This is a genomic window from Halorubrum gandharaense (assembly GCF_054654575.1).
Window position 1 is genome coordinate 1111177 of record NZ_BAAIET010000002.1, and the last position, 55229, is coordinate 1166405.

General features: G+C 68.5%; 52 protein-coding genes and 2 tRNA genes (1 of these 54 running past the window's edge). 29 read left to right on the forward strand and 25 right to left on the reverse strand.

What is annotated here, in order from left to right; translation table 11 throughout:
• Positions 1–55: 55 nt before the first annotated feature.
• Positions 56–1102, reverse strand: a complete 1047-nt coding sequence (gene asd, locus ACYQ07_RS14625; protein ID WP_459882851.1) for an aspartate-semialdehyde dehydrogenase — start codon at positions 1100–1102, stop codon at positions 56–58.
• Between the two features lie 191 nt (positions 1103–1293).
• Between asd and ACYQ07_RS14630 the strand changes: the two genes are divergently transcribed.
• From ACYQ07_RS14630 to ACYQ07_RS14645, 4 genes are all read left to right on the forward strand, one after another.
• Positions 1294–2952 (forward strand): Na+/H+ antiporter NhaC family protein, encoded by a 1659-nt coding sequence (locus ACYQ07_RS14630; RefSeq protein ID WP_459882853.1) that lies wholly within the window; start codon positions 1294–1296, stop codon positions 2950–2952.
• A 422-nt stretch (positions 2953–3374) separates the two neighbouring features.
• Positions 3375–3932, forward strand: coding sequence for a hypothetical protein (locus ACYQ07_RS14635; protein ID WP_459882854.1), 558 nt, complete (start codon positions 3375–3377; stop codon positions 3930–3932).
• Between the two features lie 707 nt (positions 3933–4639).
• The gene (locus ACYQ07_RS14640; RefSeq protein WP_459882855.1) at positions 4640–5737 is read left to right on the forward strand and encodes a pyridoxal-phosphate-dependent aminotransferase family protein; all 1098 of its coding nucleotides are present in this window, start codon (positions 4640–4642) and stop codon (positions 5735–5737) included.
• 23 nt (positions 5738–5760) lie between these two features.
• Positions 5761–6018 (forward strand): DUF7542 family protein, encoded by a 258-nt coding sequence (locus tag ACYQ07_RS14645; protein WP_459882857.1) that lies wholly within the window; start codon positions 5761–5763, stop codon positions 6016–6018.
• A gap of 55 nt (positions 6019–6073) precedes the next feature.
• Here the strand turns inward: ACYQ07_RS14645 and ACYQ07_RS14650 are convergent, their stop codons facing one another.
• From ACYQ07_RS14650 to ACYQ07_RS14665, 4 genes are all read right to left on the reverse strand, one after another.
• Positions 6074–7105: an LLM class flavin-dependent oxidoreductase gene (locus ACYQ07_RS14650; RefSeq protein ID WP_459882858.1), complete on the reverse strand. Its 1032-nt coding sequence runs from the start codon at positions 7103–7105 to the stop codon at positions 6074–6076.
• 77 nt (positions 7106–7182) lie between these two features.
• Positions 7183–8829, reverse strand: coding sequence for a cation:proton antiporter domain-containing protein (locus ACYQ07_RS14655; protein ID WP_459882860.1), 1647 nt, complete (start codon positions 8827–8829; stop codon positions 7183–7185).
• On the reverse strand, positions 8822–10597 hold the full coding sequence (locus tag ACYQ07_RS14660) for a cation:proton antiporter domain-containing protein (RefSeq protein WP_459882861.1): 1776 nt from the start codon (positions 10595–10597) through the stop codon (positions 8822–8824). The genes ACYQ07_RS14655 and ACYQ07_RS14660 overlap by 8 nt, the downstream gene beginning before the upstream one ends.
• A 192-nt stretch (positions 10598–10789) precedes the next feature.
• Positions 10790–12637, reverse strand: a complete 1848-nt coding sequence (locus ACYQ07_RS14665; RefSeq protein ID WP_459882862.1) for an SLC13 family permease — start codon at positions 12635–12637, stop codon at positions 10790–10792.
• 204 nt (positions 12638–12841) lie between these two features.
• On the opposite strand from ACYQ07_RS14665, the gene ACYQ07_RS14670 reads away from it, so the two are divergent.
• Both ACYQ07_RS14670 and ACYQ07_RS14675 read left to right on the forward strand, forming a co-directional pair.
• A complete protein-coding gene (locus ACYQ07_RS14670; protein ID WP_459882864.1) occupies positions 12842–13531 on the forward strand; it encodes a TetR/AcrR family transcriptional regulator in 690 nt (229 codons plus the stop codon).
• A gap of 98 nt (positions 13532–13629) precedes the next feature.
• Positions 13630–14532: a DUF7847 domain-containing protein gene (locus tag ACYQ07_RS14675; RefSeq protein WP_459882865.1), complete on the forward strand. Its 903-nt coding sequence runs from the start codon at positions 13630–13632 to the stop codon at positions 14530–14532.
• Between the two features lie 45 nt (positions 14533–14577).
• Here the strand turns inward: ACYQ07_RS14675 and ACYQ07_RS14680 are convergent, their stop codons facing one another.
• From ACYQ07_RS14680 to ACYQ07_RS14690, 3 genes are all read right to left on the reverse strand, one after another.
• On the reverse strand, positions 14578–15561 hold the full coding sequence (locus tag ACYQ07_RS14680) for a zinc ribbon domain-containing protein (protein ID WP_459882867.1): 984 nt from the start codon (positions 15559–15561) through the stop codon (positions 14578–14580).
• Positions 15562–15681: 120 nt separating this feature from the next.
• On the reverse strand, positions 15682–16281 hold the full coding sequence (locus ACYQ07_RS14685; protein WP_459882868.1) for a GNAT family N-acetyltransferase: 600 nt from the start codon (positions 16279–16281) through the stop codon (positions 15682–15684).
• A gap of 315 nt (positions 16282–16596) precedes the next feature.
• Positions 16597–17961 carry a restriction endonuclease gene (locus tag ACYQ07_RS14690; protein ID WP_459882872.1) on the reverse strand — a complete coding sequence of 455 codons (1365 nt, stop codon included), beginning with the start codon at positions 17959–17961 and terminating at the stop codon, positions 16597–16599.
• 103 nt (positions 17962–18064) lie between these two features.
• Between ACYQ07_RS14690 and ACYQ07_RS14695 the strand changes: the two genes are divergently transcribed.
• The 3 genes from ACYQ07_RS14695 to ACYQ07_RS14705 are packed head-to-tail and all read left to right on the forward strand — an operon-like array spanning position 18065 to position 19872.
• A complete protein-coding gene (locus ACYQ07_RS14695) occupies positions 18065–18886 on the forward strand; it encodes an AzlC family ABC transporter permease (protein ID WP_459882874.1) in 822 nt (273 codons plus the stop codon).
• Entirely contained in the window at positions 18876–19196 is a 321-nt protein-coding gene (locus ACYQ07_RS14700) for an AzlD family protein (protein ID WP_459882875.1), read from the forward strand. The genes ACYQ07_RS14695 and ACYQ07_RS14700 overlap by 11 nt, the downstream gene beginning before the upstream one ends.
• A 58-nt stretch (positions 19197–19254) precedes the next feature.
• Entirely contained in the window at positions 19255–19872 is a 618-nt protein-coding gene (locus ACYQ07_RS14705) for a halocyanin domain-containing protein (RefSeq protein ID WP_459882877.1), read from the forward strand.
• Between the two features lie 48 nt (positions 19873–19920).
• Here ACYQ07_RS14705 and ACYQ07_RS14710 read toward each other — a convergent pair whose 3' ends face one another.
• Positions 19921–20481: a DUF420 domain-containing protein gene (locus ACYQ07_RS14710; RefSeq protein WP_459882878.1), complete on the reverse strand. Its 561-nt coding sequence runs from the start codon at positions 20479–20481 to the stop codon at positions 19921–19923.
• A gap of 179 nt (positions 20482–20660) precedes the next feature.
• Between ACYQ07_RS14710 and ACYQ07_RS14715 the strand changes: the two genes are divergently transcribed.
• From ACYQ07_RS14715 to ACYQ07_RS14755, 9 genes are all read left to right on the forward strand, one after another.
• A tRNA-Leu gene (locus ACYQ07_RS14715) sits at positions 20661–20745 on the forward strand.
• A 140-nt stretch (positions 20746–20885) separates the two neighbouring features.
• Positions 20886–21458, forward strand: coding sequence for a helix-turn-helix domain-containing protein (locus tag ACYQ07_RS14720; protein WP_459882879.1), 573 nt, complete (start codon positions 20886–20888; stop codon positions 21456–21458).
• Positions 21459–21538: 80 nt separating this feature from the next.
• Entirely contained in the window at positions 21539–22777 is a 1239-nt protein-coding gene (locus ACYQ07_RS14725; protein ID WP_459882880.1) for an HD domain-containing protein, read from the forward strand.
• Positions 22778–22862: 85 nt separating this feature from the next.
• The gene (locus ACYQ07_RS14730) at positions 22863–24101 is read left to right on the forward strand and encodes an HD domain-containing protein (protein ID WP_459882881.1); all 1239 of its coding nucleotides are present in this window, start codon (positions 22863–22865) and stop codon (positions 24099–24101) included.
• A 292-nt stretch (positions 24102–24393) separates the two neighbouring features.
• The gene (locus tag ACYQ07_RS14735; RefSeq protein ID WP_459882882.1) at positions 24394–25152 is read left to right on the forward strand and encodes a class I SAM-dependent methyltransferase; all 759 of its coding nucleotides are present in this window, start codon (positions 24394–24396) and stop codon (positions 25150–25152) included.
• A 97-nt stretch (positions 25153–25249) separates the two neighbouring features.
• Positions 25250–26314 carry an amidohydrolase family protein gene (locus ACYQ07_RS14740; protein ID WP_459882883.1) on the forward strand — a complete coding sequence of 355 codons (1065 nt, stop codon included), beginning with the start codon at positions 25250–25252 and terminating at the stop codon, positions 26312–26314.
• 58 nt (positions 26315–26372) lie between these two features.
• The gene (locus ACYQ07_RS14745; RefSeq protein ID WP_459882884.1) at positions 26373–26927 is read left to right on the forward strand and encodes a DedA family protein; all 555 of its coding nucleotides are present in this window, start codon (positions 26373–26375) and stop codon (positions 26925–26927) included.
• Positions 26928–27017: 90 nt separating this feature from the next.
• Positions 27018–27650, forward strand: a complete 633-nt coding sequence (locus ACYQ07_RS14750) for a thymidine kinase (RefSeq protein WP_459882885.1) — start codon at positions 27018–27020, stop codon at positions 27648–27650.
• 333 nt (positions 27651–27983) lie between these two features.
• The gene (locus tag ACYQ07_RS14755; RefSeq protein WP_459882886.1) at positions 27984–28658 is read left to right on the forward strand and encodes a triose-phosphate isomerase; all 675 of its coding nucleotides are present in this window, start codon (positions 27984–27986) and stop codon (positions 28656–28658) included.
• Here ACYQ07_RS14755 and ACYQ07_RS14760 read toward each other — a convergent pair.
• The gene (locus ACYQ07_RS14760) at positions 28655–28942 is read right to left on the reverse strand and encodes a hypothetical protein (RefSeq protein WP_459882888.1); all 288 of its coding nucleotides are present in this window, start codon (positions 28940–28942) and stop codon (positions 28655–28657) included. The genes ACYQ07_RS14755 and ACYQ07_RS14760 overlap by 4 nt on opposite strands.
• Before the next feature lie 142 nt (positions 28943–29084).
• Between ACYQ07_RS14760 and ACYQ07_RS14765 the strand changes: the two genes are divergently transcribed.
• Entirely contained in the window at positions 29085–30263 is a 1179-nt protein-coding gene (locus tag ACYQ07_RS14765) for a M24 family metallopeptidase (RefSeq protein WP_459882889.1), read from the forward strand.
• Positions 30264–30305: 42 nt separating this feature from the next.
• Here ACYQ07_RS14765 and ACYQ07_RS14770 read toward each other — a convergent pair whose 3' ends face one another.
• A complete protein-coding gene (locus ACYQ07_RS14770) occupies positions 30306–31280 on the reverse strand; it encodes a D-2-hydroxyacid dehydrogenase (protein WP_459882891.1) in 975 nt (324 codons plus the stop codon).
• Positions 31281–31401: 121 nt separating this feature from the next.
• Between ACYQ07_RS14770 and ACYQ07_RS14775 the strand changes: the two genes are divergently transcribed.
• Together ACYQ07_RS14775 and ACYQ07_RS14780 are read left to right on the forward strand one after the other, a co-directional pair.
• Positions 31402–32676: an amidohydrolase gene (locus ACYQ07_RS14775; RefSeq protein ID WP_459882892.1), complete on the forward strand. Its 1275-nt coding sequence runs from the start codon at positions 31402–31404 to the stop codon at positions 32674–32676.
• A 165-nt stretch (positions 32677–32841) separates the two neighbouring features.
• Complete coding sequence (locus ACYQ07_RS14780; protein ID WP_459882893.1) at positions 32842–34191, forward strand: RNase J family beta-CASP ribonuclease; 1350 nt, start codon at positions 32842–32844, stop codon at positions 34189–34191.
• Between the two features lie 20 nt (positions 34192–34211).
• Here the strand turns inward: ACYQ07_RS14780 and ACYQ07_RS14785 are convergent, their stop codons facing one another.
• From ACYQ07_RS14785 to ACYQ07_RS14805, 5 genes are all read right to left on the reverse strand, one after another.
• Positions 34212–35603 (reverse strand): class-III pyridoxal-phosphate-dependent aminotransferase, encoded by a 1392-nt coding sequence (locus tag ACYQ07_RS14785; protein ID WP_459882894.1) that lies wholly within the window; start codon positions 35601–35603, stop codon positions 34212–34214.
• Between the two features lie 114 nt (positions 35604–35717).
• The gene (locus ACYQ07_RS14790) at positions 35718–37433 is read right to left on the reverse strand and encodes a BCCT family transporter (protein WP_459882896.1); all 1716 of its coding nucleotides are present in this window, start codon (positions 37431–37433) and stop codon (positions 35718–35720) included.
• Between the two features lie 283 nt (positions 37434–37716).
• Positions 37717–38364: a DUF8102 family protein gene (locus ACYQ07_RS14795; protein ID WP_459882898.1), complete on the reverse strand. Its 648-nt coding sequence runs from the start codon at positions 38362–38364 to the stop codon at positions 37717–37719.
• A 166-nt stretch (positions 38365–38530) separates the two neighbouring features.
• A complete protein-coding gene (locus ACYQ07_RS14800) occupies positions 38531–39817 on the reverse strand; it encodes an amidohydrolase (protein WP_459882900.1) in 1287 nt (428 codons plus the stop codon).
• A gap of 60 nt (positions 39818–39877) precedes the next feature.
• The gene (locus tag ACYQ07_RS14805) at positions 39878–40201 is read right to left on the reverse strand and encodes a MoaD/ThiS family protein (RefSeq protein ID WP_459882901.1); all 324 of its coding nucleotides are present in this window, start codon (positions 40199–40201) and stop codon (positions 39878–39880) included.
• A 183-nt stretch (positions 40202–40384) separates the two neighbouring features.
• On the opposite strand from ACYQ07_RS14805, the gene sfnG reads away from it, so the two are divergent.
• The 4 genes from sfnG to ACYQ07_RS14825 all read left to right on the forward strand — a co-directional run bounded on the left by sfnG (position 40385) and on the right by ACYQ07_RS14825 (position 44614).
• A complete protein-coding gene (gene sfnG / locus ACYQ07_RS14810) occupies positions 40385–41533 on the forward strand; it encodes a dimethylsulfone monooxygenase SfnG (protein ID WP_459882903.1) in 1149 nt (382 codons plus the stop codon).
• A 1-nt stretch (position 41534) separates the two neighbouring features.
• Positions 41535–42137 carry an NADPH-dependent FMN reductase gene (locus ACYQ07_RS14815; RefSeq protein WP_459882905.1) on the forward strand — a complete coding sequence of 201 codons (603 nt, stop codon included), beginning with the start codon at positions 41535–41537 and terminating at the stop codon, positions 42135–42137.
• Positions 42138–42715: 578 nt separating this feature from the next.
• A complete protein-coding gene (locus tag ACYQ07_RS14820; RefSeq protein ID WP_459882906.1) occupies positions 42716–43312 on the forward strand; it encodes a CinA family protein in 597 nt (198 codons plus the stop codon).
• Positions 43313–43345: 33 nt separating this feature from the next.
• Positions 43346–44614: a hypothetical protein gene (locus ACYQ07_RS14825; protein ID WP_459882907.1), complete on the forward strand. Its 1269-nt coding sequence runs from the start codon at positions 43346–43348 to the stop codon at positions 44612–44614.
• Between the two features lie 15 nt (positions 44615–44629).
• Here ACYQ07_RS14825 and ACYQ07_RS14830 read toward each other — a convergent pair whose 3' ends face one another.
• On the reverse strand, positions 44630–44830 hold the full coding sequence (locus ACYQ07_RS14830) for a hypothetical protein (protein ID WP_459882908.1): 201 nt from the start codon (positions 44828–44830) through the stop codon (positions 44630–44632).
• 118 nt (positions 44831–44948) lie between these two features.
• Between ACYQ07_RS14830 and ACYQ07_RS14835 the strand changes: the two genes are divergently transcribed.
• Complete coding sequence (locus ACYQ07_RS14835; RefSeq protein WP_459882909.1) at positions 44949–46481, forward strand: serine hydrolase domain-containing protein; 1533 nt, start codon at positions 44949–44951, stop codon at positions 46479–46481.
• A gap of 40 nt (positions 46482–46521) precedes the next feature.
• Here ACYQ07_RS14835 and ACYQ07_RS14840 read toward each other — a convergent pair.
• The 3 genes from ACYQ07_RS14840 to ACYQ07_RS14850 form a co-directional block, all read right to left on the reverse strand.
• Positions 46522–46595: transfer RNA gene (locus ACYQ07_RS14840), tRNA-Thr, on the reverse strand.
• A gap of 82 nt (positions 46596–46677) precedes the next feature.
• Complete coding sequence (locus tag ACYQ07_RS14845; RefSeq protein WP_459882910.1) at positions 46678–47217, reverse strand: GNAT family N-acetyltransferase; 540 nt, start codon at positions 47215–47217, stop codon at positions 46678–46680.
• Positions 47218–47300: 83 nt separating this feature from the next.
• Entirely contained in the window at positions 47301–47906 is a 606-nt protein-coding gene (locus ACYQ07_RS14850) for a CBS domain-containing protein (protein ID WP_459882912.1), read from the reverse strand.
• A gap of 131 nt (positions 47907–48037) precedes the next feature.
• Between ACYQ07_RS14850 and udk the strand changes: the two genes are divergently transcribed.
• Positions 48038–48730 carry a uridine kinase gene (gene udk, locus ACYQ07_RS14855; protein WP_459882913.1) on the forward strand — a complete coding sequence of 231 codons (693 nt, stop codon included), beginning with the start codon at positions 48038–48040 and terminating at the stop codon, positions 48728–48730.
• A 563-nt stretch (positions 48731–49293) separates the two neighbouring features.
• On the opposite strand, the gene ACYQ07_RS14860 is transcribed toward udk, so the two are convergent.
• The 3 genes from ACYQ07_RS14860 to ACYQ07_RS14870 all read right to left on the reverse strand — a co-directional run bounded on the left by ACYQ07_RS14860 (position 49294) and on the right by ACYQ07_RS14870 (position 51154).
• Positions 49294–49611, reverse strand: coding sequence for a DUF5785 family protein (locus ACYQ07_RS14860; protein WP_459882914.1), 318 nt, complete (start codon positions 49609–49611; stop codon positions 49294–49296).
• Between the two features lie 175 nt (positions 49612–49786).
• Positions 49787–50107 (reverse strand): DUF7976 family protein, encoded by a 321-nt coding sequence (locus ACYQ07_RS14865; protein ID WP_459882915.1) that lies wholly within the window; start codon positions 50105–50107, stop codon positions 49787–49789.
• A gap of 9 nt (positions 50108–50116) precedes the next feature.
• Positions 50117–51154 (reverse strand): Mrp/NBP35 family ATP-binding protein, encoded by a 1038-nt coding sequence (locus tag ACYQ07_RS14870; protein WP_459882916.1) that lies wholly within the window; start codon positions 51152–51154, stop codon positions 50117–50119.
• Positions 51155–51257: 103 nt separating this feature from the next.
• Here ACYQ07_RS14870 and ACYQ07_RS14875 point away from each other — a divergent pair, with 103 nt between their 5' ends.
• Positions 51258–52085, forward strand: coding sequence for a response regulator (locus ACYQ07_RS14875; protein ID WP_459882917.1), 828 nt, complete (start codon positions 51258–51260; stop codon positions 52083–52085).
• A gap of 719 nt (positions 52086–52804) precedes the next feature.
• Here ACYQ07_RS14875 and ACYQ07_RS14880 read toward each other — a convergent pair.
• On the reverse strand, positions 52805–53626 hold the full coding sequence (locus ACYQ07_RS14880) for an isopentenyl phosphate kinase (RefSeq protein WP_459882918.1): 822 nt from the start codon (positions 53624–53626) through the stop codon (positions 52805–52807).
• Positions 53626–54642: a mevalonate kinase gene (mvk, locus tag ACYQ07_RS14885; RefSeq protein ID WP_459882919.1), complete on the reverse strand. Its 1017-nt coding sequence runs from the start codon at positions 54640–54642 to the stop codon at positions 53626–53628. The genes ACYQ07_RS14880 and mvk overlap by 1 nt, the downstream gene beginning before the upstream one ends.
• A gap of 389 nt (positions 54643–55031) precedes the next feature.
• Here mvk and ACYQ07_RS14890 point away from each other — a divergent pair, with 389 nt between their 5' ends.
• Positions 55032–55229: the 5' portion of a DUF4870 domain-containing protein gene (locus ACYQ07_RS14890; RefSeq protein WP_459883066.1), read on the forward strand. The gene runs 51 nt beyond the window's last position; 198 of the gene's 249 nt are visible here — the first part of the coding sequence; the start codon lies at positions 55032–55034; its stop codon lies beyond the right edge, outside the window.

The following is a 55229-nucleotide window of genomic DNA, read 5'->3' on the forward strand; positions in this document are numbered from 1 at the left end:
GCGAAACGGAGAGCGAAACGGCGGGCGAGAAAAGTCGAAGGAGTCAACGACGACCCTAGACGTACCCCTCCTCAACGAGCAGTTCGCCGTTGAGCAGGGAGGCGCCGGCCGCGCCGCGGATCGTGTTGTGTGCGAGGCAGTTGTACTTCACACCCTGGGGCGTGTGCTGGACGCCGCCGGCGGCGATCCCCATCCCGCCGGCGTACATCCGGTCGAGGCGGGGCTGGGGACGCTCGGGCTCGTCGTTGCCGAACACCTTGATCAGCTGGTCGGGCGAGGAGGGAAGGTCGCCGCGCCCCTCGAAGTTGCGGAACGCGGTGCGAACGTCGCGCGGGTCGGGGTCGGATTCGAGCTCTGCGAACACGCTTTCGAGGTGGCCGTCGAGCGTCGGGATCCGGTTACACGACGCGGAGACGCTGGCGTCGTGCATCGAGAGCTCGGCGCCGTCGAACTCGCCGAGCAGCTTGCGGGATTCCGTCTCCATCTTCTCTTCCTCGCCGCCGATGTGCGGGATGGCGTTGTCGAGGATCTCCATGGAGGTGACGCCGGAGTAGCCGGCGCCGGAAACCGCCTGAAGCGTGGTGACGTGGACCGTCTCGAGGCCGAACTCGTCGAGTGCGGCGAGCGTCGGCACCATCGTGATCGTCGAGCAGTTGGGGTTCTTCACGAGCGCGCCGTCCCAGCCGCGCTCGTCGCGCTGGATGTCGATCAGGTCGAGATGGTCCGGGTTGATCTCGGGGATCGTCAGGGGCACGTCCTCGGCCATGCGGTCGTTCGAGGAGTTCGAGGAGACGACGTAGCCGTGTTCGAGGAACGCCGGCTCGACCTCGGCGGCGACCGACGAGGGAAGCGAGGAGAACAGGAGGTCAACGTCGGCGTCACCGACGCCGTCGGGACTGGTGGGGACGACCTCCATCTCCGCCACGTCGTCGGGAATGGGCGTGTCGACGCGCCACTTGGCGGCCTCGCGGTACGTCTGCCCCACGCTGGACTCGCTGGCGGTGACCGCCGCGAGCTCGAAGGTCGGGTGGTCGTCGAGTAACTGGATGAACCGCTGTCCCACGGCGCCGGTGGCGCCGAGAATACCGACTCGTACTGACATTGCACGTCATTGGGTCACAGCCACGTAAGTGCGTTCGGATACGTGCCGATTCCGCCGTGCTCGTCGGTCTCGGCGTGGTTGGCGTTTCGGCGACGAACCGTCGACGACCCCGAGGGTTTCCCGAAAAACGGTCGGCTGTTGAGCGGGATCGTGGGTCCCATTTATGTGCTCACGCGTTGGATCCTCAGGTTATGTCCGAATTCGGCGCACTATCAGTCGTCCCGCCGTTGCTCGCGATCGTGTTGGCGATCGTCACCCGCAAGGCGGTGTTGTCGCTGTTTCTCGGCATCTGGTCGGGAGCGGTGATCTACACCGGGGGACTCGGCATCGTACAGACCTTCGACTGGATCGTCGCCGCCATGGCCGACGACTTCCACGCGATGATCCTCGTGTTCACGCTGCTGCTCGGCTCCGGGGTCGCCATGGTGTGGAACCTCGGCGGCACATATGCCGTCCGCGACTGGGCCATCAAACGGCTCGACACCCCCAAGAAGGCCGGCATCGCGGCGTGGGTACTGGGGCTCGTGATGTTCTTCGACGACTACGCCAACACGGCGATCGTCGGCTCCGCGATGAAGGACGTCTCCGACCAGCTCCGGATCTCCCGCGAGAAGCTCTCGTACATCGTCGACTCCACGGCGGCGCCGGTCGCCACGATCGGCATCTCCTCGTGGGTCGCGTTCCAACTGTCGCTGATCGGGGACGGCTACGAGGCCGCCGGCGTCGAGGACCACCCCAGCACGTTCGAGGTGTTCCTCTCGTCGATCCCGTTCAACATGTACGCCCTGCTGGCGATCGTGATGGTCGCCATCGTCATCCTCTGGGGCCGTGACTACGGCGAGATGCTGGAAGCGGAACACCGATCGTGGACGACGGGGAAGGTGACCCGCGACGAGGCCGTCCCGATGCAGGACGTCGCCGCCGACCTCGGCGAGCCGCCGGCGTCGACGCCCCGGCTCTCGAACTTCTTCATCCCGGTGGCGACGCTGGTCGTCGTCACGGTCGCCACGGCGCTGTGGTCGGGCGGCTTCGACCTCTGGACGTTCCTCTGGGACGCCGAGGCCGCGAGCGGAATGCTGTGGGACAGCGTGGTCGACGCCGACTACGCGCTCGCGCTGGTGATCGGCTCGTTCGCGATGGTCGCCTCCGGCTTCGTGCTCGGCAAGCTCCACGGCATCTTCGGCGTCGGTGACGCTACGGAGTACACGATCGACGGGTTCGGCATCATGCTCACCGCCGTCTCCATCCTCGTGCTGGCATGGGGTATCGGCGAGGTCGTCGGCGCGCTCGGTACGGGCGCGTACGTCGCCGAGCTCACCGTCGGCACGGTGCCGCTGGAGATCCTCCCGGCGCTCGTGCTCGTCGTTACCGCCTTCATCGCCTTCTCGACCGGTACTTCCTGGGGGACGATGGGGATCATGACGCCCATCGCGATCCCCGTCGCGTGGGAGATCTCCGGCGGCGGCGCCGACGGCCACACCTTCGTCGCGGTGATGGTCGGCGTTATCTTCTCGGGTGCCATCTTCGGCGACCACACGTCGCCGATCTCCGACACCACGGTGCTCTCCTCAACGTTCACAGGGGCGGACCTGATCGACCACGTCCGCACGCAGTTCTACTACGCAGTCACGGTCGGCATCGTCGTCGTCGTGCTCCTGCTCGTCTGGGGCTACACGGGTATCACGCCGTTCGTGCTCCTTCCTCTCGGCGTGCTCGCGCTCGTCGGGCTGGTGTACGGGCTCTCCGAGTTCGACGCCAACCGACGTGGCGTCGATCCGGTGACGGTCAGCGAACCGCAGAGCGGCGACTCCGACACGGTGCAGGTCGCGGGCAGCGAAAAGGGCGAGTAGGGGAGTCGAGCGAGTAGCGTCGTTCACGGAGCGACGGGGCGCCCGCCGTCGTCCGCCGGCGCGACGGACCTTTTAACCGCGTCGACGCGCTACCCTCGTTTGCGTGCCTCAAGTCCCCGCCCGAGTATTCCCGGATGGGAGCAATGAGGATGCGGAGAACCCGGGCACGCGACATACCGGTCGTCGGTTCGCCGGCGACTCGCCCGCCGCCGCGTAGGCGGCCGCCCGCCACGAGGGTTTCCCGGTCGACGCGGCATGCCGCCGGAGATGAGACCGGACGTTAGTGTTGCGGGCGACATCAACGACCGCGAGCGACGGCGCCGCCCCGTCCCGCCTGCGCTTAAGTGCCACCCACTCAACTGTTCAGGCATGCACGCTGACCACGTTTCGTTTCGGTCGTCCTCCCGAGGGGGTGCCGACGAGTGAGCCGGCTCGCCATCGACTACGGTGAACACGACGGCGTTCGCGAGATCGTCGAGCGCCTGCGCTACTGTGCGGAGTCCGTGAGCATCGCGTTCGACGGCTGGGACGAGCCCCACGTGAAAGGCCCCGGCCTCTATTTCGCCGTCGTCGCCGACCGCGAGTACGGCGATTATGCCGACCCGATGGGCGAGAACCAGTGGCCGGTCGACCGCTGCCGGAGCGTCTTCAATGAGGACGCGCTCATGGACGCCGCCGACCAGGTGGGCGTCACCTGCGACGGCGGAATCGTCGTCGCGGTCGACGGCGAGATCGAGCCGCAGATGGTGCGCTTCCGAGATCTGGCGACGCGCTCGGAGGAGTCGGACCTCGTCGACGAGGTGGACTACGAGCCGTGGATGGGGTCGCGTCACATGAGCGCGATCGAGACCTCCGTCCGGCCGGAGGTCGTCGCGACGGTCACCCTCAGCGAGGAGACCGGTCGAATCTCCGTCTTCGAGGACGGCGTCGCCGAAACCGAGCGACGCGGCGAGATCGGTGGTCCCTGGCGGTCGGATTGAGACCGGTTCCGAGCTGCTCGCGTCGACTCCCTTGGTCGGGCCCGACTCCGACGGCTCGGTTCACATTCCCCTTTTCAGACACGGTTTCGTCTGGGACAGCCGGTCGAAAGAAACTGCTTCTTGAGCGATGGCGGGAGTAGGTGTTGTACGTGATTGGAGGTGGCGTTTATGAGTGGGCGTGGGTGGGGTTGGTTTCTCTTTATAAGGAGTGTTTGGTCAGTGAGTCGCTGGCGCTGCACACGTGAGGACCGCCTGCAAAAGCCCCAGCCGGCTCCGGTCGAGGGGCTTGCTGCGCGCTTTTCAGGGCGTCTCTCCGCACCGCCCGACGCCCTGATAAGTGCTTGCGTCGCCCGTCTTCCCGGAGCCGGCTGCCCCTTTGAGTCCCACCCCGCACCGCCCCGCAACCGCACCTCACGCCTCCCCAGCCTCGTCGTCGCCTGCGGCGACGACTCCCTCGCGCGCCGACGAGCGCCCGCGGGGCGCTCGCCGGGCGCGCCACCGCACCGCGCCTCCATTTATAAGTAGAGCGTCACTTCCAGCCTCTGCCGTTTATATATCACCTCGCCGGCGACGAATTGCAACACCCACTCCCGCAGTCACTCATCGAACGTTCAGTGTAGACCGAAGTCAGGGCAGAACAGGCCGTCTGTCACGGGATTGAGCCGAGTCACTGCAACCTATTTCCGGACAGCCACCAACCACGAGCCATGCTGATGACGCCGGGACCGACGGCGGTCCCAGAACCCGTCCGCGAGGCGATGAGCCGGGAGCTGATCAACCCCGATGTCGACCTCCGGTTCGCTCGGATATACGACCGGGTGACCGAGCGACTGGCGACGGTGTATGGCGGCGGCATCGCCGGCGACCACGGCGACGACGGCGGTCTTCCGAACCACGACATCGTCGTTCCGGGCGGGGAGGGGATCCTCGGGCTGGAGGCCGCCGTCGCCTCGCTCGTCGAACCCGGCACCGAGGTGTTGTGTCTCTCCAACGGGCTCTACGGCGACGGCTTCGCAGATTTCGTCGCGGATTACGGCGGCGAGCCGACGCTCGTGACGACCGACTACGACGACCCGCTGCCCGTTGAGGCGGCGGCCGACGCGCTCGAATCGGGGTCGTTCGACGTGGCGACGATGGTCCACTGTGAGACGCCAACGGGGACGCTCAACGACCTCGGGCCGGCGCTGGAGCTGTTCGCGGAGCACGACGTGCTTACCGTGGTGGACGCCGTCTCCTCGCTCGGCGGCACGCCCGTGCCGACCGACCGGATCGACGTCTGTCTCGGCGCCTCACAGAAGTGCTTCAGCGCGCCGCCAGGGCTCACCACGGCGGCGATCAGCGAGCGCGCGTGGGACGCGATGGAGACTCGGGAGCCCCACTCGCTGTACACCAACTTCCTGCCGTGGCGTGACACCAGCGAGGGGTTCCCGTACACCCACCTGACGACGGAGGTCGTCGCGCTCGACGAGGCGCTGGGGCTCATCGTGGATGAGGGCGTCGCAGCGGTCCACGAGCGCCACGAGACGGCCGCGGCACGATGTCGCGAGCGGGGCGCGGAACTGGGGCTGGAGCCGTTCCCCGACCCCGAGCGGAGCTCGCCGACGGTCACCGCGTTTCACGTGCCGGAACGAGCTGAAACCCTCCAATCCCGGCTTCACGAGGAGCACGACGTGCTGCTCGCCACCGGGCTCGCCGACCTCGCCAACGACGTGCTCCGCGTGGGACACATGGGACACAACGCCCGGGTGGAGCGGGTCGACACGACCATGGACGCGCTCGCCGCAGTGCTAGAGGGCGCGGCGTGACCCGAAGCCGGAGACGCTCCGCCGTGGCCGTCACGTGTGCCGACTGCGACTACACGGAGACGTTCGACGGACTCCGCCGCGGCCGCGAGGCGGTCGCGGCCCACGAGTCGAACACGGGCCACAACGCCGACTTCGAGATCCGTCAGCTTGCCCCCGGCGTCGAGCGCGCCGGCGCGGATGCGGGCGTCTGCGGACGACCCGACTGCGCGAACGACGACAGCCCGCTCGTGAACCACGGCTCGGAAGAAACGACCGGAGCAGTGGACGACGATGACGCCTGACGCCGGGTGCTGTAAAATTGTAGAATTCCTAGAAATTCCACCGGGAGGGGGCCGGTTACCGCGGCGTCAAGCCCACGCCCTCGGCGATCAACTCGTGTGAGCGTCGGGCGGTTTCGGGGTCCGCAAGCGTGTGCTGGATCATCATCTCGTCGACGCTGACGCGGTCCGCCAGCTGGTCGAGGAGGCCGGCGACGGTCTCCGGGCTCCCGGAGATCGCGCGGGGCCACTCGCCGTCGTCGAGCGTCCGCGGGGTCGGGTCGGGAACGCCGCCGAGCTCGTCGATCGCCTCCTCGACGGTCGGGGTCGAGCCGATCTCGCCGCGGGCCATTCGGGCGAAGGTGGCCTCCGCGACCGCCCGCAGCCGGGCGGCCTCGGCGTCGGTCTCCGCACAGACGACGTTCTGGGCCACCATGCCGGTCGGCTCGTCGACGCCGCCCGGCACGCCGGCGTCGGGGTCGAACACCTCGCGATACGCCTCGAAGGCGTGCTCGGCGAACGACGGCCGGATGAACGCCGCGAAACAGAACCGCATCCCGAGCTCCCCGGCGATGGTCGCGCTGCCGGTGCTGGAGCCGAGCACCCACGGTCTCGGGGGCTCGCCGTCCGCCCGCGGCACGGTGAGGTCGGCGTAGGCGTGGTCCTCGGGAAACGCGTCGTGGAGGTGATTCACGACGGATTTCACCCGCTCGGTGTGGTCGGCGTCGGGGTTCTCGACGCGTCGGTCGGTACCGAGCGCGCGATCGGACGCCGGCGAGCCGTTGGCGCGGCCGAGGCCGGCGTCGACTCGGCCGGGAGCAAGCCCATCAAGCGTCCCGAACGCCTCGGCGACCTTGAACGGGGCGTAGTGGTTGAGCAGCACGGCACCCGATCCGATCCGGATCGCGTCGGTCTCGGCCGCGAGGTTGCCGAGCAGCACCTCGGGCGTCGTCCCCGCGATGCGGTCGGCCATCCCGTGATGTTCGGCGACCCAGAACCGCGAGTAGCCGAGTGACTCGGCCTGTTTCGCTGCGGCAACCGTGTTCTCGTAGGCGTCGGCGGCGGTGCCGTCGTGGGGCACCGGCGAGAGGTCGACGACGGAAAGGTCCATACGGCTTCTGGGGGATTCCGGCGGAAAACGGTTCGGTCCCCGGCGGTCGGCTCGCCGGTCGGTCGGAGCCGAACGTTTTAGCCTCCATCGCTCCCCGTGGGGCCTCGGTCGACGTTGCCGAGCCCGTCCGGCGGGAGGTCGCCGGCGAGCACCGCGTCGAGGTTCCGGGTTAGCCGGTCGGCGGCGAGCGTCTCGGGGGCGACGACCGTCTCGACGCCGGCGTCCAGCAGCCGGTCGGCGAGCGCCTCGTCGTCCGCGCGAACGACCCGCGGCACGTCCGTGTCAAGCTCCGCGACCACCTCGGCGCGGTCGGCCTCGGGCGCCAGCGAGACGAGGAGCCCGGCGTCCGCGAGGTTCGCCCGCTCCCAGACCCGGTCGTCGAGCAGGTCGCCGTACACGTAGCCGTCACACCGCTCGGTGACCGCGTCGATCACGGTCGGGTCGTCCTCGACGACCACGAGCCCCCGGTCGCTGTCCGCACACGCGCTCAACACGGTGTCGCCGCCGTGTCGGTGGTCCACGACGATCACATGGTTCGAGAGGTCATCGGGGACGCTCGTGTGGCCGTTCGGCACCGTACCGACGATGTCGACGAGCCCCGACCGTCGGAGGAGCCGGTGGATTCGTGGCGCCCGCGCGACGCCGTACGCCGACACCACCATCGAGATGCCGGCGGTCCAGACGATCGCGTCGAACAGCGGTCGCGCGATCAGTCCGGCGTCGATCGCTTCGATCGCGATGAAGAGGCTGAACGCGCTCACGTGGTCGAGCGCCGCGGCGGTGTAGACGGCGGTTCGGCCGTCGTAGCCCACGCGGAGCGCCAACAGGGTCACGATCAGCGGGTTGACGAAGAGCACGCCGAACAGGAGCGCCGCCGTGTAGCCGACGGTGGCAACCGTGGGGACAGTCAACAGCGCACCCACCGTGACGAAGAAGACGGGCGCGAAGAAGTCCCGCAGGTCGTGAAGCGTGTCCACGAGCGCCAGCGAGTGCGGGTAGTCGTCGGCGACGGCGACGCCCGCCGCGAACGCCCCCACGACGATCGAGAGCCCGGCGGCCTCCGCCAGCGCGATGAAGCCGATGACGAGCGAGAAGCCGAGCATCATCAGCACCTCCGGGTCATCACGGACCAGCGCGGTGAGCCGGTGGAACAGCAGGTAGCGCACCAGCAGTCCGCCGAGGAGGATGCCAGCGCCGATGAGGATTTGGACGGGTGCGGCGATGTCGGCGTACACGAACGCGCCGAGCGCCACCACGACGGCGACGCCGAGCAGGTCCTCGGTGAAGTGGATGGCCTCCGAGAGCCGCCGGTGAGTGGGGCGGATCCCGTCGCGCTGGTCGAGGTAGCTCGCGGCGACCAGCGAGGAGCTGAGCCCGGCGGCGACCGCGAAGTAGACGGCGTTGAGCGGGCCGAGTCCGATAACCGTGGCCACGAGATAGCCGAGCGACCCGATGAGAACGGCCTGGACCACGGCGACCCCGACGCCGGCGCGCTCGCGGGCTGCGACCGATTCGAGGTCGACGTGGACGCCGAACAGGAAGACGATGAACGCGATCCCCCACTGGGCCAAGTCGAACAGCCGTGCCTCGTCGATGACGACCCCCGACAGCGCCCCTGCAAGGAGATAGAAGGGGATCACCGGGAGGTCGAATCGGGCGGCGACGAGCAGCAGCGCTGCCGCCACCGCGAAGATCGTCGTCAGCGCAAACAGGGTTTCATACATCGGTCTCACCTCCGAGTGCGTCGCAGGCACCGGTTCCGGGCGACCCCCCGTCGGTCGCCGCCCCGTTAGTCCCCCCTCCGCCGGTCGTCGCCCCGTCGGTCGACAGCGAGCGGACGCCGTCGCCGAACCGGTCGGTTGCGGCATCCCTGCCGGCGTCGAGGTCGGTGACGATCCGGGTGACGACTTCGCCGACAAGCTCTCGCTCGCGCACGATGTAGTCGGCGCCGGCGTCGGTGAGCGTCTCCGCGGCGGCCGCATCGGGCGCCGTCACCACGGTCACCGCATCGCCGTCGGCCGCCTCGACCAGTCGGCGGTTCACGTCGGTGCGGTCGGCCGCGCTCACGAGCACGTCGGCCGACTCGACGTTGGCGTCCGCGCGAATCTCGCCGTGGCGCGGGTCACCGAAGACGAGGTCGAGGTCGCTCTCTTGGAGCTCCTCGACCGGATCGCGACGGTTCTCGACGACGACCACGTCCTCGAAGCGGCCAGCGAGCTCGTCGGCGACCGGCCGCGTGAACCGGTCGTAGCCGACGATGACGGCGTGGTCCCGGTAGGTGAGCGGGTCCGTCTCGATGGGGTCGTCGCGTTCAAGCGGCCGGAGGTACGGCTCGACGGCGGCGTAGATGCGACGGTTGTACAGCACGTAGTAGGTGGAGACCGGCATCGTGATCAGCGCCATCAGGCTGAGGAAGCCGAGGATCCCCTCCTCGATGAACCCCTGGTCGAGCGCGAGTGCGCCGAGCACCAGCGAGAACTCCGACACCTGCAGCATCGAGATCGTCCCGAGGAAGCTCGTCTCGACGGCAAACCGCTGGCTGTAGAACAGCCCGAAGACGATGAGGGAGTTGATCGCGATCAGCAGCACGGAGGCGATGACTGCCTCCTGCCAGTATTCCAGCAGCGATTCGACCTCCATCCCGAGCGCGATACTCGCGAAGAACACGGCGATGAACAGGTCCGTCACGGGGCGCATTCGCTCGCGGAGCTCCGTGCTGTACGGGAGTTGTGCCAGCGCGAGCCCGGCGAGGAACGCGCCGATCTCCACGGAGAGGTCGAGCGTCTCGGCGACGTAGATGAAGACGAACGCCCACGCGACGCCGAGCGCGAACAGTGTCGCCTCGTTGGCGGCGCTCGCCCGCAGCAGCGTCGGCATGAAGTAGCGGCTCGCCAGATAGGCGACGACGCCGATGAGCGCCATCAGCAGGAACACGCGCCCCATGCTGGCGGCGATCTGGCCGGCGTCACCGACGGCGCCGACCGCGAGGATCGCCAGCGCGACGACGAGATAGAGGTCCTGAAAGATCAGGACGCCGACGTCGACCTTGCCGTACAGCTCCTTGAGGTCGTCCTTGTCGCCGAGCACCTTCACGATGATCGGCGTCGCGCCGAAGGTGGTTGCCAGCGCGATCATCAGCGACTGGAACAGCGAGAATCCGAGCAGGAGCGCGACGCCCGTGGACGCAACCGCCTGCAACAGCGCCTGCCCGACGGCGATAACGGCGACGGGCCGCATGATCTCCCGGATGTCGGAAAACCGCATTTTGATCCCGAGCAGGAACAGCAGGAAGCCGAGTCCGAGCTCGGCGATCACGTCTATCAGCTCCCCCTCGGCGACGATACCGAGCCCGATGGGACCGACTACGACGCCGGTGAGGACGTACGCGACGATGGTCGGCTGTTTGGTCAGCTTCGCCAGGTAGCTCAACACCGTGGCGGCGACTATCAGGACGGCGAAGTCGGTCGCGAGTGCAACACCTCCGAGTGCCATGGATGGAAATTTACGGGGGCTGTGCGCCCACGTCGCACCCGCCGGTAGGGTGGACGATTCGGACGGGTCGATCGACGGACGTGGGTCGTTTCAGTATTGTGGCCGATCCCTGCGTCTGGCCGGCGCCCCGAGTGGTCGAGGCGCCGTCGTACACCGACGGACCACCCCCCATGAACCACGCCGGCGAGCGCCCTACGTCAGCCCCCACAGCCAGGCGATGGCGACCGTCGTCACGACTGCCAACATGAGCTGTAGCGGTCCGCCGACTCGAACGAAGTCGGTGAACTCGTAGTCGCCGGGGCCGTACACCATCAGGTTGGTCTGGTACCCGACGGGAGTCATAAACGAGGTCGCGGCGGCGAACGTCACCGCAAGGAGGAACGTGAACGCGTTAGCGTCGAGCTGGATGGCGGCGTCGACCGCAACCGGGATCATCAACACGACCGTCGCCACGGGGGTGATGACGTTCGCCAGCAGTCCGGTGACGACGTAGAACAACAGCAACACGGCAAGCAGTGGGAGAAACGCCTCGGTCGCCACCAGCGTCTCGGCGATCAGCGCGGCGCCGCCGGTCTCATCCATCGCGAGCCCCAGCGGGATGACGCCGGCAAGCAGGAAGATGACGTTCCAGGAGACGGCGTCGTAGGCGTCCGCCGAGGAGAGACAGCCGGTGACGATCATCGCGAACACCCCGCCCAGTGCGGCGATCACGATGGGAAGGATGTCGAACGCCGCGCTCCCGACCACGGCCGCCATGATCCCCACCGCAACCGGCATCCGGGGGGACAGCGGCGCCACCTCCTCGGCCGGCTGTTCGAGGAGCTGGTCGAACGCCTCCTCCTCGAAGACGATCAGGTCGCCGCTCCCCGAGAAGTACGCGATCGAGTCCGCAGTGGTCTGGGCCAACAGGAGGTCGCCGGGCTCAAGCCGAACGTCGTCCAGTTCCGTTCGGATCAGGTTGCCCTCACGGCGAACGGCGAGGACGGTCGTGCGGTGGAACGTGTCGAGACCGGTTTCCGCAAGCGTTTCGCCGACGTACGCGGAGTCGTCGGGGACGACCGCCTTTGCGAGCGTGTCCGAGGTCTCCTCGCCCTCGAAGGTGTCCTCGGTGACCGACTCGGTAGCGATCTGTCCGAGCCCCGCACGGTCACGAAGCCGGCGCACCGCCTGAATCGGGCCGTGAACGACGAGGACGTCGCCCGCCTCGATCCGGCGGTCGGTTTCGGCCCCGAGGAACGACTCTCCGTCCCGCCGGAGGCGCAGGACGCTCACGGCATCGTCGGCGGCCGCCTCGACGGCGTCGACCGGCTCGCCGATCAGCGCCGACTCCTCACGAACGCGAAGCTGGAACAGGTGATCCTCCAGGTCGAACTCCTCGACGAGGTCGGCGTCGACGGGGATCCGTGCGGGGGTGAGTCGCCGGCCTATCGTGAGCAAGTAGACGGTTCCGACGACGAGCACGAGGAGGCCGACGGCGCTGAACTCGAACATCCCGATCGGCCCGCGGTCGAGCAGCGTGGCGGTGAACTCGCTGGCGAGCAGGTTCGTCGAGGTGCCGATGAGGGTGAGCGTCCCGCCGAGGATCGCGGCGTACGAGAGCGGCAGCAGGAGCTTCGACGGCGAGACGCCGCTTTTGCGCGCCAGGTCCGTCACCATCGGGATGAAAACGGCGACCACCGGCGTGTTGTTGATGAAGCCGGCGATGGGGCCGGTCGTACAGACGGTCGCGATCAGCGCCCGACGCTCGTCGCCGCGCGTGAACGCCGCGAGGTGGACGCCGAGTCGCTGGACCAGTCCGGTGTTCTGGATGCCGGCGCTCAACATGTACATCGCGACGATCGTGATCGTCGCGGTGTTGGCGAACCCGGAAATGGCGCCGCGCGCCCCGACGCCGGTCCACGGCTCCAGTGCCGCCAGCGCGACCACGATGCCGATGGCGGTCACGTCGTTGGGGATCAGCTCCGAGACGAACAGCGCGAGCGCGACGCCGATCAGCGCGAACACGACGAGCGCCTCGACGGGGGTCCCGGCAACGGTCATGCGAATCCGAATCAGGGAGGTCTCTTAAAACACTCGCCAACGGCCACGGAGTCCCTCGATCGCTGCCGTCCGTGGCGTCCACTGACGAGACCAGAGGGTCGACGAACGCCGGCAAACGCCGGCGAACCCGCAGCGTTATCCCCGTGGACCGGCTGCTTCGCACCGATGCGAGCCCGTACGGCGACCGTGGAGGTGGCGGCGTAGATGGCCGACGCCGACTCGGAGGTCGACCCATTAAAAGAGGAGATCATGCTAGCGACCTACCGTGCGCTGGCGAGCGAGGGGTACGGCGGTCTCACCGTGCAGGCGATCGCCGACGAGTTTCCCAAGAGCAAGTCGCTGCTGTACTACCACTACGATGGCAAGGAGGACCTCCTGACCGGGTTTCTTGACTACGCGCTCGACCAGCTTCACCGCGAGATCGAGCTGGAGACGACGGCGCCGGCGACCCAGCTTCGCGCGCTCGTGGACGTGCTGTTGCCCGCCGAATTGCCCGCGGAGCGGCGGCAGGTACAGACGGCGCTGTTCGACCTCCGCGGGGAGGCCCAACACGACGACCAGTTCCGCGAGCAGTACGCGAAGGTCGACCGGACGGTAAAAGGGACCGTCGCTGACATCATCCGGCGCGGCATCGAGGACGGCACGTTCGACCCGGAGCTCGACCCCGAACTGGAGGCCGAACTGCTCGTCTCAACGGTGTTCGGCGCACGCATGCGCAGACTCACGACGTACGAGGCGTTCCCCATCGAGGAGACGCGCCGAGCGCTTGACGTGCACCTCGACCGCCTCCTCGCGGCGGACAGCGCGGGTGGCGATACGGAGGGCAGCGCGGAGGGCGACGGGCACGAGAACGGCGGTGCGGAGAGTGCCGACGGCCCGGCAAGCCAGGAGTGACCACGGCACGACTCACTGGTGACTGACTGTTCAGTCACTATATACCCGATCGGCAGCTATCCGGCAGGTTTTAAGTACTGTCCCGGAGGAGCGACGATATGGTCATCATCAAGTCCCTCCGACGGGCCATCGGTCATCTGGCCGACTATCCCGTCCTGTTCGTCCCGTTCGCGGCGTACGCCGTGCTCCAGATTCCCCAGCTATTCGCCGAGATGCTCGGTCCGATGGCAGGCGCGGTCGCGTCGCTCGGGTTCTCGCTGATCCTGCTGTTCATCACGCCGGCAGTGTACGCCGGCGCGCTCGGCATGGTGAACGACGCCGACCGCGGGCGACCAACGTCCCTCGGCCGGTTCGTGACCCACGCAAAATCGTACTACGTCTCCGTGCTGGGTGCGTACCTGTTCGTGACCGCGGTGACGATCGGATTCGGGATCCTGATCGTGATCGCTGCCATCGCGATGTTCGCCATCCTCTTTGCGGGCGGCGCCGGGCCGGCCGCGCTCGTGATTGGCGGCGGCGCCATGCTCCTGCTCGTGCTCGCGATGCTGGTCGTGATCTTCGCGCTCCACTTCTGTGCTCACGCCATCGTCGTCGAGGACGTTGGTGCGGTCGCCGGGCTCTCCCGAAGCGTCGAGGTCGTTCGCAACAACCTCCTGCCGGTTGGCCTCTACGCCGTGCTCTCGACCATCGCCGGCGCGGTGATCGGCGGGCTGTACAGTCTGCTGATCATCCTCGCGTTCCCAACCGCCACCGAACCGGGCCAGCCCGCTCCCGCGCCCGACCTCGTGCCCGCACTGCTCGGATCCGCGGGGACGGTCGTCTTCATGACGCTGTTTGGCGGCCTGTTCGCGGCGTTCACCGTCGTGTTCTACCGCGAGCTGACGGACGCCGCCGAGCGCGAACGGTCCGAGGCTGGCGGTGTCGCGTCACCCGACGAGGGGCCGACTTCCTCGACAACGGGCGACGGAGACCACGCCGGCGAGTTCTCCGGGACGGCGTAGACCTCCGGTCCGCGTAGACCTTCCCCTCAGCGGAAGTCCGAGCCGCTATCGCTCCGACTCCGCGTGCTCCCGCTGTCGAGTCGACGAGTCAGTGTCCCGTCCCTCGACTGCCCGGTCGTGGGCCGATCGTCGGCCGGCGCCGGGTCCCACGTCGAGCTCCGCGGCTGCACACGCCGTACAGTAGTGGTTCTCCTCCAGCGACCGAGTCAGCACGGGGAACCCGGCGAGCACGGTCTCGTCACGCCGGCGACGAACCACGCCGGCGTCGACCGGCTCTCCACACACTACACAGTCCGCCTCGCAGTTCTCGAACGGGCGCACGATCCGGTGGTCGACCGTCCGTAGGCGGCCGAACTCGGCGAGCGAGTGGCGTCTGGTCAGCCGTTCCCGGAGTCGTCGCTCGACCGCCGGTGCGGAGAGCAGCCCGCCGGCCAACAGCAGGCCGCCGATTATCGCCGGTGCGGCGCCGTTCCCGTCGAGCGCGCCGGCGAGGAAGAACGTGCTCAACAGGAGCAGAACGCCGCTGAGCGCGTACGCCACCGCAACGTTTAGCGAACTATCCTCCGGCGCGCTGGCGTGAACCGGTCGTTCGAAGTCGTGGGAGTCCATGGTGATCGTCCGTCGGCGGGCGCGCTCGGTGTAGTGAAACCAGCCGTACAGGAGGTTCCCCAGTCCGCCGGTGGTGAACACCAACAGCAGGTGAAGGAGGACGGAGCCGTAGCTCCGGTCGACCAGCTCGACGCGGTCGCCGTGGTCGGCCTCGACCTCCCATCCCGCCTCCGTGTGGCGCCGTGCGGCATCGCGAAAGAGACGGAACTCGGTCGAGGCGTGTTCGACGCCGGCCTCATCCTGACGGGGCGAGCCACACGTCGAACAGAACTCGTCCGCGGCGTCGAACGTGTGACCACAGACCCCACACTGGTCCGGGTCAGCGGCGGTGGCGGTTCCACAGCCGGGACAGTAGTTGGCATCCGGGGGCACGTCGGCGCCACAGTCGGGACAGCCGTCGCCGTGCGGCGTGGAGGGCATGTTCAAGTGGGGTTTGCGGAGTGTGTCAATTAAGCGTAGCGACGTTGTCCAAGGGTCGTGCAGGGGTCGTGGGGGGTGGTCGTAGGGGTCACCCAACACGCTGGCCCGCTTCCTTCCGGTCTACACCGTCGCGACGCGCTCGGCGGGCGCTAATCGAGCCTCGTCGGCAGGGGGTTCCGACAGCGAGAGGCGCATCTCCAGCTCCCGGCCGCCACGAACCGTCTCGAAGCCGAGTCGTCGGTAGACGTGAACTGCGGCACGATTGTCGCGCTCGACGTGGAGTACGAGCGCCTCGCAGCCCGCGTCGGCCGCCGCGGCGACGACGTGCCAGCACAGCTCCGTCCCGAGGCCCCGACCGTGGAACGCGGGGTCGACGAACACCGCCAGTTCGGGACGGGACGCGTCCGCGGGCGTGTACACCGCGTGGCCGACCACGCCGGCCTGCGGGTTCTCGGCGACGACGCCGACGCCCTCGGTGAGTAGCTGGTCGAGCCACTCACGGCGCCGGCGGTCGTCAACCGGGGGGATCCCCTGGGCACGGTCGCCGGCCTCGAAGCGGTCGTACATCGCCGTCAGGGCCTCGCGGTCGTCGGGAGACGCCGGGCGCACGGTCCAGCGCGCTCCAGCCTTGTCCACGAACCGCGGACAGCGTGGCGGACACTCCGGAGTGCCGGCACACTCCGCGCTGTTCCACCCCGAACACGACGGCTGCTGGGTCATGGATGGAGGTACGCGCCCGCCGGCCTTGAATCGCCGCGGACGGTCCCATCTGCCGGGAACGCCGGCGGCCACGGGGAGCGCCGGGACGCCTCCCGTCAAGGTGATTTGAAACGCTCCATAATCAAGCGACAGACGGAGTCGTGCGGGGGCCCGAGATTCACCTGTCCCGTGAGGACGCGGGACACGATCGTGACCTGCGGGCGTCGCCCGGCGCCCGCGCCGTTTCGCCGGCGGTTGGAGTCGAGAGACGGACTCACGGATGGAGTCGAGAGACGGATGGCGTCCACCCGTGGACGCCGCTTTTTAACGCCCCGGTCAGACGACGCCGAGCGTCGCGACCACGAGGAGCACGACGAGCAGCGCCGCCACGCCGGCGCCGGCGACTAACGCCGGGTTCTCCATCGCCTTCTCGTGGACGGGCATGGCGGCGTACTCCTCGCGGAAGGCGTCGCGGTTCGCCTCGTCGTAGAAGTACTTCCGCGAGAGCGCGAAGCGTTCCGTCACCGCACAGCCGGTGCACACCGGCTCGTCGACGAGCCGCTCCGTTTTGCTGTGCTCCGCACAGCTGATGCTCCCGCAGTTGGCACAGTAGGTGTAGCTGCCGCGCTCGCCGGCGGTCGCACAGTGGACGCACTGGCGGACTCCGTCCTCGGTGGTCACCCGCGAGGGGCCGGCGGCGGCGTACTCGAAGGGGTACTCGTACGTGTCGAGCCGCGTGACGTGGCGTACCTCGGGGAGGTACACCGGCTCGACGGTGCGAACCGTCACGTCCGAGCGGTTCGGCTCGCAGGTGCGGTTGTAGGTGACGTTGTTGTCGCCGGTGTACGACACCGTCGTCGTGTGATGGTCACGGAGTCGCTCGACGGCCCAGTCCTTGTACTCCGTCTCCGTCTGCCCGAACCGGCGTTCCTCCACCGTGTCGAAGGCGTCGTCGTCGGTCGCTTCCGCAAGGGGAATCGTCGCGGCGAGGTTGTCGGCGACGAGCGCGCCCACGTTCGGGTCCGCAACGTCGGGACGGCCGCGCTCGGCGTGGACGACGAATCGAGAGCGATCGTCGATCCGGTGGATCACCCCGACGGAGGTCTCGAAGACGGCGTTCACGTCCGCGGTCACCACGACCACGGGCCGGAACGTCACCCGCGAGTCGGGGTCGGGAAGGTCGTCTTCGGGGAGGTTCTCCACCTCGCGGAACGCCTCGCGAACGGGGGCGTCCGGCGACGATGTCGGGTCGTACGGCCGGAGCGTCTCGTCGCACAACACCTCGATCCGTCCGTTTCGGAGGTCGAGACCCACTTCCTCGGCGATCTCCCGGAGGTCGCGGCCGTCGATCAACTCGATCGGATACGGGTCGTCGTTGGCGTCGAGGCGCGCGGCGTACTCCTCGGCCGGACCGGTGAACCGGCCGGTGGTGACGACGATGCCGCGTTTCGGGCCGGCGAAGTCATGGGTGGCGATCGCCGAGTGGAGCTTCTGGACGACGGGTCGCCCGACCGTCGCCGTGTGCTTGCACTCGACGACGACGCCGCGGCGGGTGCCGTCGACGACCTCCTCCATCACCACGTCGCGCCCCTCGTCGGCGACCTTCTCGGCCTGCCGGACGTTCTCGTAGCCGAGCTTGCGGAACACGTCCTCCATCACGTCCTCGAACTCGAAGCCCGAGAGGTCGTCGAGCACGGCCATTCTCGTTTCCCACTTCGGCCGAACCGCCAAATGTGTTGTCACCCTACTTTCGTCCGGGGCCGTTCCGCAACGACCTTCACGGGTCCCGCCACTTCTCGACACGATGGGCGATGCACCGCCATCGGCTCCCGACGACTCTCCCGGTCCCGACGACTCTCCCGGTCCCGACGACCTCGACGCCCCTGACGACTCCACCGACCTCGCCGATTCCGCCGGATCCCCCGGCTCCGACGAGAACGCGGTCTCCTTCGAGTTCGCCGGTGTGCGCGCCGGGTTCCTCATCACGTTGCCGGTGGCGCTCGGCGTCGCGGGATACGGTATCGCCTTCGGGATGCTCGCCGGCGAGGCGGGGTTGAGCGTCGCGGAGGCGGCGCTCATGAGCGCGACGGTGGTCGCCGGCGCCTCCCAGATCGTCGCGGTGGAGCTGTGGGCCGACCCGCTTCCGGTCGTCGCCATCGTCGCCACCGTCTTCGCGATCAACCTCCGCTACTCGCTGATGGGCGCCGCGCTCAAGCCGTGGTTCCGACACCTCTCGCCGGCGAAAGCGTACGGGAGCCTGTTTCTGATGGCCGACGAGAACTGGGCGCTGACGATGCGTGATCTCAAGGCGGGCAACGGGCGGGGGGCGTTCCTGCTCGGCAGCGGGATCGCCGTCTGGACGGCGTGGGTCGGCTCGACGATCGTCGGCACGTACGCCGGCGGTGCGGTCGACGACCCGGCGGCGTACGGGGTCGACTTCATCCTCGCGGCCGTCTTCGTCGCGCTCGCCGTCGAGCTCTGGGACGGGGCGTCGGAATCGCTGATTCCGTGGTGTGCCGCACTCGCGACCGCGCTGGTTGCCGCCCGGCTCGTCCCCGGACAGTGGTACATCATCGCCGGCGGGCTCGCGGCGTGTTTCGTGGAGGTGATCCGGTATGACGGGTGACCCCCTCTCTCTCGACCCGCTCGTGGTTGCGACGATCGCCGCGATGGTGGTCGTCACCGTCCTCACCAAGTGGGGCGGCCTCTGGCTGCTCAGTCGCGTCGAGGTGAGCGACCGGGTCCAGGCCGGCATCGACGTGCTCCCCGGCGCGATCGTGATCGCCTTGCTGGGCCCCGAGTTGGCCGACGGCGGGCCGCCCGAGTGGGCCGCCGCCGGGCTCACGCTGCTGGTGATGTGGCGAACCGGGAACATCCTCCTGGCGCTCATTGCGGGGGTCGGCGGCGTGGTCGCGTTCCGCGGCTTGTTCGGATGAAGGACCGGCACGGCGGCGTATCGGGAGCTTAAACACCCCGACGATCGGAGTATCACATATGACTGGAAACGCGGACGAGGCGTCGATGAGTCGACGTGGGTTCTTCCGTGCGGGCGCGACGGGTGCGGCCGCGACGGCGGCCGTCGCCGCCGGCGCCGGAACGGCGGCCGCCGCCTACGACGGCTGGTTCGACGACGTCGACAACTACGACGGCACCTACGACTTCCGCGGCGAGGAGGAGGTGCACGTCACGGTCGGCGCCGGCGACGACGGCCTGCTGTTCGAGCCCGCGGCGATCCTGATCGACGAGGGCGCGACCGTCGTGTGGGAGTGGACCGGCGAGGGCGGCCAGCACGACGTCGCCGAGGTCGACGACGCCTTCGAGTCGGAGCTGGTCGACGAGGAGGGCCACACCTTCGAGCACACCTTCGACGACGCCGAGGAGGGTGACCGCTTCCGGTACGTCTGTACGCCGCACGAGGCGGCCGGGATGAAGGGTGCCGTCGCCGTGGGCGACATCGACGACGACCTCATCGAGCCCGACGGCGGAGACGACGGCGGGCGCGTGCTCACCGCCGACGACATCGCCGCGCTCGCGCTCGCCTTCGGCTTCGCCGGCGCGCTGCTGCTGCCGCTGTTCTACGCGGCACACAAGAAGGTCCCCCGCCGCGAGTAGCCGTCACGACCCGTTTGCGGAGCGCCTCGCGGCCCCCCTTTCAAGATCTCAAAACAGGTGGTGGAGCATCACGTAGACGCCGATTCCCATCGCAAACGAGATCACCCACAGCGACGCCGCGATCCGGCCCGATCGGGCGTGTGCCGTGTCGTAGAGCTCGCGGGGCGAGTGTGTCGCCGCCAGCGTCAGCGCGTGGAAGACGAACGGGATGCAGACGACGGCGAGGAGAATGTGGACGGTGAGAAACGGGAGGTAGACGAACTGGTAGACGGCGTCCGGTCCGGGGAACTCCGCAGTCCCGCGGATCACCAGCCGCCAGAGGTAGAACACGAGAAACGTCGCGAACAGCGCGAAGGAGGTCCCCATCAGCGCTCGATGGCGTGCGACCTCGCCACGCCGGATCGTGCGCCAGCCGAGCCCGATGGTGACGATGGCCGTCGCGGAGATGACGGCGTTCAGGTGTGGGATGGCATCGAGGACGGTCTCGCCGGGATGTGGAACGACGGTGCTCGGAATCGCGCCGCCGGCCGCGCCGAACACGAGCGCGAGCGCGACGACCGAGAGCACCCCGGTGACGAGTCGGACGTTGTCGCGGACCCACTGTCTCATGCGTGATCCGTGGAGCGCCTCCGACAAACGCCTGCCGATAGCGGGAGTGGGGAGTGGTCACCCCGGTGCCGGTAACAGTGGGCGCCCGACGGCGCGGTGACAACTACCGGCACGGCGGTGCCGAATGGAAGGGCTTTTAATTGGCGACGGGGTACGTGGAGATGCGCAAAAACGAGCGAGCGTGGGTAGCCAAGCCAGGCCAACGGCGCAGCGTTGAGGGCGCTGTCCTGTAGAGGTCCGCCGGTTCAAATCCGGTCCCACGCATCGTACCGGGGCACACCCCCACCGATGCACGGTGTTGTCTCTACGACAGCACCCACGCACAATCCTTCCGAACGCTACACCACCGAGCGCCGGTGCCGGCGTGTGATCATTATAAAAGGCCTCCCGCGCTAGGCGGGGGTATGACGAAGTACTCGACGGGCTCGGGTGGCGGCGGCGGCGACGGCGACGCCTGCGAGCTCTGTGGCGCGGAGACCTCCAACCTGAAGCACGCGAACGTCGCGGGCGCACAGCTACTCGTCTGCTCGTCGTGTCGCGACCACGACGATAACGCCAAGACCAGCTCGCGGAGCGGCTCGCAGGACGCCTACGGGGGCGGCTCGGGCGGGGGGAGCGGCTCCCCCGGCGGCAGCTCCGGCGGCGGGTCGGACGGCCCGACCACGCGGAAACAGGAGCTCGCACAGAAGCAGGCGAAGGTGTACGACGCCGCCAGCGGCGACTCCTCCCACTGGGAGGAGGAGGGCACCGATTACGAGGAGGACCGGCTCCCGTACCTCGTCTCCGGCTACGGCGAGACGGTGACAGAGGCCCGGCAGGGAGCCGGGCTCACCGTCGAGGAGCTGGCCGAGGAGCTCGGCATCGACGAGGACGACCTCCTCGCGGTCGAGGACGGGCGCGCGGCGACCGCCGGCGTCGGCGGCTCCGTCGTGCGCGCGCTGGAGGAGCGGTTCGACGTGAAGATCGTCGACGAATAGGGCTCGTCCGCACCAACGGATCCCCCGTCAGGTCGATGCGAGTCGAAACGACCAACCCGGACGCCGACGCACCTCCGGCAATGAAGGCGATCAAGGACAGCGTCCACGACTACGTCCGGCTGGACGACGTGGCCGCCGACCTCGTCGACACGCCGGCGTTCCAGCGACTCCGGCACATCAAGCAGCTCTCCACCGTCCGGCTCGTCTACCCCTCCGCGAACCACACCCGCTTCGAGCACAGCCTCGGCGTCTACCACCTCGCCCGGCAGGCGCTCGACGGGCTCGGCGTCGACGAGGACACGGCCGCGCACGTCCGCGCGGCGGCGATGCTCCACGACGTGGGCCACGGCCCCTACGGCCACCAGACGGAGCGGGTCATCCGCCGCGAGACGGGCAAGGACCACGACGAACTCGCGTGGCTGCTTACCGACCCCGACCGCGAGGTGTGTGGCGTTCTGGAACGCCACGGGCTCGATCCCGAACGGGTCGCGGAGCTCGTCGCGGGGAAGGGGGGCGTCGGCGCGCTCGTCTCGGGCGAACTCGACGTGGACCGGATGGACTATCTCGTGCGCGATGCCCACCACACCGGGGTGCCCTACGGTACCGTCGACACCGGCCGGCTGGTGAACGAGCTGCAGCTCGTCGGGAATGGCGGAGGCCGCGGAGGAAGCGGAGGCAGCGCGGGCGCCGGGAGCGACGGCGTCGTCGATCCCGCATCCGCCGACCTCGTGCTCGCGGAGGGGAACGTCGCGACCGCAGAGAGCTTGCTCGTGGCCCGGTCGCTGATGAACGCCGTCGTCTACCGGCACCACGTCTCGCGTGTCGCGGGCGCAATGTTGGAGCGCGCCTGCGAGCGCTATCTCGACCGGACGGAGACCCCCATCGAGGAGTTCCGTCGGATGGCCGACCACGACCTGCTCGTCGCACTCGCTTCGGAGGTTCCCGGGCTGGGCGGTCGGATCGAGCGCCGCGACCTCTACAAGCGCGCGGTCTGGGTCGGGCTCGGTGACGTACCCGCCGGCACCGTCGACGCCGGCCACGCCGAGGAGCTAGCAGCGGAACACGAGATTGCCGAGATCGCTGGCGTCGACCGCGAGGCTGTCATCGTGGACGTGCCGTCCCGTCCCGGGCTGAAGGAGTCCGCCTCCACCGTGATGGTCGAGGGCGTCCCGCAGCGGCTTGAGGACGCCTCCGAGCTGGTCGCCGGGCTCCGTGCCGCGGAGCGTCGGCGCTGGCAGCTCGGCGTCTACTGCCCCGCTGAACACGTCGACAGCGTGGGGGAGGCGGCGCGGGACGTGCTCGGCGTCCGAACGGCGTAGGCGGCGGATCCTCCACAGAGACGCTGCTACTCGGCCCCCGCCGCATCTCCGTCGCTTTTTACGTGAAGCCGCCGAACTGGTGGGCATGATCACGATCAAAGACACCGTTCACGACCACATCGAGATCGACGGTGTCGCCGCGGAACTGCTGGACACCCCCGCAGTCCAGCGACTTCGCGGGGTCAAACAGCTGGGGACGGTCCAGCTGGTCTACCCCTCCGCGAACCACACCCGCTTCGAGCACAGCCTCGGCGTCTACCACCTCGCGCGGCAGGCGCTCGACGGGCTCGGCATCGAGGGAACGCAGGCCGAGCGGATCGAGGCCGCCGCCATGCTCCACGACGTGGGCCACGGCCCCTTCTCGCACAACATCGAGCGGCTCACCCACCGCCACACGGGCAAGTACCACGACGACGTGGACGAGCTGCTCCACCGTGGCGAGGTCGGCGACGTGCTCCGAGACTACGACCTCGACCCGAGCGCGGTCGCCGACCTCGTCGCCGGCGAGGGGAAATACGGCCAGCTCGTCTCGGGCGAGCTCGACGTCGACCGGATGGACTACCTCGTGCGCGACGCCTACCACACGGGCGTCCCGTACGGCACCATCGACACCGGCCGATTCGTCCGCGAACTCACCTTCGCCGACGGCGGCGACGGTCGGGAGGCCGAACTCGTGCTCGACGAGGGGAACGTCCAGACCGCCGAGAGCCTCCTGCTCGCGCGGGCCCTGATGAACCCCGTCGTCTACACCCACCACGTCGCGCGGATCTCGAAGGCGATGCTCCGCCGGGCCGCCGCGCGCCTCCTCGAACACACCGACACCACCGCCGAGCGGCTCCGCCGAATGGACGACGCCGACCTGCTCGTCGCGCTCCGGAACTGCCCGGAAACCGCGGAGCTGGCCCGCCGGTACGACCAGCGCGACCTCTACAAGCTCGCCGTCTGGGCGGAGTACGACGACGTGCCCGAGCGCGTCCACGAGGCCGACCACGGGACGGAGGAGCAGCTCGAACGCGAGATCGCCGAGGAGGCCGGCGTCGACCACCGATACGTCGTGCTCGACGTGCCTCCCGAGCCCTCGATGCGCGAGTCCTCCGCCCGCGTCACCGTCAACGGTGAGGTGCGCCGGCTGGGCAAGCAGTCCCCGCTCGTCAACGCGCTGCGCACCGCTCAGCGCAACCAGTGGCGCCTCGGCGTCTACGCGCCCGCCGACCACACCGACCGCGTCGGGCGCGCGGCGGCCGACGTGCTCAGCCTCGACCCCGACGGGCTCGTCACCGAGGTGCGCAAGGCGATGCCGACGACGCTCGACGAGTTCGAGTAGGACCTTTTTAACCGGGGGGTTCACGGAACCGGCAAGCCGGTTCCGCTCAACCCCCGGTCAAAAATCTCCACCAAAAAGGGACCGCGAGGCTCGGCGTCGAGCGCCCTGCGGGCGCTCTTCCCCTCGCTCGCGGTACAACCGATCGCTGCTACCGCATCCGCAACCGCCACCGCGACAGCACCGCATCCGCCACCGCGACAGCACCGAATCCGCCACCACGACAGCACCGGCACCCTGCGTCTCTTTCTCATACCCGTCCAGATTTCAAGTGCGTCTCGGCGGAGCATCCGGTATGGCCGACGACCACCGGGAGAACCGCCGGCTCTGGAACGAGTGGAGCGACACGTTTCAGGGATTGTGGAACGCCGACACCGCCGACGGCGAGCTCCCGCCGACGCCGACTCCGTTCAGCGCGGACGCTTCGGCTCGTGACCCCCTGCCGGACGCAGCTTCACCCGAGGGACTCGATGTCGTGGAACTCGGCTGTGGCGGCGGACAGGGGACGGTCGGCACGGCGCTCGCGGGCGCAGAGCGCGTCGTCAGCGTCGACCTCTCCGAGGAACAACTGCGCCACGCGCGTCGACTCCGGGATTTCGCCGGCGTGGATGCGGCATTTCTGCAAACCGACGTGACCCGACTCCCGCTCCCGGACGACGCGTTCGACGCGGCGTTCTCGGAGTGGGCGTTCCAGATGGTCGCCGACCTCGACGCCGCGCTCGCTGAGGCGCGACGGGTGCTCCGTCCCGGTGGCAGCTTTCTGCTGTCCGTTCCACACCCCTTTGGCGAGTTGATGGACGACGAAACCGGCGAGTTGGCGCGGGACTACCACGCCGACCCGCGCCGGCGGGTGACGATCGACGAGGCGTACGACGCCGAGATGGTCGTCTTCGACCGCACGGTGAGCGAGCTTCACCAAGCGCTCACGGACGCCGGCTTTGCCGTCGACCGCATCGTGGAGCCCGACCCGCGGGAGTCGCCTGCGGGCGGCGAGACAGACGCGGACGGACCGGTGGCCCCACGGGATCTCCGGATCTGGGCGACTGTGGAGTAGCAGCGTCTCAGACCGGTAGCAAACGAGCCGGCGTGTTCCGCGCGCGGATTCACTTCGGGTCGTGACGCTTTACTCCCCCCGCGGAGAGAGACCCGGTATGCACCTGGAAGGGACCGTCCTACTCGGTCCGGAGTTCGACCCGGTTGAGGGCCGCGTCGTCGTCGCCGACGACGAGATCGTCGCCATTGAGGAGTGTGAGACGGACAGCGACGACATCATCCTGCCGGCGTTCGTCAACGCTCACACCCACATCGGTGACTCGATCGCCAAGGAGGCCGGCACCGGGCTCTCGCTCGACGAACTCGTCGCGCCGCCGGACGGGCTCAAACACCGCCTGCTCCGATCGGCCAGCCACGAGGAGAAGGTGGCGGCGATGGCCCGAACGCTCCGCTACATGGAGTCGACCGGCACGAGCGCGTTTCTGGAGTTCCGCGAGGGCGGCGTCGCCGGCGTCGAGGCGCTGCGTGACGCGCTCTCGGGGACGGGGATCGGCGGGACCGAGGGCACCGACGACGGGGAGTCGTTCGGTGAGCGCGACATCGACGCGGTCGTGTTCGGCCGTGAGGAGCTCGACGTGCTCGACGTGGCCGACGGCTACGGTGCCTCCGGGGCGCGCGACGCTGATTTCGACCGGGAGCGCAACGCGACCCGGGAGGCTGGCAAGCTGTTCGGGATCCACGCTGGTGAGCGCGATGCGCTGGACGTGGACGCCGCCCTCGATCTGAACCCCGACTATCTCGTCCACATGGTTCACACCGAGCCGCATCAGCTGGAGCGAGTCGAGGACCGCGAGACGCCGATCGTCGTCTGTCCGCGCTCGAACCTCGTGACGAACGTCGGCGTCCCGCCGATTCGGGAGCTCGCCGAGCGAACGACCGTCGCGCTCGGGACGGACAACGCGATGCTCAACTCGCCGTCGATGTTCCGCGAGATGGAGTTCGCGGCCAAGCTCGCCGACGTAAGCGCCGAGACGGTACTCCGAATGGCGACCGTCAACGGCGCCGAAATCGCGGGGCTCGACCGGGGCGTCGTCGAGGAGGGGAAGGAGGCGAAGCTGCTCGTGCTCGACGGCGACTCGGACAACCTCGCCGGCGCGCGCGATCCCGTCCGGGCGGTCGTCCGCCGTGCGAGCCACGCGGACGTGAAACGCGTCGTGCTCTGAGGATGGCGGCCGCCGTTCCGGGTGACGTTTTCAAGTGCCTCCCTCGCGTTGTCTCCGTATGAGCCCGAGCACGGCGGCCGTCCTGTCCGCCCTCGAGCTGCTCGGGATTCCGCTGATTCTGCTGGCGTTCTACCTCGACGGGCTGATCGTCGGGAAGATCACGCCCCCGGCGGCGCTGTACGTCGTCTACGTCGCCGTCTACGTCCCGCCCAACGGGACCCTGCTCGCGGTCGCCGCCGCGAGCGCCGTCGCTGCGACGCTCGGGCAGTTCACCGTCTACCGGGGGTTCAACGAGGAGAGCCCGGAGTTCGTCGGGATCCGCCGGCGCGTGCCGTACGTCGACCGGATGCCGTTTCTGATCCACGAGCGCGTCGGCGAGCGCCGCGTGGCGATCGTCGCCGGACTGTTCGACCGGTTCGGTGGCGCCGCGCTCGCGGTCACCAACGCGATCCCCGGGATCCGCAGCCTGATGGCGATCCCGGCCGGGCTGAGCAGCTACCCGCGCGCCCGGTTTCTCCTGTTCTCGACGATCGGCAACGCCCTCTACGTGGTCCTGCTGACGGCGGCTGCACTGGGGCTCGTCGACCTGGCCGGACTCGTACCGACGCCGTAAACGGGTTGGAAGGTTGACGCCCCGCGCTCGGCGACCGACTCCGCCGCCGAGAGAGAAATCGTTTAGTCGCTGGCTGGACGCCGATACTGCATGCACGCGATCACTCGATCCGGTTGGATCGAGGTCATTTCCGGCTCGATGTTCTCGGGGAAGACCGAGGAGCTGCTCCGCCGCCTCCGGCGTTCGGAGATCGCCGAGCAGTCGGTCGCCGTCTACAAGCCGGCGGTCGACGACCGCTACGGCGAGACGACCATCGGCTCGCACACGGGCCGCCAGTGGGACGCGACCGTCGTCGACAACGAGGGCGACGGCCCGCTGGAGATCCTCGACCACGACGACGGCGCGGAGGTCGTCGCGATCGACGAGGCGAACTTCTTCTCGCCGGCGCTCGTCGAGGTGTGCAACGCGCTCGCCGACCGCGGCGCCCGCGTCATCGTCTCGGGGACTGACCAAACGTTCCGCGGTGAGCCGTTCGAGCCGCTCCCGCAGCTGATGGCCGTCGCCGAGTACGTCGACAAGCTCCGGGCGATCTGCACCCAATGTGGCGAGCCCGCCACCCGCAACCAGCGGCTCATCGAGGGCGAGCCCGCCCACGTCGACGACCCGACCATCCTCGTCGGCGCCGAGGAGTCCTACGAGGCGCGCTGTCGTAACTGCCACGTCCTGTTAACCGGCGAGCGCCCCGACTCCGGGCGCCCGGCGGCGTCCGAATCGGACGATTGAGCGGGGCCCTTTTCAGGGGAGTGCGAGGGTGTATACCTCTGAACCCCCAGCCGACCCCTTATAAGTGTGGTTGGTGCGGTTGCTGTGGGGAGTACGCCGGTAAACACCTCCAATGCCCCACACAACCGCCCCACACGACCGCTCCGCACCTCACACCTCCCCAGCCTCGGCAGACGGCCGCCGGCGGGAAACCGCTCCGCCGGCGACCGCTGCCTCCCTCGCGCTCCGGCTCGCGCCTTATAGGCGCTCGCCGGGCGCGCCGGATCGGGAATTCGGGTGATCGTCGCGCGCTCGGCGGCCGGTCTTATAAGGCTCCCCGACGCAGTCAGTCGTATGTCCCTCCCCACACCGTGTTTCCTGTGTAGCTTCAAGACGTATCCCGGCACGGCGGGTCGCGACGGGGTTTCGCTGGCGCGCGAGTTGGCGGGAGCGGCGTCGGACGCCGGCGTTCCGGCCGCGATCGCGCCCCAAATTCCGGATCTGCGGCTGTTCGCGGAGGCGGTGGACGTACCGCTTATCGCGCAGGCTGCGGATGCGGCTGCGGCCGGCGAGGGGACCGGCGACGTGCTCGTCGAGACGCTCGCGACCGCGGGCGCCGACGCGCTGTTCGTCAACCATCCCGAGCGCGAGGCGTCGCTGTCGGAGACTCGCGAGCTGATCCGGCGGTGTGACGATGTCGGCCTCGATGCCGTGGTCTGCGTCCGGAGCGTGGCGGAGGCGCGGGCGGTAACGGAGTTCGGCGCGGACTGGGTGCTGTTCGAGCGTCCCGAGGACGTGGCGAGCGGCGAGCCGTTGGTCGCGGAGGAACCGGCCCGCGTGCGCGAAGCGGTCGACGCCGTCGCGTCCGTCAACTCCACAACTCGGATCGCGGTCGGCGGCGGGGTCGCGGAGCCGTCTCACGTTGCCGCCGCTCGCGAGTGTGGCGTCGATGGAGTTGGCGCGGCGTCGGCGGTCGTCACCGCCGAGAACCCCGCCGAAACGCTCCGCGGGCTGTTGGACGCCTTTTAACCGTCGCCACCGTCCGCATCGTGGTCGGCACTCCGGTCGGCCGCCGTGTCGGCCGCCGCGTTGGCCGCCGTCGTTGCGCCCTGCGCGCTCTTGAACAGGCCGACGAGCGCGGCGACGACGAGGACGAGGCCCTCGACGCGCGCGGCCGTGTGGAGCCAGCTGCGCGGCTCCGCGTCATCCGCGTTCCGATACGCGATCCGGGTGAACAGCGCAACGACCTGCTTGGGTGCGATCAGCTCGATCAGCCCGAGCAGCCCGACGCCGAGCAGAAGGTGGTTCTTCATGCATAAGCGTTCGACGGGCGCGACGAAAAGCGTGTGGCTCCCCTGGCTGCATCGTCGCGCAGAAAAATATACGCAATCCGTTATCGTCATACACGGAAAGCTTTTTGCCCGGCTCGGTGGACCGTGTGAATAGCTCCCAATCATGCCAGGAAACGTCTTCCCACAATCCGAGTACGAGCGCCGAGTGGACCGGGCCCAGAAGCGGCTCCGCGAGGAGGGACTCGACGCGATGGTCGTTGCCGACCCCGCAAACATGAACTACCTCGCCGGCTACGACGGGTGGTCCTTCTACGTCCACCAGGCGGTCGTCGTGACGCCGGAGCGCGACGAGCCGATCTGGGTCGGCCGCGACATGGACGGCAACGGCGCGCGCGCGACGACGTGGCTCTCCGAGGAGAGCATCCGCGCGTACAGTGACGACCACGTGCAGTCCCCGCGCGACCTCCACCCGATGGACTACCTCGCCGGCGTCCTCGAGGAGGTCGACGCCGCGGACGGCACCGTCGGGCTGGAGATGGACGCCTCGTACTTCACCGCGAAGTCGTACACCCGCCTCCAGGCGAACCTTCCGGAAGCCGAGTTTGAGGACCACACCCTGCTCGTCAACTGGCTCCGCGTGAAGAAGTCCGACCGCGAGCTGGCGTACATGCGCGAGGCGGCCCAAATCTCCGAGTTGGCGATGCAGGCCGGCCTCGACGCCATCGAGGAGGGCGTCCCCGAGTACGAGGCGGCCGCCGCCATCTACGACCGGCTGATCCGCGGCACGGAGGAGTTCGGCGGCGACTATCCCGCCATCGTGCCGCTGATGCCCTCCGGCGACCACACCGGCACGCCTCACCTCACCTGGACCGATCGCGAGTTCGAGGACGGCGACCCCGTGCTCATCGAGCTCTCCGGCTGTCGGCACCGCTACCACTCGCCACTCGCGCGCACGACGTTCGTCGGGGACCCGCCAGCCGAGGTCCAGGAAACCGCGGAGATCGTCGTCGAGGGGATGGAGGCCGCCCTCGACGCCGTCGAGCCGGGCGTCACCTGCGAGAGCGTCGAGCGAGCCTGGCGCGACACCATCGCGGAGTATGGCGTCGAAAAGGAGGACCGGATCGGCTACTCGATGGGGCTCGGCTACCCCCCGGACTGGGGCGAGCACACCGCCAGCTTCCGTCCCGGCGACGAGACGGTACTGGAAGAGAACATGACGTTCCACACCATCCCGGGACTCTGGGAGGACGAGTTCGGCGTCGAGCTCAGCGAGACGTTCGTCGTCACCTCCTCAGGGGCGGAGCCGCTCGCGGACTTCCCACGTCGGCTGTTCACGGCCTGAGTCGTCTCCGACGGCCAGCCAGCCGCGATCATTCCCGCTGCGTCAGTCCCCGTCGGGCGCCGCCACGACGTTCTCCAGCTCGCCGTCGCCCTCCTCCATCGCGGCGACGTTCTTCGCCACGATATCAGCGAGACGGTCCCAGTGGTTCGGCGTGTGACCGCCGGTATGGGCCGTGATGAGGCAGTTCTCTAGGTCCCACAGCACGTGGTCGTTCGGGAGGGGTTCGGGGTCGGTCACGTCGAGTGCGGCGCCGCGAATCCCGTTGGTCTGGAGCGCCGACACCAGCGCGTCGGTGTCGACGATGCCGCCGCGCGCGGCGTTGACGACCACCGCGTTCGGCGGGAGCGTGGCCAGTTCCGCTTCGCCAACCAGCCCGCGGGTGAGGTCGTTGAGGGGGCAGGCCAACACGACGTAGTCGCTCCGGGAGAAGGCCTCGTGGATCGCCGCCTCCTCAAAGCCGTGCACCTCGTCGGTCGGGCCGCCCTTCTCGGGGGTGTAGCGGATCCCGATCGTCTCCACCTCGAACCCCTGTAGGCGCTGGACGACTGCGTGCCCGATGGAGCCGAGGCCGACGACGGTCACCGTGCTTCCGGTGAACTCGGTCGACTGGAAGTGACGCCACTCGTGGTTCGACTTCCGGCGCCATCCTTCGTGGAGCCGGCGAGCAAACACGAGCATGTTGCCGATCGCCTGCTCCGCGATCCCCGGGGCGTGGATGCCGCCGGCGTTGGTGACGCTCACGCCGTGCTCGACGAGCTTCTCGACCGGCAGGTGGTCGGTCCCCGCGAACGTGCAGGCGAACAGCTCCAGGCGCTCGGCGTCCGCAACCAGCTCCGGGTCGATGCCGATTCCGGTGACGATTCGGGCGTGCCGGACGAGTTCGCGCTCCTCTGCCGGCGTCCGTGCGAGCGCGACCTCGATGTCGGGAAGCCGCTCGCGGAGCGCCTGCGCGTACGATTCCATCGACAGCCCTTCGGTCCCCTCACGGAGGACGACGATGTCGGGATGGTCACTCATAATCAACCTGCGTCTCGTGACGCGATATCGGCCGTAGTCACCTTCGGAACTTAGCCTTTTGTGTGTCCGAAGTATACGACAACTGTGTACGCTTAAGTCGGTCGGCGTGTGAGTGCCTCGCATGAGCAAACCCGTTCGCGACCGCCTCGTCGACCTCCGGCGTCGGTTCCACGAACACCCCGAACCCGGCTGGCGGGAGTTCTACACCACCCACCGCATCGTTGAGGAGGTCAAGCGGATCGGCGTCGACGAGCTCGCGGTCGGCCGGGAGGCGTACGACCCGGATCGGCGGATGGCGGTGCCGGACAACGAGGAGCTAGCGCGCTGGTACGACGAGGCCCGCGAGCGCGGCGCCGACCCCGATATGCTCGCGAAGATGGAGGGCGGCGTCACCGGCTGCGTGGCCGTGCTGGATCGCGGAGAGGGGCCGGCGGTCGGGCTCCGCGTCGACATCGACGGGCTGCCGATAGCGGAGGCGGACGACCCGGACCACGCACCCGCCGGCGGCGGATTTCGCTCGGAGAACGACGGCTACATGCACGCCTGCGGCCACGACGCCCACATGACGTGGGGGTTGGCCGTCCTCGAAGCCGTGAAGGCGAGCGACTTTACGGGGCGGTTCGTCGTGTTCTTCCAGCCCGCCGAGGAGATCTCCGGCGGCGGCCGGCCGATGGCCGAGAGCGACTACTCTGCCGACCTCGACGCGTTGTTCGCGGTCCACGTCGGCCTCGACCATCCGACGGGAGAGGTCGTCGCCGGCATCGAGCGCGTGCTGGCGATGGCCCACATCGACGCGACCTTCGAGGGAGAAACTGCCCACGCGGGGAAAGCGCCAAACGAGGGCGCCAACGCGATGCAGGCGCTCGGCACGGCCATCGAGAACGCCTACGCGATCCCGCGACACAGCGAGGGGATGACCCGCGTCAATCTCGGACGGGCGGAGGCGGGCACCGCGAGCAACGTGATCGCGGAGCACGCACACGTCGAAGCGGAGGCGCGCGGCGAGACGACGGCGCTGAAAGACTACATGGTCGACCGGCTGGACAGCACCCTCAGGAGCGCGGCTCGGATGCACGAGTGTGAGTCGACCGTCGAGGTGGTCAGCGAGTCGCCATGCGCCGACAGCGACCCCGCGCTCGCCGGGCTCGTCGCCGATGTCGCTCGGGATGTCGAGGGCGTCGAGACGGTCGTCGAGGCCGCCGATTTCGGCGCCAGCGAGGACGCCACGTTCCTGATGGACCGCGTGCAGTCGGACGGCGGGCTCGCCACCTACCTGATCGTCGGCACCGACCACCCGACGAGCCACCACACGGCGACGTTCGACGTCGACGAGACGAGTCTGGCGATCGGCGTCGACGTGTTGACGAACGCGGTGTTGCGCGTCGGAGCCGAGTGAGCGGTCGAGATCCGCCGATGCACAGCCTTTTACGGGGTGCCGGCGGATGTTCCCACAACCCGAAACACGCGCCGTCCACCTGCGAGCGGCGTTCGACCGGTTCCCGCGGCCGCTCGCGTTCGTCTCCTCTACTTGATGACGGGACAGCTATGATCGGACACAGCTATGGAAATTGAAATCGCAGCAGTTGGCGGATACGAGGAAGTCGGACGACAGATGACGGCGGTCCGGATGGACGACGACATCGTCGTCTTCGACATGGGGTTGAACCTGAGCAAGGTCCTCATCCACGACGGCGTCGAGACCGAGGGGATGCACAGCCTCGACCTGATCGACATGGGCGCCATCCCGGACGACCGGATCATGAGCGAGCTCGACGGCGAGGTCCGTGCCATCGTCCCCACGCACGGCCACCTCGACCACATCGGCGCCATCCCGAAGCTCGCCCACCGGTACGACGCGCCGGTCGTCGCGACGCCGTTCACCATCGAGCTGGTGAAAGACGAGCTGAGCTGGGAGTCGAAGTTCGACACGAACAACGACCTGGTGAAGATGAAGGCGGGCGGCACGATGCCCATCGGCGACTCCGGTGAGATCGAGATGGAGTTCGTCAACGTCACTCACTCGACGATCGACGCGATCAACCCAGTCCTTCACACGCCGGAGGGGGCCGTCGTCTACGGGCTCGACAAGCGCATCGACCACAATCCCGTGCTCGGCGACCCGATCGACATGGAGCGCTTCCGCGAGATCGGCCGCGAGGGCGAAGGCGTGGTCGCGTACGTCGAGGACTGCACGAACGCCAACCGCAAGGGGCGCACGCCGTCCGAATCCGTCGCACGCGAACAGCTGAAGGATGCGGTGTACAGCATGGAGGACTACGACGGCGGCATCCTCGCGACGACGTTCGCGAGCCACGTCTCGCGCGTCACCAGCCTCGTGGAGTTCGCCCGCGACATCGGCCGCGAACCCGTACTCCTCGGACGCTCGATGGAGAAGTACTCCGGCATTGCCGAGCGGCTCGACCTCGCCTTCGACGAGCAGGTCGACATGTACGGCCACGGTCGCGAGATCGACACCCAGTTCTCCCGGATCATGGACGAGGGCAAGGAGAACTACTTCCCGATCGTGACGGGCCACCAGGGCGAGCCTCGCGCGATGCTCACCCGAATGGGACGCGGCGAGACCTCCTTCGAGATCGACGAGGGCGACAAGGTGATCTTCTCGGCCGGCGTCATTCCGGAGCCGACCAACGAGGGCCAGCGGTACCAGTCCGAACAGCTGCTCCGGATGCAGGGCGCCCGCATCTACGACGACATCCACGTTTCCGGCCACCTGCGACAGGAGGGCCACTACGAGATGCTCGACGCGCTCCAGCCCCAGCACGTCATTCCGGCACATCAGGATCTCAAGGGCCTCTCCGGCTACGTCGAGCTCGCCTCCTCGCAGGGATACAAGCAGGGGCGTGACCTCCACATTGCCGACAACGGAACGATCATTCCGATTACGGAATAAGCGGCTGCGGCGACGCCGCCTCAGACCGCGTGGATCGCGTCGAGGAAAATTCCGGTTCCCAGTTCGATCTCGCGTTCTGTGGAGTCGAGCGGGGGGAGCAGTCGGATCGTTTTCTTTCCACAGCCGAGCGTGAGCAGACCGCGGTCGAGCGACGCCGCGACGACCGCGTCCCGTCGGTCGGGCGTGTCGAACTCGACGGCGAGCATCAGCCCCTTGCCACGGACGTCGACGACGTGGTCCGGCGCGTCATCACGGAGAATCTCGATGGCCTGTCGACCGCGCTCGCGGGCGTTCGCGAGGAGGTCGTGTTCCTCTATCGCCTCCAGCGTGAACGTCCCCATCATCGATGCGAGTAGGTCACCGCCGCCGAACGTGGAGCCGAGCCGGTTCTTCTCGGACGGGAACAGCTCCTCGCGGGCGATCGTCGCCCCCACACGGAGGGCCTTCGCGCTGGCGATCACGTCGGGCTCGACCGGGTAGTGGTCGATCCCCCACGTCTCGCCCGTGCGACCGACGCCCGACTGGATCTCGTCGACGATGAGCGGGATGTCGTACTCGCTCGTGATGGCGCCGACCTCGCGCATGAACGCGTCGGAGGGGAAACGATAGCCGCCGACGCCCTGGATCGGCTCCAGGATGACGAAGGCGATCTCCGCCGGGTCGACGTGGCCGCCCTCAGGCGCGAGCATGCGGCGGAACGCGGAGACGGGTGTGGCGTCGCTCGCCTCTCCACCGTTTGTGCCGGCGTCCGCCGCGCCGCTACCCGGGAAGAACCCGCAGTCACACGACGCCGGCGTGCAGGTGCGGTCCGCACAGAACGGCACGGTCTCGACGCCGGCGATCTGCGGATAGTGCCGGGTGTAGACGTCCTTCGACTTGGTGACCGAGAGCGTGCCGAGGGTGCGCCCATGGAAGCTCCCCGTAAACGTCACGCCGTACTTCGCGGCGGGGCGGTTGTGGTGGGCGATCTTCATCGCGTTCTCGACCGCCTCCGCACCGGAGTTCGAGAGGAACACGGTGTCCATCCCGTAGTGACTGGAAACGTCCGCGAGCTTCGCCATCAGGTGACTGGAGCCGGGGACATCGGACTCGCTCGGCGTCGGACCGGCGCCGAAGTAGAGGTCCTGTCCGGCGATCTTCATCGGCTCGACCAGGTCGAACTCGTCGAGTTTCCCGAGCACCTTCTCGTTGTTGTAGCCGAGGGGTGCGGCGCCAATGTGACAGGTGAAATCCAACAGCACGTTTCCGTCGACGTCGGTGACGAACGGGCCGTCGGCCTCGCGAGTCACGTCCCAGACGAACTCGTGGGAGTACTCGCTCGGTGCGGCGTGTTCGCCGTGGAACGCGACCCACTGCTCGGCGTTCGGGCCGGGCAGCGAGGCCGCGTCGGGCGTGGCCGTGTCCCTGTTCATACACAATTATCGTGTACACCAACCATTAAAAGTTGTTATAAAGGACGTGTGGGGGCGGGGCTCGTCCCCGACCCGTGCGTCACCGGCCTCGGCGGCCGGCGTCCGCCGCCGTGCTCAGTCGTCGTCGGAGAGCTCGGCGGCCGAGGGTTTGTCCTCGGGCGGCTCGCCGACCCACCAGGAGTCCTCCTGGAGCAGCAGCGGTTCGCCGTCGCGCGTGAACTGCCAGATCAGCCCGAGCATCGCGAGCAGGCAGACGAACGCGAACGGTGCGCCGGTGATGATCGCGGCCGACTGGAGCGCGTCGACGCCGCCGAGCGTCATCAGGATCGCGGCGGTCATCCCGAGCACGACACCCCAGAACACGCGGTTGATGTTCGACGGCTTCGCCTTCCCTCCCGTCGTCATCATCGAGACGGCCAGCGTCGAGGAGTCCGCGGACGTGATGAAGAACGTGGTGACGAGCACCATGAACGCGATCATAAACGCCGTCCCGAGCGGGAACGCCTCGAAGAGGATGAACCCGGAGACCTCGGCGCCGAGCTCGAACGCCATCACCTCGCTGAAGTCGGCGACGCCGGTGTGCTGGTAGAAGACGGCGGTGCCGCCGACGAACGTGAACCACGGGATGGTGGCCGCCGACGTGGCGGCGATGCCCGTGAAGGCAACCTCCCGAACGGTTCGCCCCTTCGAGATACGGGCGATGAAGAGGCCGGCGAACGGCGACCACGACAGGGCCCACGCCCAGTAGAACACCGGCCAGGCGTTCACCCACTCGGTGGCGCCCTCGGTACCGGTACCGGTGTAGAGGCTCATCGAGACGAAGTCGTTGAGCATTCCCCCGAACGCCTCGGTTCCCAGCAGTACCAGGAACGAGGTGGGTCCGACGATGAACGTGGCGAACATCAGCCCCACGAACAGCATCATATTGAAGTTGGAGAGGCGGCGAATCCCGCGGTCGACGCCGAGCACCATCGAGACGGTGAACAGCAGTGTCATCCCGGTGACGACTGCGATGATTCCCATCGTGCCGAAGTCGAGCCCCCACTGGAAGGAGAGCCCCTCGATGAACTGGCTGCCGATGAAGCCGAGCGATGTGGCGACGCCGCCAATGGTGGCGAACACCGCCATGATGTCGACGACCTTGGCGACCGGTCCGTCGAGGTTCTCTCGGCCGAGGATCGGCGTCAGTGCCGAGGACACACGCAGCGGCACCTCGTCGTAGTTGTACGCGAAGTAGCCGATGGCGATCCCCATGATCGTGAAGACGGCCAGCTGGGGGATCGCCCAGTGGAACAGCGTCTGTTGGACGGCGAGGGTGAGCGCCTCGCCAGTGCCGCCCTCGACGCCGAACAGCGGGTTCGGGTCGTCGTAGTAGAACAGCGCCTCCGTCGGCCCCCAGAAGACGACGCCGGCGGCGAACCCGGCGGAGTAGAGCATCGCGAAGAACGAGAAGAAGCTGTACTCCGGCTTCCCGTCGCCAAGCTTCAGTCGTCCCCAAGGGCCGACGATGAGAAACAGCAGGAAGGTGACCACGAGAAAGACGATGAGCAGTAGCGCCCAGTTGAAGTAGTCCAGCATGAACGCGTCCGCGGTGGCGATCGCACTCTCGACGCTGTCGGGACTGACGAAGTACAGGAGGATCAGCCCGAGCGAGAGCCCGGCGCCGAACAGGAACACGACCGGGTCGAGCTCCTCACGGAAGCGCGCGACGGCGCCGTCGGGCTCGCTCGCCGTGCCGCCGTCGGTCCGAACGTCGTCCTCGTCGGGGTCCTCACTCTCCCCACCGGGGCGTCCGCCGGCACCCCCTGAACACCCGTCGGCACTGGTCATCGGCGTTCACCACCGCGTTCGTCGGATCGTAGGTGGCGGTTCAGGTCGTCGGTCCTCCACGTTTCCCCCATGTCTAGTGGTGACATACCGAGCTGATTGGGTGTTTATCCCATAAACGTTTCCCCTTTTCCGTATTCAACATCAACGATAAGCGTATATGGGATGTGTGGGGACGAACGCACCGCTGGCGGGTTCTCCACGGCAACGAACGGCAAAACGGGGGTATCGAGCGTCCGAGACCGGTCGTCCAAAAGCGGGCTTTCGCGGGTGCTCGCCGACGTGCTCAGTTGCGCAGTTCGTCGACGGCCTTCTCCCTCGCGGCCTCGCTCTCGTTGACCTCACGAACGAACTCGTCGACGTGGTCTTTGATCTCCTCGCGGACCTCCTCCGGCGAGAACTCCTCGGACATCGACAGCAGCCGGACGAACGCGCGGAGCTCCTCGTCGGTGATCCGTTCGAACTCGTCGTCCTCGATCTTCTCGACGACCTCGTCGACGTTGATTTGCCCGACCGGGTCGACGTTGAACTCCACGTTCACCATGCGGTAATCCGAACCGGCGAGCCGCTGTTCCGCCTTCCCGACCCCCTCCGAGAGCATCTCCTTGAACGGGGTGTGGTACCCCATCGTGCCCAAGTGGAGAAACGCGAGCATGTCCGTGATCCCCTGCGTGTACGCGTCACGGTCCCCGTCATCCGGGTCGAACACCGTGTTCCGGTCCCGCTCTTCCAGATACTCGAAGAGGATGCTGAAATCGAGCACGGCGTTGCGCACCCGGCGGCGGATCCGGTTCCGCTTCTGTTTCCGGGAGTGCTCGGTGTAATCCGTCTTCCGGCCGAGCAGGAAGTCCCGGTCGGAGGGCGTGAGGATCCCCCGCGGGCGGTCGCCGTCGGCCGCACGCTCCAGCTCCGAGGGCACGTCGTCGTCACTCATACACGAATAACGGTTATTTCCGCCGATAACGCTTGTGGTGAAGGCGGGTTGGGGTCGATCTGCTCCGGTGCACCCCCGATCGCCGCCCGGGAGATACACGGTTTTCGTGAACCGTCCCCACCACGGCGGGGTGGCGACGCGACCGGTCGGCGTCGCCGCCAGCCACCTACGCGACCGGGTGGCGCGCGGAAATGTCCGTGACGGTCCCGGCAAGGAGGTCGACGGCAACGGGGAGGCTGCGCTCGTCGATGTCGAACGTCGGCGTGTGGTGGCTCGTGGGGTGGTCGGTGCCGACGATCACGTAGGTGGCGAGTCCGCCGGCGGCCGCCACCCGCTGCATGAAGTAGGTGGCGTCCTCGCTGGCGCCGAAGCGCCGCTCCGGGACCACGCGGTCGACGCCGGGCAACCGACGTGCAGTCTCGGCAACGAGCTCGCGCAGCGCCGGGTCACTGTCGACCGACGGTGACTCCGCGACGACGCGGGGCGTCACGTCGCAGTCGTGCATCTCCGCGGCCTCATAACAGACGCGCTCGAACGCCGTGCGGGCGTACTCCATGAGCCCCACCGTCTCGCCGCGTACCTCCGCGAGCAGCGTCACCTCCTCGGCGACGACGTTGCTGGCCGTCCCGCCCTCCACGCGCCCGACGTTCACCCGCGTCATCCCGTCGGCGTGCCGGGGGATGCCGTAGGCGTTCTGAACCGCGGTCGCCATCGCCTGCATCGCGTTGGCGCCACCTTGCGGCGACGTGCCCGCGTGGGCGCTTGCCCCCTCGAAGGTGGCGGTGATATGCGCCATTGCCAGCGGCGTGTCGGCGCCGGCGACCACCGTCCCGGTCGGTGCGTCGAGGCCGACGTGGAGCGCGAGAAGGTAGTCGAGGTCGTCGACCAGCCCGGACTCCACCATCGGCTTGCCGCCGCCCGACACCTCCTCGGCGGGCTGGAAGAACACCTTGAACGTCCCCGAGAAGTCGCCGTGTTTCACCGCCTCCAGAACGCCGAGCGCGACCGTTGCGTGGGCGTCGTGACCGCAGGCGTGCATGTACCCGTCGTGCTCCGACCGGAACCCCTCGTCGGCCGGACGATGACCCGGCTCCTCGGACTCCGTGATCGAGACGGCGTCGAGGTCGACCCGCAGGCCGACGGTCGGCCCCGAACCGCACTTCAATACCGCCACCGCGCCCGTGTTGCCGTCGCGGGTGCGCTCCAGCACGTCGGCGTGGACGCCGGCCTCGTGGGCGCGCTCCAGCCACTCGTCGAGCGTTTCGGCGTCCGGCACCGCCATCCGGTGGTCGGCGGCGAGCGCGTCCCGCCCCACGAGCAGCGCGTCGACGCCGATCCGCTCGACCTCCTCGACGACCCGAGCGGTCGTCCGGAACTCACACCAGCCGGGCTCGGGATGGCGGTGGAACGCCCGGCGGATCATCGGGAGTCTGGCGCGCACGTCGTGGGACATCTGCACGTGGTAGCACGTCGGGGTATTTAACTGTAGACGACCAGTCAGCCCGTCGCCCCGTCAGCCGCCGTACACTGACGGGATCAGCCGCACGACATCGCCGTCCTCGACCGTCGTGTCGAGCCCGTCGAGGTGGCGCAGGTCGACCGTGTTTCTGGTGACGACCGTGCGACCGGCGAGGTCCGCGCCCTCCTCGTCGAGGAGGTCCCCGTCGAGGGCGGGATACCGCGACTCCAGCGCGGAGAGGAGCTCGCGGTAGGTGTCGGCGATGACGACATCGCCGGCGTCCTCCGCGCGCTCGTCGCCGACGGACAGCGTCACCTCCTTCTCGCCGACCGCCTCCCGAAACGGTCCGAAGAAGCGACACTCGATCTCGATCTCCATACGCCCCCGTTCACCATCCGTCGACTTCACCGCGTCGGTGGTGCTCGGGCGGGCTCCGCGATCGGGCGATCCCGGGGCTGGTCGTGCGTCCGCGACGGCGCCAACGCTTGCCGGTGTATGGAACCCTCTCCCACACTCGCCGCGGTAAGCCGGCTTATGCGGAATGCTCGCGTTGGCAGGGACATGGACACCGAATTCGCCTACTGGGTGCCGAACGTCAGCGGCGGACTGGTCGTCTCCGACTGGGAGATGGACACCGACTGGACGTACGAGTACAACCTCGACCTCGCCCGCACGGCGGAGGACGTGGGGTTCGACTACGCGCTGGCGCAGGCGCGCTTCTTCGGCAGCTACGGCGCCGACCGCCAGCTGGAGGCGCTGTCGATCGCGAACGCGCTCGCCGCACAGACCGACGAGCTCCACCTCATCGGCGCGGTCCATCCCGGTCTCTGGGAGCCCGGCCCGCTGGCGAACTTCATCGCGACCGCCGACCGCATCAGCAACGGCCGCTTCTCGATCAACGTCGTCTCCGGCTGGTTTAAAGGCGAGTTCACCGGCTTCGGTCAGCCGTGGCTCGAGCACGACGAGCGCTACGCCCGATCGGAGGAGTTCATCGAGGCGATGAAGGCGCTGTGGACGGAGGAGTACGCCACCTACGACGGGCGCTTTTACACCATCGGGCGGGACATCGACGGCTTCGAGGGCGCACCGCTGGCGCCGAAACCGGTCCAGGAGCCGTATCCACAGGTGTTCCAGGGCGGGAACTCGCAGGCGGCCCGGAAGATGGCGGCGCGCAACGCCGACGTGCTGTTCATCAACGGCGGCAGCCTCCAGGAGATCCGCGCCGTTATCGAGGATGTCGAGGAGTACGCCGAGGAGTTCGAGACGGAGCCGCCGCGCTTCGCCGCCAACGCCTTCGTCATCCAGCGTGACACCGAGACGGAGGCCAAGGAGACGCTGGAGGGGATCATCGAGAACGCCACGGACGAGGCCGTCGAGGCGTTCCAGGAGCAGGTGAAACAGGCCGGCCAGTCCTCCGCGGAGGGCGACGGGATGTGGGCGGACTCCGACGTGGAGGACCTCGTGCAGTACAACGACGGGTTCAAAACCGGGCTCATCGGCACGGACGACCAGATCGTCGAGCGGATCCGGAAGCTCGATGCGATCGGCATCGACATCGTGCTCGCCGGCTTCCTCCACTACGACGAGGAGCTGGAGGAGTTCGGTGAGACGATCATCCCCAGAGTCCGCGAGGCCGACCCGATCGACCTCGACGACATCGAGGAGAGCGACGAGGTCGAGGAGATCGCCGGCGCAAAAGTCGCTCGGTGAGATGAGCGACGAGACGACCACGCTGCTCGGTATCGTCGGCAGCGTCTCCGCGAACTCGAAGACCCGGAGTGCGGTGGAGGTCGCGCTTGACGCGGCAGAGGAGGCCCCAAACGTGGAGACGAAGGTGCTCCACCTCGCGGAGTACGACCTCGCCACCGCGGACGGTCGGAAATTGGACCAGTACGAGGGCGACACCGCGGCGGCGCTCCAGGCGATCGTCGACGCCGACGCCTACGTCGTCGGCACCCCGGTGTACCGTGGATCCTACTCGGGTGCCCTCAAGAACCTGCTCGATATGGTCCCGCGCGGGATGTGGCAGGCCGACGTTGCGCCGTTCGAGAACGCCGCCGTCGGTCTCGTCGCGACGGGCGCGACGGACCACCACTTCCTCGCGGTCGACCAGGAGCTCCGCCCGGTCTTCGCGTTCTTCGGCGCACACACCGTCGGCGGCGCCGTCTACGCGAACGACGACGACTTCGACGACGACCGCGCGGTCACGGGCGACGTACGCGACCGGCTCGCGACGCTCGGCCAGGCGACCGTCGAGCTCCACGACGCCGTCTCGGCAAGCGAGGCGCTTGGCGAACTCGGACCGCAGTTTTAAGTGGTCGAACGGCTGGGCTGGCGCTCCGTAGCTGTTGGTGGAGCGTTTTGCGAAGGGTGGCTGGAACGGAGGGCGGCGAACACCTCCAAGGTCCCAGCCGGCTCCTTATAAATGGTTTATGTGGTGACCCCGACGGAGAACTCCTCCAAAGCCCCAGCCGGCTCCGGTCGATGCGCTCGCTGCGCGCTTTTCAGGGCGTCTCTCCGCACCGTCCGACGCCCTGAAAAGTGCTTGCGTCGCCCGTCTTCCCGGAGCCGGCTCGCGGGCCTTCGGCCCGCTCGCTTTCCGGGACCTCCCTTCGGTCGGTCCCGCCGGCTGCCCCTTTGAGTCCCACCCCACACCGCACAGCGACCGCACCTCACGCCTCCCCAACCTCGGCAGACAGGCGCCGGCGGGAAACCGCTCCGCCGGCGCCTGCTGCCTCCCTCGCGCTCCGGCTCGCGCCTTATAGGCGCTCGCCGGGCGCGCCAGACCTACACGGAGAGGCTGCTAATCGGCACCCGTTCACCCAGATCGCGCTGCCGCTGTCGTCGGGTTCCGCCACACCCTTCTTTGCGCTGCCGGGCGAGGGACCGCACATGACCACGGATGGCGGTGACGATGGCGCAGGTGGCGCTGCGGACGGCTCGGGATCGTCCCTGAATGGTGACGAGTGGGTCGGTGGGGAGTCCCCCGAGGCGGTCGTCGGCAACCTCCTCTCGGACCGCGACGAGACGCTCGCGACGGCGGAGTCCCTGACCGGCGGGCTGATCGGGTCTCGGCTGACGGACGTCCCCGGCTCCAGCGACTACTTCGACCGCGGGTACGTCACCTACGCCTACGATGCCAAACGCGGGGAGCTCGCGGTCTCGCGAGAGGCGCTCGACGCTCACGGCGCCGTGAGCGCGCCCGTCGCCCGGCAGATGGCCGCCGGAGCGCGCGACCGCGCGGACACCGACTGGGCGGTCGCCGCAACCGGGATCGCGGGCCCGGGCGGCGGCCGGCGGGGGAAGCCCGTCGGGCTGCTGTACGTCGGCGTCGCCTACGCCGACGAGTGGGGGACGAACGCGTCGTTCACGCGCGCCGAGCGGTTCCTGCTCGACGGCGACCGCGCGACTATCAAGGCGAAAAGCGTCGACTGTGCGCTCGGGGAGTTGGTGCGTGCGGTGCGGTCGGTGGCCGAGCGGGAGGGCTGAAGACCTATACGGCCCCACCGTGGAGACGTACGCATGCCCTCCCGACGAGCCCTCCTCGCCGCGCTCGGCGCCGCCGGCACGGTCGGCGGCATCGGCTTCTGGCAGCGCCGGCGCCTCCGCCGCCGCGAGGAACTCACAACCCTCGAAACCGTCCGCGACGTCGAACTCCAGTCGGAGCCCGACACGGAACTCCTGACGGTTACCCCGGACCACGTCGCGGCGTCGTACGACCGCGCCCACGAGCACCTCCAGGAGACACTCGACTACCTCGGCGACGACCCGCCCAGTCACATGGAGCGACACGTCGACCGCGCCCGCGAACGGCTCGACGACACGCCTCCCGACGAGCAGCCCGACGATGCGGCTCGCGAGGCGGCACTCGACACCTACCGGCTCGCCGTCGCCTCCAGTGCGACCGCTCGCGGCGGCGTGCTCGACCACGGACGGGACTCCCCCAGCGACGAACTCCGGGAGGCACACGACGCGCTCGTCTCGGCGCTCGACGCCGCCGACCCCGGGTACCCCGGCGAGAGGCTCACGCGGACGGTCGTACAGTGCGGCGAAGTCGACGACCTGTTGGGGAGCGCGTCCACGGCCGAGCAACGGGTCCGCGAACGGTACCTCGACGACGCCGGAACGGTGGCGTGGGAGCGGGTCGAGGTCGCCCGCTGTCGGGTTTACGACGCTGAACAGCTCGTCGAACCGCTCGGTGGTCCCGAACGAGCCGACGCGCTGGCGTCCGCCTTCGAGGCGCTCGCCGAGCGCACGAAGGCGAACGCCGACCCGATCGACTTCACGTACGATGGGGACGTGCCGAATCACGCATCGGACCGCTGGATGAGCGCCCAACTCAGCGGCGGGGGCCCGGAAAACGCGGCCGACGACGGCCGGTACGCCGCGGCCGTCCGTGAGCAGGCGGAGCGGGCGGCGGTGGCGGCCACCCTCGACGCGTTCACCGAGTACCCCTCGTACCGACGGCTTCACGAGATGGACGAGCCCGCCCCTGGCGACGCGAGCGAGGTGCTCGCGGTGAAGCGTGATGCCGTCGAGGCGGTCGCGGAAGCGCTGGACGAGGTCGGCGGCGATCCGCTCGGAAATCAGCTGCTCGGAACCACCATGTCGACGGTCGAACGGGGGGACCGCCGTGTCGACCGGCTGATCGAGGAGGTGCAGTCGTACGACGACGACGAGTGGAACGAGCAGATCTACCGGGCGTTGATCACCTACCGCGGGGCGGCGCTCGAGGCGGAGGCCGTACCCGGCATCGTCGAAGTGGTCGCCGCCGTCGACCGGGGTGGCTGACGCCCCGCCGGCCGCTCACTCGATGTAGGCGTGGCCCACGGCCGCGACGACGAGCGCGGCGACGATGATCCAGGTGAACGGTTCGGAGACGAGCAGTCCCAGCGGGCCGAGAACCGGCGTCTCCGAGCCGAACAGAAATCTGCTTGCGAGGAGGACGGCGACCGCGCCGGCCACGAGAATGCCGGCGATGGAGACTCCAACGCGCCTGCGGTCCATGCGTGTCCTGCGGGTCCGATCCTCAAAAACGCGTCCCCGACCGTTGCTTTTCCAACTATTTCCGCCCCGAACTTCCGCGAGGCGTGCGTTCAAGTCCCTTCGAGTGCCCTCCCCATCCATGACGAACACGGCGGCACTTCCAGCGGAAACGGAACGACGACTGGAGCGCTTTCTCCTCGACTGGCTGGCGGACGAGACGGTCCCCGGTGCGAGCGTCGCGATCGTCGCGGACGACGAGCTCGTGTACGCGGACGGCTTCGGCTCCCGGAACCTAGCGGGCAACGCGCCGGCGACCGCCGAGACGCTGTACGGGATGGCGTCGGTCACCAAGTCGTTCACGGGACTCGCGGTCGGCATCCTCGACGAGCGCGGTGAGCTCTCCGTGGACGATCCTCTGACCGACCACCTCCCCGACGTGGGGATCGAGGCGCTCGACGCCGACGGCGAGCCGGTCGGCGACGACGACCCGATCACGCTGCATCACCTGTTGACGCACTCCTCCGGGCTCCCCTCGCTCGGCTCCAGTACGGTCCTCCTCTACCGTCTGACCGGCGTCGAGGAGTTTGGCGTCCCCCTCGGCGACCGGGAGGACTTCCGCCGGCACGTGGCGGGCGCCGCCGACGAGGTGTCCGACAGGCCGGGCGAGCGGTTCATGTACTGCAACGAGGGGTACAACCTGCTCGGCGAGGTGGTCGAGCGGGTGTCCGGACGATCGTTCGAGACGTTCGTCACTGAGGAGGTCCTCGACCCGCTGGGGATGGAGCGGTCGACGTTCGACCCGTCCGTCGTCAATGGCGCCGTTCCGCACACGTCGGGCGCCGGCCGCCGCACGGGAACCGACGCCGGTGCCGGTACCAGCGCAAGCAGCCAACCTGACAGCACTGGGCAGGTCGTCGGCGTCCAGGACCCGGACCTGCCGGACGCGATGACGCCGTACGCGCTGCGGGACGGAGAACCCGAGGCGACGCCGTACCCCTACCGGCCGGTGAGCCTCCCTGCGGGCGGGCTGATCGCGCCGGTCACCGACCTGACGCGCTACCTCCGGATGAACGCCAACGGCGGGGAACTCGACGGAACGCGGATCGCGACTCCCGACACTCTCGCGCGGGCACACGAGGGCCACGTGCCGGACGGCGACCGACACTACGGCTACGGCTGGAGTCGCCGGGAGGTGGAGTTCCTTGACCGAACCCTCGTTGGACACGGCGGGTCGCTCGGCGTCTCCTCGTCGTACGTCGGCTTCACCACGGACGGGGACTATGCGGTCGCGATCGGCGCGAACACGACGCCCGGCGTGACGCCGCCGACGGTTGCGCAGGGAGTCCTCGCGATTCTGGAGGGAGAGGACCCCGCCGACGTGGTCCCACACTACGCCCGCAAGGCGCGCTTCGACGAACTGGTCGGGGAGTACGCGGGCTACAGGGGCATCGTCGAGGCGACCGTGGAGCGCGGCGGCGGTGCGCTCACGCTGACCGTCGAGGGAGCACTCGGGAACACCGAGCTCTCACTGCGACCAACGGAGCCCGCGTTCCCGGGCTACGAGTTCGAGTCGCCCTCGTCCCGCGGCACGCCGGCGACGGTGACGTTCCGGCCGGACGGCGACCACGTGGACCTGTTCTACGAGCGCAACCGGTTTCATCAAGTGGAGTAGCCGGGCGGCGCGACTACGGCGAAGTGGACGAGAATGGGAGAGCCAGGGCCGCGATTTGAACGCGGGAAGTCTCGATTACAAGTCGAGTGCATGAACCACCCATGCTCCCCTGGCGCGGTCGGACGTACTCGGTCCTCCTTTGTGTTCCTGTCGTTTCCGGACGGTCGTCGCGAGGCCGGATGATCGCCGTCGGCAGTCACTCGGTTCCCCCGGCGGACTCGCCCTCGGAACCGCCGTCTCCGCTCTTCTCGCCGGTGGAAACCGGTTTCGTCAGCTCGACACGATGCGGGTCGTAGCCGTGGTCACGATAGAACGCGCGGGCTCGCTCGTTGTCGACCAGCGCCTCCAGCGCGACGGTCTCGGCGCCCGATTCCGCGAGCGCCCGCTCGGCGGCGTCGAGCAGCGCGGAGCCAACACCCTCCCCGCGGTGCTCGGGGACGACGTAGAGGTTTTCGACGACACCACGGCGTCGGTCGCGCTCGTAGCCGCCGTGCTCCAGCGAGAAGGAGACGAAGCCGATGGGGTCGTGGCGTGTCTCCTCGTCGTCTGCCGGCGCGTTGGATCGTGCCAGAAACACCTCTCCGGAGAATACGTGGCGGGCGATCGACTCCCGGACTGCGGTCAGGTTGTCCGACGCGAGCAGCGTGGAGCCGTGGTCGCGCTGGTCGCTGGCGAGGTCGACCCAGAGGTCGGCGACGGCGTCGACGTCCTCGGCCGTCGCCGCGGTGACGTGCATGCACATCGTGCAATGAGCGGGTTCGGTTTGAGGCTGCCGAACCAAGGGTCGCGATGCCGGGCCGGTCGCCGGAAGTCGCCGCCTCACACCTCCAGACAGTCGGCACAGAGGAGCGTGCCGTTCGAGGCCGACAGCGAGGGGGCCAGCGATCCGCAGGCCTCACAGATGGACTGGGTCGCCGCGCCGTTCGGGCGCTCCGCGGACTCGAACGACTCGCTGCTGCGGTCGTCGTCGACCGACTCCGCGACGGCCATCCCCGACCCGGTCGCGCCGGCTCCGGCCACGGCGGGCGTCTCGAACTCGCGGGAGCCACCGTGGGTGGCGCCGGCCGCAAGGGCGTCGCGCTCGGTGAGGACGCCGGCGGCGTCGCCGTCAGTCGTGACGACGAGCCGGCTGGCACCCTCGGAGACGAGGCGCTCCTCGGCGGCCGCCAGCCGTTCGTCCGCCTCGACGGTGGGCGGCGACTCGCTCATCGCGTCGGCGACGACCGCCTCCTCGTCGCCGTCGAGGAGGGCGCCGAGCGCGCCGCGCGCGGAGAGCCGGCCGACCGGCCGGCCGCCCCGGAGGACGACCACGCAGTCGGCCTCCTCCGCAACCATCAGCCGAGCGGCGTCCGCCAGACTGTCCCCCTCGTTCACCCCGAGGAACTCCCGATGCATCACGTCACGAACTGTGGTAGTAGATCGCATAGTTGGGTGTTCACACGGAGTAGGTAAAAACTGCCCCCGTTAAGGTTATGTTACCACTGTGCATACAGGTGTGGTCACGCCGACGAGCCCCAAAAAGCAGGGTTCAAACCCCCGCACGCCCCACCTCGGGTATGACCATTCCTTCCTTCGTGATCGGCATCGCCGGGGGGACCGGCGCGGGGAAGACGACGGTGTCCCGGCTCGTCACGCGGAACGTCGAGGAGTCCGTCACCCGGATCCCGATCGACAACTACTACGAGGACCTCTCGCATCTCGATTTCGAGGAGCGGCAGAACGTCAACTACGACCACCCGTCCGCATTCGAGTGGGATCTCCTCCGAGAGCACCTGGAAGCGCTGCTGGAGGGACAGACGATCCAGATGCCCCAGTACGACTTCGAGATCCACAACCGCGCGGACGAGCGCGTCGAGGTCGAGCCGACCGACGTGATCGTGATCGAGGGGATCCTCGCGCTGTACGACGAGGAGATCACCGAGATGCTCGACCTCCGGCTGTACGTGGAGGCCGACGCCGACGTGCGCATCCTCCGGCGTATCCAGCGCGACGTGATCGACCGCGGGCGCGACCTCGAAGGGGTCATCGACCAGTACCTCTCGACGGTGAAGCCGATGCACGAGCAGTTCATCGAGCCCTCGAAGAAGCACGCCGACCTGATCATTCCCGAGGGCGCCAACAGCGTCGCCGTCAACCTGCTCGAACAGAAGGTGCAAGCGGAGGTCGACGGCGAGGCCGTCCGCTCGTGGGAGCGCGGCTCGCTGGAGCGTCAGCTCGCGGAGGAACGCTCGCTCGACGCGATGGAGTGACCGCCGGCGACACGCGAACAACACGTCCGAACCGCACGAAACAGCGCGTTTGCATTTATAAGCTACTTCGATGAGAAATTCTCGATCTGGCGCGCGCGAGGAACGCGCGCGAGGGAGGCGGGAGCACGCCGGCGAGCGGTGCGGTTCCGCCGGCGTGCTCTCCGCCGAGGCTGGGGAGGGCTGAGGCTGCGGTTGCGGTGCCGTGCGGGGCGGTTGCAGGGCGGGACTCAACGGGGCAGCCGGCGAGGACGAATGCGAGGCCGACCGCAGGGAGGCCCCGAAAAGCGAGCGGCGAAGCCGCGAGCGACGGTGGACGACGCCAAGCACCGCAGCGAACGGAGTAAGCGAGGAGCACGGCGAGTCCCCCGAGTCGTCGCCGGCTGGGGCTTTGGAGGCGTCTACCGTTGGGGTTTCTGCGCTAACTGTTTATACGGAGCCGGCTGGGGCGTTGGGGCTGTTTGCCGGCGCACTCTCCACAAAAACCGTTTATAAGCGGGCGTTCGACTCCTCACCTCCTCGGAGAGGACGGTTAAAAACCGAACCGCCACGCGTATCAGCGCCGTCTATGCGGGACCGCCGACGAACTGCTCGGGACCCTCGTAGAACCAGTAGCCGTTCTCGCGCATCGCGCGGCCGAGCTCCTGGTGGAACTCGACGAAGTCCGCGAACTCCTCCTGTTCGACGCCCTCGAAGATCTCCTCGACGGAGACGACCGTCTCGTAGTCGATCCGAATCGGGTGGTCGCCGTACTCCTCGACGTACTCCGCCGCCGAAAGCGGGAAGTCCTCCTCCTCGTCGATCTTCTTGGCGAGCACCGCGTGGCCGTACTGCCGCATGCCCTCGCTCCCCTGTTCCCCGTCGGGGTCGTGTGGCCAGTCCATATGCGGACGTTTGCCGGGGCCCGGGATAGTCGTTACGCTCGCGCACGCGCCGGCGTCCGCACCCGAGGCAGTCCGACCCGGTCGGGTTCGACGGCTGAAACGGCGCCGACGGCTGAAACGGCGCCGGCGGCTGAAACGGCGCCGGCGACTGAAACGGCCCGAACGAAGCGCCAGCCTACCGGTCCAGCCCGCCCTGCTCTTTGATCGACATGATGTGGCGGACGTTGAGGTAGATCTCCTCGGGAGAGGTGTCCTCCTCGGCGTCGTACAGGTCCGAGACGCGGTACAGGATCGCCGAGAGCTGCTTGCTCTCGGAGCTGTCGCCGCGCACGTCGGCCGCAATCTCCCGAAGGAACTCGCGGCGCTCGGGGTCGGCCGGGAACTCGGCGTCCGAGTCGGGGGCCATCTCCCAGTCGACGTCGGCCTCCTCGAGAGCGTCGGCGTCGCCGTCTCTATCCGCGGCAGGGTCATCAACGGAGTCGGTGTCCTCGCTCATTGGCCCGCGTTACCGTCGATTGCCCACGTCGCGTCGCTTGACGACGCCGATGTTGTTCGCGACGTTCTCGACGATCACCTTGAACGCGTCCGCCGTCTCGCCGTCGTCGAGCACGATCGGCTCGCCGCCGTCGCCGCCGGCGCGCACCTCGGGGTCGAGCGGGACGCCGCCGAGGAACGGGAGGTTCTGCTCGTCCGCGAGCTTCTTGCCGCCGCCGGAGCCGAAGATCTCGTGGAAGCCGCCGCAGTCGGGGCATTTGAACCCGGACATGTTCTCGGCGATCCCGAGCACGTTGGTGTCGTGTTTGCCGAACATCCGGAGCCCCTTGGTGGCGTCGTCGAGCGCGACACCCTGCGGCGTCGTCACGATGACGGCGCCGGTCAGCGGGAGTGTCTGAAGGATCGTGAGCTGCGTGTCGCCGGTGCCCGGCGGCAGGTCCATCACGAGGTAGTCGAGTTCGCCCCACTCGACGTCCTCGACCAGCTGCGTGATGATCTTGTGGACCATCGGGCCACGCCAGATGACGGGGTCGTCCTCGCCCGTGAGAAAGTCCATGCTCATCAGGCGCATGCCGTACTTCTCGGGGGGCACGATCGTGTCGCCGTCCGTGTGGGGATTCTGGCCGGCGCCGACCATTCGCGGCACGTTCGGCCCGTACACGTCGGCGTCGAACAGCCCGACCGTCGCACCCAGCTGGGAGAGCCCGGCGGCGATGTTGACGGACATCGTCGACTTCCCGACGCCACCCTTCCCGGAGGCGACGGCGATGACGTTTTTCACGTTCGGGAGCACCTGCTCGCCCGTCGAGAGCGCGTCGGGGATCGCCGCCGACAGCTCCGGTTCGAGCCCGGCGTCGCCCAACACCTCGCGCACCCGCTCGGCGATCTGCGTCTCGTGGGGGGCGTACGGCGCGCCGAGCGCCAGCGAGACGTGGACGGCGTCGCCATCCAGCCTCACGTCGTTGACCAGCCCGAGCGAGACGATATCGTCGCCGAGATCGGGGTCTTCGACCTCCCGAAGGAGGTCACGTACGTCGGCTTCGTCCATGCGAAAACGGAGGCCATCACGCCGAATAAGGGTTGTGTAGTCGGCGACGGGCTCGGGTGGGCGAACCGAACGAACGATTATGCTGGCGGCTCGAAACCGTTTCATGACGGGTACACGAGACGCCGCCGGCACGGACGACCCTGACGAGCCGCCGGCCGGGATGCGGATCCGCCTGCTTCACGTCGAGGACGACCCTGAATTCGCCGATCTCACTCGGGAGTTTCTCTCACGGGTCGCCCCGCTGATCGACTACGAGACCGTGACGTCGATCAGCGCCGCGCGCGACCACCACGGGTGGGGCGACCACGACGCCATCGTCTGCGACTACGACCTGCCGGACGGTACCGGGATCGACCTCCTGAAGACGATCCGCATGGACCAGCCGGAGCTCCCCGTCATCCTGTTCACGGGAAAGGGAAGCGAGGAGGTGGCCAGCGAGGCGATCTCCGCGGGCGTCACCGACTACCTCCAAAAGGGGACAGGCCGTGAGCAGTACGAGGTGCTGGCCAACCGCGTGCGGAACGCCGTCGACCGCCACCGTGTCACCCGCCAGCTGGAGCGGAGCGTCGCCGCGCTCGACTCCGCGAGCGAGGGGATCGGGATCATCGGCGACGACGGGGAGTACCTCTACGTCAACCCCGCGTACGCGGACATCTACGATGCGGCTCCCGGCGATCTCGTCGGCAACCACTGGACCGTGCTGTATCCGGACGAGGAGGTGAACCGGTTCGAGAACGAGATCCTTCCCGCCCTCACCGCGTCCGGACACTGGTCCGGCACGGCCAGAGCCCAGTGTGTGAACGGCACAACCATCCTCGAAAAGCTGTCGCTGACACATACCGCCGACGGCGGACACGTCTGTATCATCCGCGACACGGAGCGCCGCCCCGACCCTGGCAACCCGGATGACCCCGGCGATCCGGTCGAATAGAGCGCTTTGGCTCCGTTGGAACGCTATTCTTCACAGATAATATTGAATGAAACGACTGGTCGATGAGAGATGCTGGTTGATCGATGTCGGGAGTACGTGTATCACCTGAGCGGGTGCGGCGTTTATAAGTGGGGCGTTGGTGGTGTTGTTCGCCTTTTATAAGTAGAGGTTGGTCGGTGAGTTGCAGGTGCGACGCTGGTGAGGACCGCCGGCAAAGCCCCAGCCAGCTCCGGTCGAGGGTTCCGGAAGACGTTCCGGCTCGCTACGCTCGCGGGCTGCGACTTCCGTCGTCCCGCTCGCACGGCTCGCGGGACCCTCGCTGCGCGCTCAAAAGGGCTCGCAGTGCTCGCCCTTTTGAGTGCTTACGTCGGCCGTCTTCCCGGAGCTGGCTGCCCCTTTGAGTCCCACCCCGCACGTCACCGCAACCGCACCTCACACCTCCCCAGCCTCGTCGTCGCCTCCGGCGACGACTCCCTCGCGCGCCGGCGAGCACCCGCTGGGCGCTCGCCGGGCGCGCCACCGCACCGCAGATCTGTTTATAAGCAAGCGTCGCTGCCGCTATCGGTCATTTATATACCAGATCGCCGGCGGCGATCTGCAACACCCACTCCCGACATCACTCATCGAAGAATCTGCATAGACCACAGCTGAGTCAAGAATTTCACCTGCGGAGGGTCACAACGGAGCCAGCGTGGTCCCACTCCACTCCCTGAGTTCGCTCAGTCGATCCGCGTGCCGGGCTCCTCGCCACGCAGGAACCCCTGGAGCCCCTCGGCGCCGAACACGTGTGCCGGCGCGTCGAGCGCGAGCAGTTCTCTGACCTTCGCCGCCATCCCGCCGGAGACGTCCGTGTCCTCGCTGGCGCCGAGCAGGTCCGCGACGGCGTCGAAGTCGTCGATAACCGGAACCACGGCGTCGTCCGCGTCGAGCACGCCCTCGACGGTCGAGCAGACGCCCACGCGGTCGGCGCCCAACCCTGCAGCAAGCTCGACGACGAGCTCGTCGCCGGAGACGACGGTGACCCCCTCGCCGGCGGTCGCCACCCCATCGCCGTGGAGCACGGGAACGAACCCCTCCGCGAGCAGGGTTCGCGTCGACCCCAGCGGGAGGTCGAGGTCGCCGTCGGCTCCATCCGGCCGGGCCGACAGCGAGAGCGGATGGACGGGCACCGCGGACACGTCCCGCTCGTGGAGCCGCGAGAGCACGAACCGGTTGAGCGTCGTCATCGCGCCGTGAACGTCCATCACGGCACCCGCATCCTTCGTCCCCGTCGTCGTCGAAACGCCGTGCTCGCTGGCGTGATGATGCCCGAAGCTCCCGCCGCCGTGCACAACGACGAGGGATCCGACCGACCCGTCCGCGAGCGCGCCGGCGATCGCGTCCGCCGCGGCCGAGAGCGCCGGTCCGTCGAGCGTCTCCGGGCGCCCCTTTTCAGTGATGAGGCTGCCGCCGAGTTTGAGCACGACGAGGTCGGCGCCGTCACCCGCACCGCCGTCGCCCGCACCGCCGTCCCCCCCGTTGCCCGCACCGCCGTCCGCCATCACGCCTCCTCCACACGCACGCCCTCGGTCGCCAACTCCGCACGGAACGACTCCTCACAGCCCTGTGTGAACGACAGCGCCGTCTCCGTCTCGTCGGTGGGATCGAGCGCGACGATACACCCGCCGCCGCCCGCACCGGTGAGCTTCGCGCCACAGGCGCCGGCGTCACGCGCCGCCCACACCATCGCGTCCAGCGAGCGCGCGGAGACGCCGAGCGCGGAGAGCAGGCCGTGGTTGAAGTCCATCAGCTCGCCCAGCTCCGCAAGCAGCTCCGGATTCGGATCCGCCTCGGGCACCGCTTCCGCGAGCAGCTCCTCACCCTCTCGCACCACGTCTCCGATGGTCCGCACCGTGTCGGCGGCGAACCGGTACTCCTCTTTCAGGTCGCGGACGCCGGCAACCAACTCGCCGGTATCGCCCGCCCCGCCATCGAACCCGACGACAAAGGGAAGGTTCGGCGCGTCGATCGGCTCACAGTCCTCGCCCTCGACGCGGACGGCGCCGCCCATCGTCGAGGCGAACGTGTCCGCCCGCGAAGCCTGGCCGTCCTGCACCTCGAACTCCGCGCGATACGCCCGGTCGGCAAGCTCCCGTCGGTCGAGCGGCTCGCCGAGCGCCCGCGTCGCGGCGTCGATGCCGGCGACGACGACGGCCGCCGAGGAGCCGAGTCCGGCACCGAGCGGAATGTCGCTTTCCACCGTGATGTCGAAGCCGGCGTCCGGCTGCTCGGCGGCCGCACGAGCCTGCCGCACGGCGGCGTCGACGTACCCCATGGCTGCCTCGACGAGCGGGGTCGGCACGTCCACGTCGGGGCGGTCGCCGGTGCCACCGGTGTACTCGACGGTGAACCCGTCGAGGGAGAGATCCTCGGCTTGCACCCGGACGTGGTCGTCCTCGCGCGGCTCCGCGCGAACGCGGGCTCGTCGTTCGATCGCCGCGGGCACCGCGGGCTCGCCGTACACGACGGCGTGTTCGCCGAAGAGATACACCTTCCCCGGCGCGCTACAGACGGTCATACCCGAACGCACACCCCGCGGGCTTACAGGCGTTGCGCTCCGAGCGCGTCGCCGGCGACCGCGGTGAGTGTCCCGCCCGCAGCCGATGCGCCGCTCCGGGCCTTTTATGATGACCGCGGTCACGAGTAGGAGTAGTGATGGCCCGGCCGGCCATGCCGGCGGACATCACCCAGGGGAACTGGGGACTGGACGCGTGTTTCCGCGTCGACCGAGCCGGACAGTATTCGTCCGGTCGGCAGCATCAGGCGGAGCGGCGCGGCCGGCCGGAGGGCGCCGACCTCACCACAACGATTAGGTGACTCCCTCCGAACGTGTCCTCCATGTCCCACGCGTCAGGCAACACGGCAATGGCCGCAATCACCCACATACTCGCACTGTTCACCTGACTGATCGGCCCCGCCATCGTGCTGTTCGTCACCAGCGACGAGTTCGTCAAGGAGAACGCCCGAAACGCCATCAACTGGCAGATCATGGTCACCGTCTACACGATCATCTCAGTGATCCTCCTCGTCGTCGGTATCGGCGCCCTCATGCTCGCCGCGCTCGGCATCGTCAACCTCGTCTTCATCGTGGTCGCCGCGGTGAAG

Excerpts from the sequence above, each read along its gene's own strand:
- asd (WP_459882851.1), bottom strand. The coding sequence starts at position 1,102 with ATGTCAGTACGAGTCGGTATTCTCGGCGCCACCGGCGCCGTGGGACAG.
- ACYQ07_RS14630 (WP_459882853.1), top strand. The coding sequence starts at position 1,294 with ATGTCCGAATTCGGCGCACTATCAGTCGTCCCGCCGTTGCTCGCGATC.
- ACYQ07_RS14640 (WP_459882855.1), top strand. The coding sequence starts at position 4,640 with ATGCTGATGACGCCGGGACCGACGGCGGTCCCAGAACCCGTCCGCGAG.
- ACYQ07_RS14650 (WP_459882858.1), bottom strand. The coding sequence starts at position 7,105 with ATGGACCTTTCCGTCGTCGACCTCTCGCCGGTGCCCCACGACGGCACC.
- ACYQ07_RS14655 (WP_459882860.1), bottom strand. The coding sequence starts at position 8,829 with ATGTATGAAACCCTGTTTGCGCTGACGACGATCTTCGCGGTGGCGGCA.
- ACYQ07_RS14660 (WP_459882861.1), bottom strand. The coding sequence starts at position 10,597 with ATGGCACTCGGAGGTGTTGCACTCGCGACCGACTTCGCCGTCCTGATA.
- ACYQ07_RS14665 (WP_459882862.1), bottom strand. The coding sequence starts at position 12,637 with ATGACCGTTGCCGGGACCCCCGTCGAGGCGCTCGTCGTGTTCGCGCTG.
- ACYQ07_RS14670 (WP_459882864.1), top strand. The coding sequence starts at position 12,842 with ATGGCCGACGCCGACTCGGAGGTCGACCCATTAAAAGAGGAGATCATG.
- ACYQ07_RS14675 (WP_459882865.1), top strand. The coding sequence starts at position 13,630 with ATGGTCATCATCAAGTCCCTCCGACGGGCCATCGGTCATCTGGCCGAC.
- ACYQ07_RS14680 (WP_459882867.1), bottom strand. The coding sequence starts at position 15,561 with ATGCCCTCCACGCCGCACGGCGACGGCTGTCCCGACTGTGGCGCCGAC.
- ACYQ07_RS14685 (WP_459882868.1), bottom strand. The coding sequence starts at position 16,281 with ATGACCCAGCAGCCGTCGTGTTCGGGGTGGAACAGCGCGGAGTGTGCC.
- ACYQ07_RS14690 (WP_459882872.1), bottom strand. The coding sequence starts at position 17,961 with ATGGCCGTGCTCGACGACCTCTCGGGCTTCGAGTTCGAGGACGTGATG.
- ACYQ07_RS14695 (WP_459882874.1), top strand. The coding sequence starts at position 18,065 with ATGGGCGATGCACCGCCATCGGCTCCCGACGACTCTCCCGGTCCCGAC.
- ACYQ07_RS14700 (WP_459882875.1), top strand. The coding sequence starts at position 18,876 with ATGACGGGTGACCCCCTCTCTCTCGACCCGCTCGTGGTTGCGACGATC.
- ACYQ07_RS14705 (WP_459882877.1), top strand. The coding sequence starts at position 19,255 with ATGACTGGAAACGCGGACGAGGCGTCGATGAGTCGACGTGGGTTCTTC.
- ACYQ07_RS14710 (WP_459882878.1), bottom strand. The coding sequence starts at position 20,481 with ATGAGACAGTGGGTCCGCGACAACGTCCGACTCGTCACCGGGGTGCTC.
- ACYQ07_RS14720 (WP_459882879.1), top strand. The coding sequence starts at position 20,886 with ATGACGAAGTACTCGACGGGCTCGGGTGGCGGCGGCGGCGACGGCGAC.
- ACYQ07_RS14725 (WP_459882880.1), top strand. The coding sequence starts at position 21,539 with ATGAAGGCGATCAAGGACAGCGTCCACGACTACGTCCGGCTGGACGAC.
- ACYQ07_RS14730 (WP_459882881.1), top strand. The coding sequence starts at position 22,863 with ATGATCACGATCAAAGACACCGTTCACGACCACATCGAGATCGACGGT.
- ACYQ07_RS14735 (WP_459882882.1), top strand. The coding sequence starts at position 24,394 with ATGGCCGACGACCACCGGGAGAACCGCCGGCTCTGGAACGAGTGGAGC.
- ACYQ07_RS14740 (WP_459882883.1), top strand. The coding sequence starts at position 25,250 with ATGCACCTGGAAGGGACCGTCCTACTCGGTCCGGAGTTCGACCCGGTT.
- ACYQ07_RS14745 (WP_459882884.1), top strand. The coding sequence starts at position 26,373 with ATGAGCCCGAGCACGGCGGCCGTCCTGTCCGCCCTCGAGCTGCTCGGG.
- ACYQ07_RS14750 (WP_459882885.1), top strand. The coding sequence starts at position 27,018 with ATGCACGCGATCACTCGATCCGGTTGGATCGAGGTCATTTCCGGCTCG.
- ACYQ07_RS14755 (WP_459882886.1), top strand. The coding sequence starts at position 27,984 with ATGTCCCTCCCCACACCGTGTTTCCTGTGTAGCTTCAAGACGTATCCC.
- ACYQ07_RS14760 (WP_459882888.1), bottom strand. The coding sequence starts at position 28,942 with ATGAAGAACCACCTTCTGCTCGGCGTCGGGCTGCTCGGGCTGATCGAG.
- ACYQ07_RS14765 (WP_459882889.1), top strand. The coding sequence starts at position 29,085 with ATGCCAGGAAACGTCTTCCCACAATCCGAGTACGAGCGCCGAGTGGAC.
- ACYQ07_RS14770 (WP_459882891.1), bottom strand. The coding sequence starts at position 31,280 with ATGAGTGACCATCCCGACATCGTCGTCCTCCGTGAGGGGACCGAAGGG.
- ACYQ07_RS14775 (WP_459882892.1), top strand. The coding sequence starts at position 31,402 with ATGAGCAAACCCGTTCGCGACCGCCTCGTCGACCTCCGGCGTCGGTTC.
- ACYQ07_RS14780 (WP_459882893.1), top strand. The coding sequence starts at position 32,842 with ATGGAAATTGAAATCGCAGCAGTTGGCGGATACGAGGAAGTCGGACGA.
- ACYQ07_RS14785 (WP_459882894.1), bottom strand. The coding sequence starts at position 35,603 with ATGAACAGGGACACGGCCACGCCCGACGCGGCCTCGCTGCCCGGCCCG.
- ACYQ07_RS14790 (WP_459882896.1), bottom strand. The coding sequence starts at position 37,433 with ATGACCAGTGCCGACGGGTGTTCAGGGGGTGCCGGCGGACGCCCCGGT.
- ACYQ07_RS14795 (WP_459882898.1), bottom strand. The coding sequence starts at position 38,364 with ATGAGTGACGACGACGTGCCCTCGGAGCTGGAGCGTGCGGCCGACGGC.
- ACYQ07_RS14800 (WP_459882900.1), bottom strand. The coding sequence starts at position 39,817 with ATGTCCCACGACGTGCGCGCCAGACTCCCGATGATCCGCCGGGCGTTC.
- ACYQ07_RS14805 (WP_459882901.1), bottom strand. The coding sequence starts at position 40,201 with ATGGAGATCGAGATCGAGTGTCGCTTCTTCGGACCGTTTCGGGAGGCG.
- sfnG (WP_459882903.1), top strand. The coding sequence starts at position 40,385 with ATGGACACCGAATTCGCCTACTGGGTGCCGAACGTCAGCGGCGGACTG.
- ACYQ07_RS14815 (WP_459882905.1), top strand. The coding sequence starts at position 41,535 with ATGAGCGACGAGACGACCACGCTGCTCGGTATCGTCGGCAGCGTCTCC.
- ACYQ07_RS14820 (WP_459882906.1), top strand. The coding sequence starts at position 42,716 with ATGACCACGGATGGCGGTGACGATGGCGCAGGTGGCGCTGCGGACGGC.
- ACYQ07_RS14825 (WP_459882907.1), top strand. The coding sequence starts at position 43,346 with ATGCCCTCCCGACGAGCCCTCCTCGCCGCGCTCGGCGCCGCCGGCACG.
- ACYQ07_RS14830 (WP_459882908.1), bottom strand. The coding sequence starts at position 44,830 with ATGGACCGCAGGCGCGTTGGAGTCTCCATCGCCGGCATTCTCGTGGCC.
- ACYQ07_RS14835 (WP_459882909.1), top strand. The coding sequence starts at position 44,949 with ATGACGAACACGGCGGCACTTCCAGCGGAAACGGAACGACGACTGGAG.
- ACYQ07_RS14845 (WP_459882910.1), bottom strand. The coding sequence starts at position 47,217 with ATGCACGTCACCGCGGCGACGGCCGAGGACGTCGACGCCGTCGCCGAC.
- ACYQ07_RS14850 (WP_459882912.1), bottom strand. The coding sequence starts at position 47,906 with ATGCGATCTACTACCACAGTTCGTGACGTGATGCATCGGGAGTTCCTC.
- udk (WP_459882913.1), top strand. The coding sequence starts at position 48,038 with ATGACCATTCCTTCCTTCGTGATCGGCATCGCCGGGGGGACCGGCGCG.
- ACYQ07_RS14860 (WP_459882914.1), bottom strand. The coding sequence starts at position 49,611 with ATGGACTGGCCACACGACCCCGACGGGGAACAGGGGAGCGAGGGCATG.
- ACYQ07_RS14865 (WP_459882915.1), bottom strand. The coding sequence starts at position 50,107 with ATGAGCGAGGACACCGACTCCGTTGATGACCCTGCCGCGGATAGAGAC.
- ACYQ07_RS14870 (WP_459882916.1), bottom strand. The coding sequence starts at position 51,154 with ATGGACGAAGCCGACGTACGTGACCTCCTTCGGGAGGTCGAAGACCCC.
- ACYQ07_RS14875 (WP_459882917.1), top strand. The coding sequence starts at position 51,258 with ATGACGGGTACACGAGACGCCGCCGGCACGGACGACCCTGACGAGCCG.
- ACYQ07_RS14880 (WP_459882918.1), bottom strand. The coding sequence starts at position 53,626 with ATGGCGGACGGCGGTGCGGGCAACGGGGGGGACGGCGGTGCGGGCGAC.
- mvk (WP_459882919.1), bottom strand. The coding sequence starts at position 54,642 with ATGACCGTCTGTAGCGCGCCGGGGAAGGTGTATCTCTTCGGCGAACAC.